The 57,671-nt window shown below is 48.1% G+C and carries 24 protein-coding genes, 17 tRNA genes, 1 rRNA gene and 1 pseudogene (1 of these 43 running past the window's edge); 33 read left to right on the plus strand and 10 right to left on the minus strand.

Annotation, left to right across the window (positions count from 1 at the left end; genetic code table 11):
- The 18 genes from KJS69_RS00005 to KJS69_RS00090 form a co-directional block, all read left to right on the plus strand.
- Window positions 1-225, plus strand: a 23S ribosomal RNA gene (locus KJS69_RS00005); the annotation flags it as partial.
- 178 nt (window positions 226-403) lie between these two features.
- Window positions 404-479, plus strand: a tRNA-Asn gene (locus tag KJS69_RS00010).
- 3 nt (window positions 480-482) lie between these two features.
- A tRNA-Ser gene (locus tag KJS69_RS00015) sits at window positions 483-574 on the plus strand.
- Window positions 575-584: 10 nt separating this feature from the next.
- A tRNA-Glu gene (locus KJS69_RS00020) sits at window positions 585-656 on the plus strand.
- A gap of 9 nt (window positions 657-665) precedes the next feature.
- A tRNA-Val gene (locus KJS69_RS00025) sits at window positions 666-741 on the plus strand.
- A gap of 12 nt (window positions 742-753) precedes the next feature.
- Window positions 754-827 (plus strand) — tRNA-Met (locus tag KJS69_RS00030).
- A gap of 56 nt (window positions 828-883) precedes the next feature.
- Window positions 884-960, plus strand: a tRNA-Asp gene (locus KJS69_RS00035).
- Window positions 961-982: 22 nt separating this feature from the next.
- A tRNA-Phe gene (locus tag KJS69_RS00040) sits at window positions 983-1,058 on the plus strand.
- Window positions 1,059-1,076: 18 nt separating this feature from the next.
- Window positions 1,077-1,152, plus strand: a tRNA-Thr gene (locus tag KJS69_RS00045).
- Window positions 1,153-1,164: 12 nt separating this feature from the next.
- Window positions 1,165-1,250, plus strand: a tRNA-Tyr gene (locus KJS69_RS00050).
- A 3-nt stretch (window positions 1,251-1,253) separates the two neighbouring features.
- A tRNA-Trp gene (locus tag KJS69_RS00055) sits at window positions 1,254-1,327 on the plus strand.
- 16 nt (window positions 1,328-1,343) lie between these two features.
- Window positions 1,344-1,419, plus strand: a tRNA-His gene (locus KJS69_RS00060).
- 15 nt (window positions 1,420-1,434) lie between these two features.
- Window positions 1,435-1,506, plus strand: a tRNA-Gln gene (locus tag KJS69_RS00065).
- A 4-nt stretch (window positions 1,507-1,510) separates the two neighbouring features.
- Window positions 1,511-1,585 (plus strand) — tRNA-Gly (locus KJS69_RS00070).
- Between the two features lie 4 nt (window positions 1,586-1,589).
- Window positions 1,590-1,660: transfer RNA gene (locus KJS69_RS00075), tRNA-Cys, on the plus strand.
- Between the two features lie 7 nt (window positions 1,661-1,667).
- Window positions 1,668-1,753: transfer RNA gene (locus tag KJS69_RS00080), tRNA-Leu, on the plus strand.
- A 59-nt stretch (window positions 1,754-1,812) separates the two neighbouring features.
- A tRNA-Arg gene (locus KJS69_RS00085) sits at window positions 1,813-1,889 on the plus strand.
- Window positions 1,890-2,232: 343 nt separating this feature from the next.
- Window positions 2,233-2,318, plus strand: a tRNA-Leu gene (locus tag KJS69_RS00090).
- Between the two features lie 51 nt (window positions 2,319-2,369).
- On the opposite strand, the gene KJS69_RS00095 is transcribed toward KJS69_RS00090, so the two are convergent.
- The 6 genes from KJS69_RS00095 to KJS69_RS00120 form a co-directional block, all read right to left on the minus strand.
- Window positions 2,370-3,524, minus strand: a complete 1,155-nt coding sequence (locus KJS69_RS00095; RefSeq protein ID WP_213581039.1) for a tyrosine-type recombinase/integrase — start codon at window positions 3,522-3,524, stop codon at window positions 2,370-2,372.
- Window positions 3,525-3,600: 76 nt separating this feature from the next.
- Window positions 3,601-3,870, minus strand: a complete 270-nt coding sequence (locus KJS69_RS29495) for a helix-turn-helix domain-containing protein (RefSeq protein WP_213581040.1) — start codon at window positions 3,868-3,870, stop codon at window positions 3,601-3,603.
- Between the two features lie 578 nt (window positions 3,871-4,448).
- Window positions 4,449-4,649: a helix-turn-helix domain-containing protein gene (locus KJS69_RS00105; RefSeq protein WP_163859579.1), complete on the minus strand. Its 201-nt coding sequence runs from the start codon at window positions 4,647-4,649 to the stop codon at window positions 4,449-4,451.
- 75 nt (window positions 4,650-4,724) lie between these two features.
- Window positions 4,725-5,108, minus strand: a complete 384-nt coding sequence (locus KJS69_RS00110) for a sigma-70 family RNA polymerase sigma factor (RefSeq protein WP_213581041.1) — start codon at window positions 5,106-5,108, stop codon at window positions 4,725-4,727.
- Window positions 5,109-6,693: 1,585 nt separating this feature from the next.
- The gene (locus tag KJS69_RS00115; RefSeq protein ID WP_213581042.1) at window positions 6,694-7,464 is read right to left on the minus strand and encodes a DUF4367 domain-containing protein; all 771 of its coding nucleotides are present in this window, start codon (window positions 7,462-7,464) and stop codon (window positions 6,694-6,696) included.
- Window positions 7,454-8,035, minus strand: coding sequence for an RNA polymerase sigma factor (locus KJS69_RS00120; RefSeq protein WP_249730278.1), 582 nt, complete (start codon window positions 8,033-8,035; stop codon window positions 7,454-7,456). The genes KJS69_RS00115 and KJS69_RS00120 overlap by 11 nt, the downstream gene beginning before the upstream one ends.
- Before the next feature lie 458 nt (window positions 8,036-8,493).
- On the opposite strand from KJS69_RS00120, the gene KJS69_RS00125 reads away from it, so the two are divergent.
- The 3 genes and pseudogenes from KJS69_RS00125 to KJS69_RS29500 form a co-directional block, all read left to right on the plus strand.
- Window positions 8,494-9,585: a C39 family peptidase gene (locus tag KJS69_RS00125; protein ID WP_213581043.1), complete on the plus strand. Its 1,092-nt coding sequence runs from the start codon at window positions 8,494-8,496 to the stop codon at window positions 9,583-9,585.
- A gap of 88 nt (window positions 9,586-9,673) precedes the next feature.
- Window positions 9,674-10,129 (plus strand): hypothetical protein, encoded by a 456-nt coding sequence (locus tag KJS69_RS00130; RefSeq protein ID WP_213581044.1) that lies wholly within the window; start codon window positions 9,674-9,676, stop codon window positions 10,127-10,129.
- 108 nt (window positions 10,130-10,237) lie between these two features.
- Window positions 10,238-10,426: pseudogene (locus KJS69_RS29500) on the plus strand (transposase); the annotation flags it as partial.
- 221 nt (window positions 10,427-10,647) lie between these two features.
- On the opposite strand, the gene KJS69_RS00140 reads toward KJS69_RS29500, so the two are convergent.
- Window positions 10,648-10,941 (minus strand): hypothetical protein, encoded by a 294-nt coding sequence (locus KJS69_RS00140; protein WP_213581046.1) that lies wholly within the window; start codon window positions 10,939-10,941, stop codon window positions 10,648-10,650.
- 33 nt (window positions 10,942-10,974) lie between these two features.
- On the opposite strand from KJS69_RS00140, the gene KJS69_RS00145 reads away from it, so the two are divergent.
- The 10 genes from KJS69_RS00145 to KJS69_RS00190 all read left to right on the plus strand — a co-directional run bounded on the left by KJS69_RS00145 (window position 10,975) and on the right by KJS69_RS00190 (window position 39,947).
- On the plus strand, window positions 10,975-11,172 hold the full coding sequence (locus KJS69_RS00145; RefSeq protein WP_213581047.1) for a hypothetical protein: 198 nt from the start codon (window positions 10,975-10,977) through the stop codon (window positions 11,170-11,172).
- Window positions 11,169-12,041 (plus strand): transposase, encoded by an 873-nt coding sequence (locus KJS69_RS00150; RefSeq protein WP_213581048.1) that lies wholly within the window; start codon window positions 11,169-11,171, stop codon window positions 12,039-12,041. The genes KJS69_RS00145 and KJS69_RS00150 overlap by 4 nt, the downstream gene beginning before the upstream one ends.
- Before the next feature lie 171 nt (window positions 12,042-12,212).
- On the plus strand, window positions 12,213-14,774 hold the full coding sequence (locus KJS69_RS00155; protein ID WP_213581049.1) for a winged helix-turn-helix domain-containing protein: 2,562 nt from the start codon (window positions 12,213-12,215) through the stop codon (window positions 14,772-14,774).
- A 167-nt stretch (window positions 14,775-14,941) separates the two neighbouring features.
- Window positions 14,942-19,663, plus strand: a complete 4,722-nt coding sequence (locus KJS69_RS00160; RefSeq protein WP_213581050.1) for a fibronectin type III domain-containing protein — start codon at window positions 14,942-14,944, stop codon at window positions 19,661-19,663.
- Between the two features lie 330 nt (window positions 19,664-19,993).
- A complete protein-coding gene (locus tag KJS69_RS00165) occupies window positions 19,994-25,489 on the plus strand; it encodes a leucine-rich repeat protein (protein WP_213581051.1) in 5,496 nt (1,831 codons plus the stop codon).
- Window positions 25,490-25,653: 164 nt separating this feature from the next.
- The gene (locus KJS69_RS00170; RefSeq protein ID WP_213581052.1) at window positions 25,654-28,221 is read left to right on the plus strand and encodes a winged helix-turn-helix domain-containing protein; all 2,568 of its coding nucleotides are present in this window, start codon (window positions 25,654-25,656) and stop codon (window positions 28,219-28,221) included.
- Window positions 28,222-28,373: 152 nt separating this feature from the next.
- A complete protein-coding gene (locus tag KJS69_RS00175) occupies window positions 28,374-33,779 on the plus strand; it encodes an S-layer homology domain-containing protein (protein ID WP_213581053.1) in 5,406 nt (1,801 codons plus the stop codon).
- A gap of 562 nt (window positions 33,780-34,341) precedes the next feature.
- The gene (locus tag KJS69_RS00180; RefSeq protein WP_213581054.1) at window positions 34,342-34,926 is read left to right on the plus strand and encodes a TetR/AcrR family transcriptional regulator; all 585 of its coding nucleotides are present in this window, start codon (window positions 34,342-34,344) and stop codon (window positions 34,924-34,926) included.
- 61 nt (window positions 34,927-34,987) lie between these two features.
- The gene (locus KJS69_RS00185; protein ID WP_213581055.1) at window positions 34,988-39,040 is read left to right on the plus strand and encodes an Ig-like domain-containing protein; all 4,053 of its coding nucleotides are present in this window, start codon (window positions 34,988-34,990) and stop codon (window positions 39,038-39,040) included.
- Between the two features lie 499 nt (window positions 39,041-39,539).
- Window positions 39,540-39,947: an S-layer homology domain-containing protein gene (locus KJS69_RS00190; RefSeq protein ID WP_213581056.1), complete on the plus strand. Its 408-nt coding sequence runs from the start codon at window positions 39,540-39,542 to the stop codon at window positions 39,945-39,947.
- Here KJS69_RS00190 and KJS69_RS00195 read toward each other — a convergent pair.
- A complete protein-coding gene (locus KJS69_RS00195; RefSeq protein ID WP_213581057.1) occupies window positions 39,921-42,539 on the minus strand; it encodes a winged helix-turn-helix domain-containing protein in 2,619 nt (872 codons plus the stop codon). The two genes, KJS69_RS00190 and KJS69_RS00195, sit on opposite strands and share 27 nt — an antisense overlap.
- Before the next feature lie 391 nt (window positions 42,540-42,930).
- Here KJS69_RS00195 and KJS69_RS00200 point away from each other — a divergent pair, with 391 nt between their 5' ends.
- Window positions 42,931-47,262, plus strand: a complete 4,332-nt coding sequence (locus KJS69_RS00200; protein WP_213581058.1) for a fibronectin type III domain-containing protein — start codon at window positions 42,931-42,933, stop codon at window positions 47,260-47,262.
- 271 nt (window positions 47,263-47,533) lie between these two features.
- On the opposite strand, the gene KJS69_RS00205 is transcribed toward KJS69_RS00200, so the two are convergent.
- Entirely contained in the window at window positions 47,534-48,205 is a 672-nt protein-coding gene (locus KJS69_RS00205; RefSeq protein ID WP_213581059.1) for a MalT transcriptional regulator family protein, read from the minus strand.
- Window positions 48,206-48,547: 342 nt separating this feature from the next.
- On the opposite strand from KJS69_RS00205, the gene KJS69_RS00210 reads away from it, so the two are divergent.
- A complete protein-coding gene (locus KJS69_RS00210; protein WP_213581060.1) occupies window positions 48,548-55,453 on the plus strand; it encodes a fibronectin type III domain-containing protein in 6,906 nt (2,301 codons plus the stop codon).
- A gap of 259 nt (window positions 55,454-55,712) precedes the next feature.
- On the opposite strand, the gene KJS69_RS00215 is transcribed toward KJS69_RS00210, so the two are convergent.
- Window positions 55,713-57,671, minus strand: partial view of an ATP-binding protein gene (locus KJS69_RS00215; protein WP_213581061.1) — the 3' portion only. Its footprint extends 84 nt past the window's final position; only the last 1,959 of its 2,043 coding nucleotides appear in the window; its start codon lies beyond the right edge, outside the window — the gene reads right to left on this strand; it ends in the stop codon at window positions 55,713-55,715.

The following is a 57,671-nucleotide window of genomic DNA, read 5'->3' on the forward strand; positions in this document are numbered from 1 at the left end:
CGGGATGGACGTACCGCTGGTGTACCAGTTGTCTCGCCAGAGGCATCGCTGGGTAGCCAAGTACGGCAGGGATAAGCGCTGAAAGCATCTAAGCGTGAAGCCCCCCTCAAGATGAGATTTCCCAATTAGTAAGACCCCTTGTAGACGACGAGGTAGATAGGTTCGGGGTGGAAGTGCAGCAATGCATGGAGCTGACGAATACTAATCGGTCGAGGGCTTAACCAAATCAATCCCCACAAAGTGACGATAAGCTTCGAAGCAGAGTCCGAGTACTTTGCGGGGACCCCGATAACACAACTATCTAATGGATGATGCAGCAGCATTCGCTTCTAGTTTTCAGGGAATAATGAACCTGTTTTCAAATAAAACTAAATATGTTATACTGTAATGTGTTGTCCCATATTCCCTGATAGCTCAGTTGGTAGAGCACTCGGCTGTTAACCGAGTTGTCACAGGTTCGAGTCCTGTTCGGGGAGCCATCTGGAGAGGTGTCCGAGTTGGTCGAAGGAGCACGATTGGAAATCGTGTAGGCGTCAAAAGCGTCTCGAGGGTTCGAATCCCTCTCTCTCCGCCATAATACATATGGCCCGTTGGTCAAGCGGTTAAGACACCGCCCTTTCACGGCGGTAACACGGGTTCGAATCCCGTACGGGTCATGTCATCAGGGACGCTTAGCTCAGCTGGGAGAGCATCTGCCTTACAAGCAGAGGGTCGGCGGTTCGATCCCGTCAGCGTCCACCACATTACTATTGCCGCGGGGTGGAGCAGCCCGGTAGCTCGTCGGGCTCATAACCCGAAGGTCGCAGGTTCAAATCCTGCCCCCGCAATAATATCCCTGGAGTTCATATGTCGATCTCTTGGGATCCCCTTCTTGGGGAATCATGGAGCTGTGGTGTAGAGGCCTAACATGCCTGCCTGTCACGCAGGAGACCGCGGGTTCGAATCCCGTCAGCTCCGCCATTTTTCTTTTACAATTGAATAAGGCTCGGTAGCTCAGTCGGTAGAGCAGAGGACTGAAAATCCTCGTGTCGGCGGTTCGATTCCGTCCCGAGCCACCATTAGTGAAGTTGTAATGTGCCGCTGTAGCTCAATTGGTAGAGCAACTGACTTGTAATCAGTAGGTTGGGGGTTCAAGTCCTCTCGGCGGCACCAGCTTTTCTTTCTGGAGGATTAGCGAAGTGGCCAAACGCAGCAGACTGTAAATCTGTTCTCTTACGAGTTCGGTGGTTCGAATCCATCATCCTCCACCATTCAGGGGCATAGTTTAAAGGTAGAACAAAGGTCTCCAAAACCTTTGGTGTGGGTTCGATTCCTGCTGCCCCTGCCAGTAAGCTTATCATGCGGCGGTCGTGGCGAAGTGGTTAACGCACCGGATTGTGGCTCCGGGATCCGCGGGTTCGATTCCCGTCGATCGCCCCATACATTAAATTATATTGGGGATTAGCCAAGCGGTAAGGCAACGGACTTTGACTCCGTCATGCCCAGGTTCGAATCCTGGATCCCCAGTTATGCGGAAGTGGCTCAGCGGTAGAGCATCGCCTTGCCAAGGCGAGGGTCGCGGGTTCGATCCCCGTCTTCCGCTCCATTAAGGCGCCATAGCCAAGTGGTAAGGCAGAGCTCTGCAAAAGCTTTACCCCCAGTTCGAATCTGGGTGGCGCCTTCAGCTTGCCGGAGTGGCGGAATCGGCAGACGCACAGGACTTAAAATCCTGCGGTAGGTTACTACCGTACCAGTTCAAGTCTGGTCTTCGGCATTGTTACCGCAAGTTTGGAAATAGAAGGTCTGACTTACTAGTATCATCAACATTTGTATGTGCCCTTAGCTCAGCTGGATAGAGCGTTTGACTACGAATCAAAAGGTCAGGAGTTCGAATCTCTTAGGGCACGCCATAATAATTTGCCGGTGTGGCGGAATGGCAGACGCGTTCGACTCAAAATCGTGAGCGTAAGTCAAAGAGTTATCCGCTAAAGCCTTGGTATTACTGGATTCTTCAAAAGATGTTTCAAAAGTTCTCTCCTGCAATTCTCTCCTTTGTCCAGAGGAGCGATGGAGACATTAAAATGTGCCGGTGTGGCGGAATGGCAGACGCGAACGACTCAAAATCGCTTTCGTCAGTCAAGGATATTACCGCTAAAGCCTTGGTATTACTGTATCTCTCTGAAGTTATGTTTTTCAAGTTCTCTCCTGTAGTTCTCTCCTTTATCAGGAGGAGCATCGGAGGCTTAATAATATGCCGGTGTGGCGGAATGGCAGACGCTCCTGACTCAAAATCAGGTTCCCGCAAGGGAGTGGAGGTTCGAGTCCTCTCACCGGTACCATATTACTACGTTGTTGTTCTTTGGGATAAGCCCTAAAGGACTTTTTTGTTTTTAAAGCTGTAAGCATTCGCTCATTGCATGAGCGGAAGTAATTTTCGTACTGACATCCAGATGAGCATAAATGTTAGCGGTTGTTGAGAAATCACTATGGCCAAGCCAGTCTTGAATTTCTTTCATGCTCACTCCGTTAGCGAGAAGAAGACTAGCGCAACTATGTCGCAGATCATGATAACGAATCCGCCGCAACTTATGTCTTTCGAGAACAAGCGGAAAATGCTGTGTGATATATCCCGGCTTGATTCGATGCCCCAACTTGTCCAGATAAATATAATCAAGATAGTCGGTACAGTAAGAATTTTTATACTGGTACCTATCTCGTTCTTGTTGTTCCTTTATTTGCAGTAACAATTCTTCGAATGCGACAACCAGCGGCAAGGAACGATGGCTCGATTTGTTTTTGGTGCGATCTTTCTCCACGGTAATATATTTTCCTTCAACGGATACTTCAATCACCGTATGCTGGATGGTGATAGTTTTATTTTTGAAATCAATCGCATCCCACTTTAACCCAACCACTTCGCTTCGACGCAGCCCGTAGAATGCAGCGAGCAATACCGCTAATTCAATTGGAGCGCCTTTAACTGCTTCAAACAGCTTGTTCATTTCTTCTTTGTCATAAAAACTGCCGACGAATTTATTTTTTTTCGGGCGTTCCACTTTGTCAGCGGGATTCGACGGAATAAGATCGGTTTTGAACGCGTATTGAAGTGCTTTACGAATGTTAGCGTGGTAATGAATCACTGTATTCGCTGTAACGCCGCGTACTTCTAACTCATATCGATAAAACTCCTGGATGTGCTTTGGTTGCAGTTCTTTAAGCAAAATTCCTGTTTCTTTGAAGTAGGGCGCGATCCTGCCTTTTACAGCATGTGAATAGGAAGCATAAGTAGTGATTTCAATCTGGTGCTTCATCATTTCCAGCCATTGAAGCATGAAGTCTGAAAACAACAGGTTTTCTTTATCTGCTTGCTGAGGGGATTCAAAATTTTTACGAGCTTCAACAAGCAATGCTTCGGCTTTTTTCTTATTACCTTTCACGGGCAATCCGGTGGAGATCCACTTATTTTTCCTTTTACCGAGCTCATCCTTATAATTTAAAACAATGTAGAAATAACCTTTCTTCTCCTGTAGGTGGCCTGCTACCAATCCATGTCCCTCCTTGATATAGCAGCCCTATCTCCTACCATTGACGGTCCTAGTGTAACATAGTACAATAAGAAATTCAATGCACTAAAGCGTTACAGTGTGAAGTAGAATAATGTTGAGTCATATGTTGGAGATAGAGGAGAATGTTAATCTTCGGTATTTTATAAGCTCTGCCAATTTTGAAATGTTCAATTTTATTGGCTCTCAACAGTTTATAGGCAGTTTTGGTGCTGATGCCGCCCAACATTTCGCACATTTGAACAACATTGACTACATCCGGATAATTTTGAAACAGCAAGTCATATGTTTCTTTTTGACTCAATGTATCGAATGAATTGTACAACATCGCAATCTCCTCTCTACAAAGTTATGTATAAATCATCGTTAGGCGGTGAACATAAAGAGATCTGATCAAATTGTGTTTTCCTGAAAATAAGCACATTTCAAGCTGCCATTGGTAATGCGGCATCATAGCTCCGGTTTTTCACAGAGACTCCCCCTCGTCCGAGCGGGCTGCCCCCAATGCAGTGACGCTGGCCGGGCAGAAGTATCATTATCCCTCTTGCACATCATGGCGATTCAACCCACCACAGGTTGATTTGGAGCCAGAAGGTATCGCTCTTGCCAGTAAGAACTAGCAGTCTTCGCGCTTCCGTCCAGTCGCTTTCCGTTTTTTAACGGATGCAAAAGAAAAGTACTTGAAGTATGCATATGGTATTGTCAATGATCAAGTGGGTATTGGAGACCAAAGTTTTTTGCATCTCCTACAAAATAAATAGGAGGATTCACTTAGAAAGGCAACCTTAGCAATAAATATTTTTATAAAGTTGCGAGGAAAGTTTGTATTTGCGGGGCATCAGGATAAAACGCTAATCAAGAAAAGCCGAGCGATAGAACATAAACGTTCTAAAGCTCGGCCGTTCTCTAATCCTTGTAACGATCAAGATCAAAACGGCGAACCGCCAAAATAAATTCAATGATAAGTTGTTGCTTGCAGTCTTCATTGATCACACCATAATAGCGAGAGTATTTGTTAATCAGAGGCTCATAGCGCTCGATAAGCTCAGCTTCTGCTTGTTGATCGCCCTGCTGGGCCAACTGAATCAGTTCCATGATTTCACGCATTCCATGCTCCTCCTTTTTTAGTAAGTCTTAATCTCGAGATGCTTAGGAGGAGCGCGACATCTTATGTGTTCTTGCTTAACAATCCATAAGACTTTTAAGCTTGATTAACAAATTGATTTTCGATTTTGTTACAGCCTGTCTGGTTACTCCAAACATACGGGCAATTTCCTTGTCGGTTCTTTCACAATAAAATTTCAAGTATAGCATTTGTCTCTCGGAAGGACTTAAAATTTGCATGGCCTGTTCCAGACTGATTCGCTTTTCGACATAAATGAAAGGGCATACAACAATACTGTAAGTAAGAGAGAGCTCTGGAACATGTTCTTCATAGGGTACCAGTCGTTGGTATTCCCTTTTTAGTCTTCTGAAATAATCACGACTGGCTCGACTAAGGCATGAATTAACATAACTGCTAAAACCTTTTTCAATTGCGATAATCGTGCTTTGCTTTTTTTCCATAATGTTACACCTCCTCATTAAGTAAATGGGAGGTTGTCCACTCAAAAGCAACCTCCTGCCAAAATTAATTAAAATTTTTAATAGTAGGAATTTCGGATGATAACGTTCCCGTTTTTATTTTTTGAACTATTAGTCACAAAAAAGTCAAAAATAGTGCCCTACATTTATGACTGCGTCAAGCATTGATTCACTACGTCGTTGTTAGGCGTCTAGCGTATTACCTTTGTCTTGGATAGTGACTTGGGGGCCTCAAGGCAACAGTAGTGGATGGCCTTGCATTGGCGGACATCTCCAAAAACCGCCCCAAATTAGATTTCATCTTTACAAATAACAAGGCTCCCGTACAAAAAGGCCGGGAGCCTAAGGAAGTGGTTTTATCGATGAACAGATTGTAAAGCAGTTTTGCGGTGCTTCAACTCTTCTTTCTTCAAATCATTACAAATTTCGTTATACACAATTTGAAAAGAACCATCCGATATAATTCTACGAACAAGAAATTTCGTACCATAAATCACGAAAGAAACCATGTGTTGATCCATGAACGATTTGAGTTGTTCTGATTTTGTCGAAGAGTTTCATAGGGTTTGCCCTAATTCAGAAAGTCGCTCCATGATACATATTCCATGTTAGGCAACACTGTCGTTGGATACGTTTGCTTTTTAGCCCATAAATGCCTGAAAATGCTTCAAACTTGTTCTACATGGTAAGCCCTTCGCTGCTCGCGATAATGTTGCATTTTCATATGCCACTTTCATCCAGCACTTTGATTTTCGTGATGTTTTTACCACGTAACAACGGTCTATGAACAAATGTCCTTGGAAAACACGGTAAATGCCTAAGGTTGAAAAAAGATTCATAATGGGATCACTAAGATAGATGGATTTTGGTAAATCAAACCTATTATTACAATGTGAAGTGTCCATAGAGTATATTAATGCAATGGATCTAGGCAGTGCTGTAGGGAGGCAATAGAAGGCAGGAAAATTCTTATGATTTTAAATCGAAAAAAAACGTTAGGTTTAATATAATATTTTCGTCATGATTTATAAGAATACAAGGAAAGGTGTGTATTTTGTGCAATCAAGGGTAAAAGTTTTAATTTCTGCAGTACTGGTTTTCAGTTTAATGTTTTCTGGACAGGTCTTTGCTTCCTCAAGCAACGAAGCGAAGCGAAGACGGAGCCGCCGCCGCCGCTTGAAGTTACTCCTTTTACTATTTTTGACCCGGACTTTAAATACTTAGACGACGGCGCGGGATATATATCATACATTGGTGATGAAAAAGTCAACATTTGGGGCCAAACTTTTGGAACAAGGAAGGTTGATACGATAGGCGTTCAATTAACCTTGCAACGATGGACCGGAAATGATTGGCTTGATGTGAATACCGGACCTAATAGTACTTATAGCGACGCTTCCTATGCTTACTATACCGATGATATTCCCGTAATAGAAGGGTGCTACTACCGTGTAAAGTCTAAGCACTGGATTAAATATGGGAATGTAAAAGAGGAAGGCTTCCGATATTCGAATAGTATTTTAATTAAGTGAAGAAAAGCGAACGGTCCCGAGTGCCGTTCGCTTTTCTAATGCAGTGATTTGGCTAGATTAATTATATCTGATTCTGGTAGCTTACCCGATATCCGTACCATGATCCGATCCTCGGTTAGCCACTCCAAATTTGCATTTCCTTCGATCGGTATTAACAAGATTGCTTTATTTCCGTTAATAACTATGTCCTTATACTCACCCGCATCAAGTGGCATCTCTACCTTTAATCCAGACGTTTTACCATCAATTTCATGTTGAATAATATTCAAGATTTCCCCGTTATCATTGGTATATTCGAACTGAGCATGATTCCAGGTTCCTTCTGCTGAACCGAAAATCCGAATCGAAGTCAGCTCAAAGCTTTCGGGAATCGTAGACGGAAGTAAAAGATGGAAGGAAACCTTTGACTGGGCCTCCTCCAACGTAACTTCATCCATTCGAGTGCCGCTAACAATATTTTTATCTTTATGATCATCCATGTCATTTGTTTTTGACTCGAATGGGTTCGGTTCAGGTTCTTCATGAAAGAATTCGATCACTTGATTCTGTATTCGTTTAAGTAATGAAGAAATCTGGGAGTATGCAGTTGGAGTTGTAATACTAATTATAATGCTACCCAAAAAAGAGCAGACCACGATCGCGCCACTAATTTTCCATCTGCGTTTCCATTGCTTTCGACGTTTTCCTTTATTCAAACGAGCTTGGACCTTCAGCCAGGACGGTGTGCTATCAGGGATTTCGATATTGTCATGGATGCGTTGCATCGCCTTTTTCAGTTCTTTATTCTGACTGAACTCATTTTCCATTAAAATCAACCCATTTTCTTTGAAATTGATGAAGTAATTTTTTGCGCGCACGCATCAGTTTTTGGCTTACTGCCTGCTCCGGAAGACCAAGTTCAGCTGCTATTTCTTTATAAGACTTTTCCTCAATATAAAATAGCGTAATGAGTATCCGATAATCCGGCTTCAACTCTGTGATCGCTTGATGAAGTAATTCATCTCTAATCTTGTCTTCTACTTCATTGGCAACGCTAATCTGTTGCATACCAAGTGTTATATCGTTCTCAACATTAATGACAGCATCTAAGTCCACTGTATAACGCTCTTTTTTTGTTTTTTTCAGAAAGTCATAGGTCAAGTTTCGGGCAACTTGTCTCATCCAGGCGGACATATTCGAAACCTTATGATTTCCGACAATAGTAATGGTTTTGAAAAATGCTTCTTGAATCATATCTTCTGTAAGAGCATGATCACCCAGAAGATAAAAAATATCTTTGTATACCATGCTGTAGAAAGAACGATAGACCACTTCTTGCAACTCTGGAGCCAAAGTATCAAAGTCTTGATAGAGTAAAAATGACCACTCCCTCATCATAGCAACAATCCTCTTTATATTTTTATCTTCTATTTTGTGAATTATTGTCAACATCAATTGTAAAGAGTTGGAATTGAGATGTAAAGACCGCGGGTTTTAACGGAACCCACTACACGAGCAATGAATCCTGGCATTTTGGCCCACTGGTTCCGTCCTATACGGGGGGGGGGAGCGCATAAATTCTATTTGCTTTGGAGAGGAAGAGCCAGAAAAGTTGTATAAAAATTATCGTTAGATTGTGGCTGTTTAAGCCGTCATATAAATAGACTGAAAGATTAGACATTCAAGTGGAACGGGCTCCTGAAACCCTTCTTCATGAATGTTGCTTACATAAGGGAAAGAGGGGCACGAATTCAAAGAAGAAAGGAGTTGATTACTCTATGAAAGGTAAGGTGCTATAAGCTGATTTTATTGTTACAATTGCCACTATGTAAAAAATTATAAGGAGGAACGTTATTATGAGAAGAATTTGCTTGTCATTACTTTTAGCGGTGATTCTTGCTCTTATGCCGGCATCAGTTTTTGCAAATGGAAAGTCGGACTCAGCAACTCAAGCAAGTCAATACGATAAAGCCGGGTATGTGGCTGCCCACTACGTTGGCATTGTAGAAGCCAACACGGATGATTGGCATGATTCCAAGGTGAACTTTGAATTTCCCCTTTTTGATTTTGACGGTAACGTTACTGCTTACTTATTCTCGGTTACAGTTGGAGGTACAGATAGCGGCTATTTGATCGTTAGTGCGGAAAATGATCCTGTTGTTTTAGAATCAGCAAGAGAAGGGAGCCATCCGTATTTTAAGTTTTTAAACGAAGGTCAACCAATTTACGTTGGCGCAACCATGTATTATATTAAGCGAAATACGTCGGAATTTATTGACATTCGACAAGGTAAAATAATAACGAGCAGCGATTTCAAAAGCAAAGGAACGTTGCAAGGTAAATCTTTCAATGAAAATATGGATCTAAGTAAGCATTCAGATCTAGAATTTTCACCGTTATCTATAGAACCTCAAACAATTATTAGTTATTCGAAAAAAATAATTTCTGGCGTTCCAGATTTCAGCTGGCACCTTGGTTGCAGCCCGACTTCCTTCTCAAACATTGTAAAATATTGGGCCAATAACGGGTATCCTAACTTGGTTCAGCGCGGTACTACGACAAATGAATTAATCGAAGAAATGGCGGATTTTATGAATACTAATCGTGATGGTACGACTGGTTGGGATGATAGAGTGACAGGAATGGTGAATTACTGGAGTGATAAAAACTATAAAGTAAGTGTATCAAGGGTTAGCGCAAGCTTTAGTACACATAAAACAGAAATGAATAATGATAGACCGGATATTATCAATGTTGTAGATGACGCAACATATGGTAATCATGATATGACAGGTGTTGGTTACGAAGAATATCAAGATACAGAGCAAAATCTTAAATGGTTTAGATGGGTGATTGTACATGATACATGGGACAATACTCCTAAAGACGTTTACATTTACCTGCCACAGCTTTCTTGGAATGAAACTGTTAAGGTCGTACCCAAATAAAAAGTGGAGTAGCCGAAAGGCTACTTCCTTTATTTTGATATGGAACCATTTGGTGAAAAGTATCGTCTAAAGGTTAGGGGGAGAAGGAATGTTTAAAATTATGCCTATTTATATTATGTTGTTTGTACTATTCACTTCAATTACTGCCGCTTGTGACAGTACAAAAAATGATGAGGGAGAAGAGTATATTGTGTCTTTAATCGACGTGATAAAAAGTGATCTTTTAAATGTGAATGGGATCGATGTACAGTTTGCTGATGGTAACAAGATGTCAATTACTGATTCCAAAACAATTCAAGATATTATCTTACGGATAAAGAGTATTAGGTTGCGAGAAACAAAGAGCAAAGGCGTCGGATACTTGTATTTTTTAGATTTGAAAGAAGGGGACAAAACATATCGATTCGATAGCAGTTTAACGTTTGACGGAAAGACCTACGAAGCGATTGATGATAGTGTAAAGGAATTGAATGACTTTATTATAAAAATAGGAAAGGATAAAATACCAGGCCTTCTTCCGGGAGTGGAAGACTCACAGGGATAACAGCCAACGAGTAAAAGATATTAATTTACCTGACAATTACTATTATAGGATGTCACTGCTAAGATAGGATATAAGAGATCGTTTGCAAGGGGAACTGTCCGCCTGACTATTCGTGAATTATGTGAACGATAAGAAGTAGAGATAGTGGAGGCAGAAGCTTGTGTAGATCATATACACATGCTGGTAAGCATCCCACCGGAAGCTGAGTGTTTCGGAATTTATGGTTACTTAAAGGGAAAAAGTTCACAATGATCTTCGATAAGTCACAAATTTTTGAAGTGCCGATATGGAAATTGCTAGTTCTGGTGTAGGGGATACTATTCCATGTTAGGCAACATTGTCATTGGATACGTTTGCTTTTTGGCCCATAAGTGCCTGAAAATGCTTCGCTTGTTCTACATGGTAAGCCCTTTGCTGCCCGCGATAATATTGCATTTTCATATGCCACTCATACATCTGCCGAATCAACATGATTGGGGGTGTAAGTTGGCATAGCGTAATAGGTATACGTATTCATGTCATTCCTCCAATACTTTGATTTTCGTGATGTTTTCACCACGTAACCATGACTTACCCAGTTGCAGTAAGTTTTTGGTTTTTACATTTTTGTCAAAAAACTCGCTTTTCTCTTTGTTGTTGGTCTGCTCGCTCGGTGCTCTTCCTGTCTGCAAACCGTCGAGTTTTATGCGAAAGATCGCCTTCTGCAAGCCATGTTTCACGGGAAAGCCATTACGCAATCCGTCTTCAGTCGATTTATGGTATCTCCTTTCCAACGGGATCTTTTTAACGATAAACGGGTGGGAAAGTTCCAAGAAGACCCTGCAACTCGACTGGAGGAAGGAGATGTGATTGCCATAGACGATACCTTGGTTTCACACGACCATGCGAAAAAAATGCCTTTTCTGTATCGCTTGTTCGATCATTGCAGCAAAACGTACGCCTATGCCATGAATCTCGTTGTTATTCATGCTGTGAAAGCTTCAGGACTACAATATCCGTTGTTCTATGCCATTTGGAATCAACATCATGGTGATGCTCTTTGACTAAGTTGGATTTGGCTCTGCTTATGTTACAGCAACTGAAACGCTATGTATCCGAAACGGTACGATTATGGGTGGCACTGGATAGCTGGTATTTTGCGAAAGAATTTTATCTCGCTATTGAAAAACTTGAATTTGACTGGGTAACGAGAGCCAAATCGAATACGACCTTGTACCGCAAAGTAACGATCCGAGGAAAAGAGCGTTTCATTCAGATTCTGCCTTCTGCCTTGTACAAAGAGGCAAGACCGTTCTCTGCCTTTTGGAAGAAAAAAGGACCGGTTTGCATGCGTTTTACCGATATTTATCTCCAGATCGACGAAATTCATAGAGGAAAAGGCTACCGAAAAGAACCCGTTTTAAAGCCTGTGAATGCTATTGTTACCGCTTATCTGGAAGAAGATGAAGAGAATGGTGAGACAAAAAAAGTGTTTGCCTTGTTGCTCAGTAATCAGGTGACCGCAAAGGCAACGGAAATTGTCCATGTTTACAAGAAAAGATGGGCGATTGAGATCTTTTTTCGCAATGCGAAACAGGAACTAGGGTTGGCACAATGCCATTCAACGAATGAAAATCATGTCCATGCTCATCTCAGTCTATTATTCATCGCTGAATTGTTGGTTCGTTTTGCTCAATGGGAGTACAATGAAAAAACGGGTAAGAAAGAAGAAGTCACCCACGGCCAAGTAGTTGATCTTCTTTTTCATACCCGTTGTGAAGTCCGTGCCAAGCACGTAGACTCAATCCAAGTCTATTTTGACACGGCAACCCAACGGTTTACAAGCTTTTTTGAAAAATATTGGCCCAGTCATTACTCAATGGCTTGGTTTTCTATGCAACAAAATTGGTATTCATCTCCATTAAGTGGGTAAGTCCTGCACGTAACAACAGTCTACGAACAAATGCTCCTGGAAAACACGGCCATTTACCAAATAATTAAGAAAGACATGCTCCGATAGGCCGCCTAAATGAAAGATTTTTGATAAAATGGTAGAGAAACTGTTCGTTCCTTAATGATTATTACCAAAGGGAGGGGTTAAACCGTGATTATAGCCACGAAACTTCATATTCCCCGATCGCGAAGCGTGCTTGTTGCGCGTTCCCGCCTCACCCGTCGTTTGCATGAAGGGTTGGATCGCACACTTACCTTGATCACAGCGCCAGCGGGGTATGGCAAAACCACATTGCTCGGCGAATGGGTGATGACGCTGGAAAATCCCGTTGCCTGGGTCTCGCATGATCAAGGGGATAATGTCCGCATGCGCTTTTGGGCACATACAATTGCGGCGCTAAAACAAGCATATCCGTCTTTTGACGAAAAGGACGTGCTTCGTCATGCCGCAGAAGATCCATCGGGTGTCTCACTGATTGCTGCGCTCGTCAACGGGCTTCATCGTATATCGCAAACGACAGTGCTCGTATGGGATGACTTTCACCATATCGAAGAAGCGTCAATCTTGAAGGGCGTCAATTATCTGCTGGAACGCTTGCCGTCACATGTCCATCTCTATCTTGCAGGCCGAAATGCTCCATCGCTTCCCCTTTCCAGACTACGAGCAGAAAATAGGCTGAACCGGTTGGATGCAAGCGATCTCCGTTTTGCTTCGGACGAAACAACTGAATTTTTTGCGAATTGCGGCGGTATGGAATTATCCATCGAAGACGTGGCTGCCGTACAAAAAAAGACGGAGGGATGGGCAGCGGCGATGCGACTGGCGGTCTTGTCGTTGCACGAACATGCCGATCCCGCATCACTAATCCGGAAGATGGCGGGAACGGAACGGGACATATCAGAATATTTCTTCGATGAAGTGTTTTCCCGTCAATCCGAAACGATGCAGCAATTTCTGCTTCAAACTTCGATATTAGAGCGGATGACAGGGGAACTTTGTCAGGCGGTAACCTACATAGACGAGAGCGATACCTATCTGCAACAGTTAGACAAGGAGAGCCTGTTTCTTATGGCTCTGGACGACCGGCGGGAGTGGTACAGGTACCATCATTTATTCCGACAATTTTTGACGGCGCAACTGAAAATGCGCGAGCCGCGGCAATGGAAATTACTTCACATGGCAGCAGGAAAATGGTTGGAAGAGAACGGTTATCCGCATGAAGCGGTAGATCATTACCTAGCGGCTGCCGGTTACGAACATGCGCTTTCATTAATAGAGACGATTGCGCAGGAACTGATGTCCAATGAATGGACGACGCTTTGCACGTGGTTAAACGCAATTCCCGACACGCTGTTATTTGCCAGGCCGATGATGCTGTTGACAAAACTCGCTTCCCAGTACATGTCCGGGCATGTCGAAGCGGCCACAGACGGGTATTGGCGAGCGATTCGCAGGCTGGAAGAGGACACAGATCCCCTTCCTCCTGTTGTAGCCGAAACTTTACAAGCGGGACTTGTTTTTCTAGCTGCATTCCGCACATTTATGGATCGGGATTATGAATATGCCGTACAATTTTCACAGGAATATGTAGAGAAACATCCGGAAGGCGATTTCTTCATTGGGTTCGGAAGCGATGGGGATGGCTATCATCCGGTGTGGGACATCTACGTGTCGGATGACAGCCTTCGACTGGCGGAACAGGTGTTGACGCCCTTGCAGTCGATTTGGTCTGAGACCCGAAATGTGCTTTTTGTTGCTCATTTATATATCGATTTTGGAAAAATGCAGTACGAACGAAATCGCTTGGTCGAAGCGGAAAAGGTTGTGCGTCAAGCCTATCATATTGGAAAATCGCATAATAATAAAAGCCTGGCGACCATCGCGGCGCTGTGGCTTGCCCGCATTGCCGCCGTACAGGGAGATGAGGAGACGTCAAATCAAATATTGCAAGAGTTAGCCCAACAAACGTCCAAGATGGCGAATCCGCATTTGTCCGGGAAAATCGCCTCGTTTCGAGCCATGCTGGGCTGGATGCAAGGAGAAGAGAAACCAGTGAGACAATGGCTGAGAAAGTGCGGCTTGCGATTCCGTGATGAAATTCCGGTGTCCATGATCAAGGAATATGATTTACTGGCTGCTATATTGGCAGAACAGGGGAAAATCGAGGAAGCCGCTGCTTTAACGGAGCGTCTCCTCTTCGTTGCAAAAGAAGCAGGACGGCAAAGCGATCGCATCCGTCTGCTCGTTCATAAGAGCAGGATCCTATCCTTACAGGGAAAGATTGCAGATTGTATGGACGTATTGGAAGAGGCGCTTGCATTGGCGTGGCCGGAAGGATACATCCGAACCTTTGTTGACGAAGGAGCAGCTTTTGGGCAATTGTTGGATCAATATATCCGATTGCGCCAAAATCAACATCGTCGTCCCAGTCACAAGGTGCCTTTATCATACGTGAAACGATTGCTAAGATTGTTCCCGTCAGCCGACAGGGAAGCCAGCATTTCCCATGAAAGAACGGCGGCTGCTCTAACAGCCAAAGAACAAACTGTGCTTCGATTGATGGAAACGGGGATGTCCAATAAAGATATAGCGCTCAAACTGAACGTTTCCCTTGCAACTGTAAAAACACATATTAACAATATCTATGGCAAATTACAGACCAAAAATCGATTGCAAGCGTTGGAACGCGCCAGAACACTGCAGTTGTTCTGACCCGTTCCTTTTTTTGCATCAATCATCTCCACCTCCTTACTCAACCTTTTCATCTTAAAGCGACAGGTAGGGTTGATCACAACGGAGAAGGAAGTTTGTATAATGTAAAGATGAGGGTTTCGAATGAGCTACATAAAACAAGATTTCACCATAAAAGGAGTGATTCAGTGCGATTGTTTTCTAAAAAGCTGAAACAGGTTTTTATTTCCTTGTCCATCTTATCATTGATCCTGTCGGGTGTATGGCCGGGTATAGGCGCGGGGGAGGTAGACGCCGAATCAAAAGAAGGCCAATTTAAGACAAGCGCTCATTATTCACGAGTAGTCAAGAGCAGCGCGTCGAATGTTCGCTTTGCTGCCCAAGATGTCCAAAGTATGGCGTTAACAATTACCCTTAAGGGGGATGCGAAAGTCCGGGTCATTTCTGGAGAGCGGTATGTAGATGAAGGTGCTAGTGCGATAGATGGAGATGGTAACGATATTAGCGATCGCATCACGAGTAATGCAAATGAAGTAGACAGTCTTATTCCCGGCGTCTACACGATAACGTATCGGATTCTGGATGACCAGGGTAATGACGAAGTGATGCCAGTGGAAAGAATTGTCACAGTCGCACCGCCGGCGGTTACTGCACGGGGCGGTATTGATACGATTACGATTACGGAAGCTATGGCTTTGGCGGTCATCAAATTATATGATCCTTCTCTCTCAGATCAAGTGCCTTTGAAAACTGGTCAGGCAGATGAAAACGGTCGGTATCAGTTTCGTTCTTTTTTGTACCCGGGAACATACATGGTGACACAAACGGTCAATGGTGTAGAGAGTGACCGCGCCCAGGCCAAAGTGCTTAGTCCGGGTGAAGTGGACCCGGACCCAGGTCCGCCTCCGGTGGATCCAGGTCCGCCCCCGGTGGATGATCGCCCTAAAGCACGCGAGGACACTTATATCACTTTTAAAAACACGATACTGAAAGGAACTTTGACGGGATTCGATCCAAAGGGAGGAGCACTTACATTTGTTATTACAGAATATGGACAAAAAGGAATAGGAAAAATAACAAATCCTTCAACTGGAGACTTTGTTTATGTGCCTTATCCGGACGAAACGGGAACAGATTTCTTTACGTTCAAAGTGAATAACGGCAGGCAAGATTCTGGTGAAGCAAAAATAACGATTGAGATTCAGAATACGGGTGGTTGCCCGGACACGAAAATCATTTATGTAAAGCAAGGGGGCGCAGGTACGGGGTGCAGTTGGGATGATGCCCTTTCCAACCTGCAGGATGCTATTGACAAATCGGAGCCTGGTGATCAGATCTGGATCGCTAAAGGCACATACACCCCGACGGGCAACCAAATCGGTGCTGACCCGCGAACGGTTCATTTCAAGCTGAAAAACGGCGTGGCCATCTACGGCGGCTTTGCCGGGAACGAGGACCCTGAGAGATTTGATCTCGCGCAGCGTGATTTTACCGTCAACGAAACGATTTTGAGCGGGAAAATAGGGCCGGGCGATGACGATCGCGACCACGTGTACCACGTGTTCTATCACGATGGCGGGCTGGATCAAACCGCTGTTTTGGACGGAGTGACGATTACAGGGGGATGGGCGAGCAGCAGCGATCCCTTATTCCGGTATGGCGGCGGAATGTTAAATGTTTTCAGCAGTCCCACGTTGATGAACGTGACGATCAGCGGGAACACGTCCAGCATTGGTGGTGGTATAGCCAATATGAGTGACAGCAGTCCGACACTTACGAACGTGACGATTAGCGGGAATACGGCTGGCTATGGTGGTGGTATAGCCAATGTGAGCAGCAGCAGTCCGACATTTACGAACGTGACGATCACCGGGAATACGGCCGAGGGTGGTGGTGGAGGTATAGCCAATTTGAGCGGCAGCAGTCCGACATTGACGAACGTGACGATCAGCGGGAATATGGCTGACAGTGATGGTGGAGGTATAGCTAATTTGAACAGCAGTCCGACACTTACGAACGTGACGATCAGCGGGAATACGGCCGAGGGTGATGGTGGAGGTATAGCCAATTTGAGTGGCAGCAGTCCGACATTGACGAACGTGACGATCAGCGGGAATACGGCCGAGGATGAAGGTGCAGGTATAGCCAATTTGAACGGCAGCAATACAACGATTCTCAATAGCATTGTTTGGGGAAATGGTATCTCGGATGGTCAGGAAAATAATATGTATAACAGCAATTCGGCACCAATCATAGATTTCAGCTTGATTGGCCCCCCTGAATTAATTGCGCCTAATGGAATTGATCCGGACAGTGTAACGGTTGAAGCGCTGTTTATAGCTCCCAAGCTTTTCGATGAAGCGCCAACGACTGAAGGAGATTATCGCCTGAACCAAGGCTCGCCAGCGATCAATGCAGGGAACAACGGTCTGGTTCCTGACGGTATCGAGACCGATCTGGACGGAAATCCGCGCAGGGTCGGCGAACGGGTTGACCTGGGCGCCTACGAGTATCAAGGGGAAGAAGCCCCTGTTCCGAAGACGATTGAAGTGAGCGGAGCAGGCACGATCGCGATCCCCGGCAGCAGTGAACCGCCAAAAACAGAAACGTACAACGCCTTGGTGCTGGATGAGAACGACGATGCGATGCCGGAAGAGAAAGTGGAATGGAGCGTCACAGCGACGGAAGGTGTCAGCATCGATCGGAAAACGGGCGTCTTGACGGTAACGGAACAAGCGCCGACAGGGTCGATAACGGTAACGGCCACATTGGTCGGTAACCCGGCGATTTTCGGTGAAATGAACGTCACGCTGCAAGCGGGTTCAGTGGAACCGCCGGACACCGAAGCACCGCAATGGCAGGATGGTGATGAACTGACTGTTTCAGAGATCACGCAAACGAGTGTGAAACTGTCATGGCCGAGCGCAACGGATAACGTCGGCGTAATGGGCTATCGGGTCTATGTTGACGGCGATGAATATACAACCGTTAGTGCCGGCAAATTGGAAACGACCGTTCTCGATCTGGAAGCAGACAAGGAATATGCGTTCGAAGTCACAGCATATGACGAAGCAGGGAATGAGAGTGCTCCGTTGACTAAAACGGCAAAGACATTGCCGGAGTCACCCGAACCCGATACGGAAGCGCCGCAATGGCCGAAGGACAGCGAGCTGACCGTTTCGGACATCACACAGACGAGCGTGAAACTGTCGTGGCCGAGCGCAGTGGATAACGTCAGCGTAATGGGCTATCGGATCTCTGTTGACGGCGATGAATATACAACCGTCAGTGCTGGTAAATTGGAAGCGACCGTCCTTGATCTGGAAGCAGACAAGGAATATGCGTTCGAAGTCACAGCGTATGACGAAGCAGGGAACGAGAGTGCTCCGTTAACTAGAACGGCAAAGACATTGCTGGAGCCATCCGAACCCGATACGGAAGCGCCGCAATGGCCGAAGGACGGCGAGTTGACCGTTTCGGACATCACACAGACCAGCGTGAAACTGTCATGGCCGAGTGCAACGGATAACGTCAGAGTAATGGGCTATCGGGTCTATGTTGACGGCGATGAATATACAACCGTTAGTGCTGGCAAATTGGAAATGACCGTCCTCGGTCTGGAAGCAGACAAGGAATATGCGTTCGAAGTTACAGCGTATGACGAAGCAGGGAACGAGAGTGCTCCGTTAACTAGAACGGCAAAGACATTGCCGGAGCCATCCAAACCCGATACGGAAGCGCCGCAATGGCGAGATGGTGATGAACTGATTGTTTCGGACATCACCCAGACGAGCGTGAAACTGTCATGGCCGAGCGCAACGGATAACGTCGGCGTGAAGGGCTATCGGGTCTATGTTGACAACTGGATACCTCATACCGTTTCAGCAAGCGTATACGAATACACGGTTACGAGTCTCCATCCAGGTACGACGTATACGTTTAGTGTCAAAGCATTTGACGAAGCGGGTAACGAAAGCGCACCGCTCAACAAGCAAGCGACTACGACTCGATCTACAGGTGGAGGCGGTGGTTCAGGTGGCGGTCGTGGCGAACGTTCCTTGTCTAACAATGCGAATCTTGCGGATCTGCAAGTATGGGCGGAAGGCAAACAATTGAATCTAAGCCCTTCATTTGCTTCAGGAACAACAGAATATACGGCACGTACTGAAGCCGAGCAAGTAGAGCTTGTCGTAAAAGAGGCGGATTCCGCAGCCAAAGTAATTCTACACGATAAAGTCATGACTTTCAGAATCAAAGTCGATCTGAAAGAGGACGACAATAAGTTTGAAATAACGGTACAAGCGGAGAATGGCACGAAGAAAAAATATACGTTGACCATTTATCGAGATGTGCCAAAGCCAACCGAACCGGTTATTGAATTTACCGATATCGCCGGACACTGGGCGGAAAGCTACAGCAAGCGCGCCACAGCGAATGGGGTCGTCAGCGGTTATCCAGACGGCACATTTAAACCGAACAATCCGGTCACTCGCGCCGAGTTTACTGTGATGCTGGCAGGCACTTTAAAACTGGAAGGTGACGGCTCCGTGCTAACATTCACGGATCACGATCAGATCGGTGCGTGGGCGAAGCAAGCCGTTGCGCGGGCAGTACAGGCAGGCATCGTTGATGGGTACAGTGATGGCAGCTTCCGACCAAACACGCATATCACCCGGGCGGAGATGGCTACAATGATCGCTCGGGTGCTAAAACTGGAGCTTAACGCAAATGCGACAACTGGTTTTGCCGATGATGAAGCGATTCCGCAGTGGGCGAAAGGTGCGGTCGAAGCAATTCGCAAACTTGGCATCGCCGATGGCCGCGGTGGAAACCTCTTTGCAGCAAACGAAACGGCTACCCGCGCAGAAGCGACGGTAATGCTGCTAAGATTGTTGGAAGTCAGTCAATAAGTACAATACAACGCGAAGATATCCCAAGGGGTTCTTCGCGTTTTTGTACATGAAAACCCTTGACTGGGTTGCAGAAATGTTTATAGCTTGAGCAGCTATCCTTTCAACTAAGTGATATGGTAGGAACAGTTTGCTAACTGCTCAATCTTAGCAGGGAGGATAAAGGATGGACCAAGCACTTTTTTACTCATATTTTCTCCACCCCCTCCTTCAACCTTTTAGAATACGTCGAGAGGCTGGGTTGATCAAAAAAGAGCGGAAAGTATGTACAATGTTATAGTAAAAACCATATGGGATTATGTGGAGAAAAGGTGGAAAGGAATGTGATCGATGCTACATTTAGCAGGATTGAAGCGATGGAAGAAGGGACTGGTGCTGCTATTGGCGGCGGTTCTTATCAGCAGCGGTCTCCCGGTTGTGCAAGCGGAAGAGTCTCAAGATGGTGATTATTTATTCGATACTAAATCGGATCCCGATGGGAACGAATATGCAGTGATTACGAAGTATACCGGAAACGAGACGGAGTTGACCATCCCCGATACATTGGATGGCAAACCGGTAAAAGAAATCGGGCGACAAGCTTTTTATGAAAAAGGTCTCGAAAGTGTGAACATCCCAGACAGTGTGACCAGCCTCGGGGAGGGGGCATTTCGAAACAATCAACTCGAAAGTGTGAACATCCCAGACAGTGTGACCAGCCTCGGGGAGGGGGCATTTCGAAACAATCAACTCGAGAGTGTGACGATCCCTGATAGCGTAACAAGCCTTGGAAAGTGGGCATTTCACAACAACCAACTCACGAGTGTAATGATCCCGGACAGCGTGACGAACATCGGGGATTACGCATTTGCAGCTAATCAACTCGAGAGTGTGACGATCCCTGATAGCGTAACAAGCCTTGGAAAGTGGGCATTTCACAAGAACCAACTCGAAAGTGTGACCATTCCGGACAGTGTGAAGAATATTGGAGACGGGGCATTTGCGAACAATCCCCTTAATGTGATCATGGGGGAACTTGCCTCCGCAGCACAAACCTATGCCGAAAAAAATGGTATTTTATTTCTAAACTTTGATCCATGGAGCAGCGGCGGACAGGTGCAAAAGGAAGCAGCGACGACCGTTACGGCGCTCTGGGACAATACGTTTAGCTTACAATATCAGTGGACAACAACTGAAGTAATACCGGCTCTGCCCAACGAACCGGATAGTAACGGTTGGACGACGTTTCAAAGCGGAGACACGCTCAGACACTCCGTGGATGATACACATAAGATAGACAGCGCTTGGTATGTACACATTTATGCCCAAGATGAAGAAGGCGGGACATTATTTGCAGTCCATTCAGGAGCTTTTTTACTTGAAGAAGAGGCTCAAGATAGCGATTATTTATACGAAGTGAAATCGGATACCGATGGTAACGAATATGCGGTGATTACGGGCTATACAGGAAGCGAGACGGAGCTGATCATCCCTGATACATTGGATGGCAATCCGGTAAAAGGAATAGGGGTAGGAGCTTTTAAAGATAAAGGCCTCATCCGTGTAACGATTCCGGACGGCGTAACGAGTATCGATAACGGGGCATTTCATCTCAACAAACTCAACAGCGTAGATATCCCGGACGGTGTAACGAGCATCGGGGGGTATGCATTTGCAGCTAATCAACTGAAGAGTGTGAAGATCCCGGACAGTGTGACGAGTATGGGGAATTATGCATTTGCATACAACAAACTCACCGATGTAACGGTTCCAAACGGTGTGAGGACGATCGAGAGCCAGGCATTTCTGGATAACCAATTGGAGAGTGTAATAATTCAGGATGGAGTGACGAGAATCGGGAAGGAGGCATTTCGAAACAATAAAATCACCCATGTGACGATCCCGGATAGTGTGACGAACATCGGGGAGGGAGCATTTCATACGAATCAACTCCAATCTGTGACGATCGGGCAAGGCGTGACGGTCATCGGGAGCTCGGCCTTTTATGGGAACCAACTCACGGAAGTGACGATACCGGGCAGTGTGACGAGTATCGAGCAGCACGCATTTAGATCTAATCAACTCGCCCGTGTAATGATCCCGGACAGCGTAACGAACATCGGGAACTATGCATTTGATGAGAATGAATTCGAGAGCGTAATGATTCCAGGCAATGTGACGAACATCGGAGACGGGGCATTTAGATCCAATACGATTAAAGTGATCATCGGGGAACTTGGCTCCGCAGCACAAACATATGCCGAAAATAATGACATTTTATTTCTAAACTTTGATCCATGGAGCAGCGGCGGACAGGCGCAAAAGGAAGCATCGACGACCGTCAAGGCGCTCTGGAGCAAAGCGTTTAGCTTATTCTATCAGTGGACGACGACTGAAGAGGCTCTGGCGTTGCCATACGAACCGGATGGCAACGGATGGACAGTGTTTCAAAGCGGAGATACCCTTAGACACTCCGTGGATGATACACAAACGATAGACAACACCTGGTATGTGCACATTTATGCCGAAGATGAAGGTGGCAGGAAAATATTTGCAGTCCATTCGGGAGCGTTTCTACTTGAGGGAGAGCTTCAAGATGGTGATTATTTATACGAAATGAAATCGGATATCGATGGTAACGAATATGCGGTGATTACGGGCTATATCGGAAACGAGACGGATCTGACCATCCCCGACACATTGGAAGGCAAGCCGGTAAAAGAGATCGGAGACTCGGCATTTGCACTCAAAAAACTCACTCGTGTGACGATCCCGGATAGTGTGACGGAAATTGGGGACAGAGCATTTTATGCGAATTGGCTCAAATCTGTGGTGATCGGGAATAGCGTGACAGTCATCGGGAGCGGGGCATTCGATTCCAACCAACTCGAGCGTGTGATCATCCCGGACAGTGTGACGCACCTTGGGAACGGGGCATTTCGATATAACGGGCTTAAAAGTGTACAGATCGGAAACAGTGTCGAGAGTATCGGGGCTCAGACGTTTGCATCCAACCAACTTACGAGCGTAACGTTCCCCGACAGCTTGTTAATCATTGATTTCCAAGCTTTTTATAAAAACCAGCTCCAAAAGGTGTCCATTCCGGACAATGTGAAGAGTATTGAGAACTCGGCATTTGAAGAAAACCAACTCACAAGTGTACAGATCGGGCATAGTGTCGAAAGTATTGGGGCGTCGGCGTTTGCGTCCAACCGGCTTACCAGTATAAAAATTCCTAATAAGGTCACATTGCTCGGCCCAAGTCTATTTAGGAACAATCCTCTTAAAGTGATCATCGGGGAACTTGCCTCCGCAGCACAAACCTATGCCGAAAGTAATGGCATTTTATTTCTAAACTTTGATCCATGGAGCAGCGGCGGACAGGTGCAAAAGGAAGCACAGACAACCGTTACGGCAATCTGGAACAAAGAGTTTAGCTTACAATATCAGTGGACGCTGTCTGAAGAGGAGCCAGTTTTGCCAACCGAACCGGAAGGCAATGAATGGAACGTGTTTGAAAGCGGGGATCCCCTTAGACACTCCCTGGATGACGCACAGACGATAGACAATACCTGGTATGTGCATATTTATGCCCAAGACGAAGATGGCAGCAAGTTATTTGCAGTCCATTCCGGAGCTTTCCTACTTGAAGTGCCGGAACAAGTTGCCAAGCCAGTGGCTCATCCGGCTGGCGGCGAGGTGCCCCCGGGCACGAAGGTCAGTCTGAGCACGGAGACCGAAGATGCGACGATCTACTATACGCTGGATGGCAGCACGCCGTCGAGCAGCAGTATGGAATATACTGCACCAATCGAAGTGACCGCAGAGATGACGATCAAGGCGATTGCTGTGAAGGCTGGCATGCTCGACAGTGAAGTGATGACCGAGTCGTACACGATCTTGCAGCCCGAGCAGGTCGCCAAGCCGGTTGCAGAACCATCAGGCAGTACGGTTCTATCTGGAACAAAGGTAACATTGAGCACGACGACCGAAGGAGCAACGATTTTCTACACAACAGACGGGAGCGCACCAACCCGCAGCAGTATGGAATATACCGCACCAATCGAAGTCGCTTCGGAGATGATGATCAAGGCAATTGCTGTGAAGGCTGGCATGCTCGACAGTGAAGTGATGACCGAGTCGTACACGATCTTGCACCCTGAGCAGGTCGCCAAGCCGGTTGCAGAACCATCAGGCAGTGCGGTTCTATCTGGAACAAAGGTAACATTGAGCACGGTGACCGAAGGAGCAACGATTTACTACACAACAGACGGGAGCGCACCAATCCGCAACAGTATGAAATATACCGCACCAATCGAAGTCGCTTCGGAGATGACGATCAAGGCGATTGCAGTGAAGGCTGGCATGCTCGACAGCGAAGTGATGGTGGAACATTATACGATCCTACAGCAGCCTAATCAAGTAGCGAAACCTGTTGCAGATCCAACAGGCGGTGCGGTTCTATCTGGAACAAAGGTAACATTGAGCACGGTGACCGAAGGAGCAACGATTTACTACACGACAGACGGGAGCGCACCAACCCGCAGCAGTATGGAATATACCGCACCCATCGAAGTGACCGCGGAGATGACGATCAAGGCGATTGCAGTGAAGGCTGGCATGCTCGACAGTGAAGTGATGGAGGAGCAGTATACGATTGCAACGATACCTGCACCGGCGAATTTAACAGCTTCTGCGGCTGATCGTTCCGTTACATTAAAGTGGAATGCTGTCACGGGAACAGGCAGCGTGACTTACGCAGTTTACCAAGCGGAAGGCACATCAGCTCCTGCCGATCCGGCGAACTGGAAGCTTATTCAATCGAATGTTACAGCGAACTCCTACATCGTCACGGGATTGACGAACGGAAAAACTTATGCATTCGCAGTGAAGGCGATCTCTGTGGAAGGAGCCAGTGATTTCTCCAATGTAGCGATAGCGACCCCAAGAGCACCAAGAGGTAACAGCGGTTCCGGTGGTGGCGGAGGCGGTCGTGTGTTATCCAACAATGCAGATCTTGCGGATCTGCAAGTATGGGCGGAAGGCAAACAATTGAATCTAAGCCCAACATTTGCTTCGGGAACGACAGAATATACGGCACGCACAGAAGCCGAGCAAGTAGAGCTTGTCGTAAATGAGGCGCATTCCGTAGCCAAAGTAATTCTACACAATAAAGTCATGACCGACAGGGTGAAAGTAGATCTGGAGGAAGACAAAAATACGTTTGTATTCACGGTACAAGCGGAAAACGGTACGAAGAAGAAATATACGCTGACCATTTATCGAGATGTGCCAAAGCCAACCGAACCGGTTATTGAATTAATCGACATCGCCGGACACTGGGCGGAAAACTACATCAAGCGCGCCACAGTGAAAGGGATCGTCAGCGGTTATCCAGACGGTACATTTAAACCGAACAATCCGGTCACTCGCACCGAATTTACCGCGATGCTGGCAGGTGCGATGAAACTGGAAGGTGACGGCTCCGCGCTAACTTTCACGGATCATGACCGGATCGGCGGATGGGCAAAGCAAGCCGTTGCGCGGGCAGTACAGGCAGGCATCGTTGACGGGTACAGCGATGGTAGCTTCCGTCCAAACGAGAAAATCACCCGGGCGGAGATGGCGGCGATGATCGCTCGGACGCTAAAACTGCAGCTAAACGCAAATGCGACAACTGGTTTTGCCGATGATGAAGCGATTCCGCAGTGGGCGAAAGGCGCGGTCGAAGTAATTCGTAAACTAGGCATCGTCGATGGCCGCGGCGGAAACCGCTTTGCAGCAAACGAAACGGCAACCCGCGCAGAAGCGACGGTGATGCTGCTGCGGATGTTGGACCACAAATAATGAACATACGGATAACCGTATAAATAGTCCATACCGATTGTTGCAAGTTTCTGCAGACGATGCCATCGCGAAGATCATTCGAATAGGTGTTTAAGAAGGGGCATTTCCATCACCAGTAAAGGAAATGCCCTTATTTTTTCATAAGGAAGGAAATGAGGCAAGCAATGATTATCATCACCAAATTGCATATCCCCCAAGCGCGAAGCGCACTTGTCCAAAGGCAACGCCTCTATTACCGGCTAAATGACGGATTGAACGGCAACTTAACCTTCATTACGGCGCCAGCCGGATACGGCAAAACGACACTGCTCAGCGAATGGTCGCGAACGATCAAGCCTCCTGTCGCCTGGGTATCGCTGGATGCGGGAGATAACGAGCAGATGCGCTTTTGGAGCCATACCGTTGCGGCGTTGAAGCAGGCTTATCCGGAATTTGACGAACAAAAGGCGCTGAACTTTGCCGCGGCGGATACATCGGGAGCCTCGCTGATTGCCGCACTGATCAATGAACTTGATCGCTTGTCACAGCCGATCGTGCTCGTGTGGGACGATATCCATCATATCGAAGAAGAAGCAACTAGGCACGGCATCGAATACTTGTTGGAACGCCTGCCCACGCATATTCATCTTTATATGTCGAGCCGGACTTCAAGAGCGGTGCGTTTGCCCAGATTGAGTTTGGAAAACAAACTGAATCGGTTGGAAGCGGACGATTTGCGTTTCACCCGGGAAGAAACGACAAATTTTTTCTCAACGTGCAGCGGGTCGGCCCTGTCCTCCGAAGAGATTACCGCTGTACAGCAACGGACGGAAGGGTGGGCGGTTGCGCTGCGTCTGGCGGCCCTGGCGTTAGACGAAAAAGCCGATCCCGCGGAAGTCTTGCGCAAGATGTCGGCCACGGAAGGCGATATATCGGATTATTTTTTTGAGGAAGTGTTGACCCGGCAGCCGGAAGCGCTGCAACAGTTTTTGCTTCGATCTTCGGTGTTGCAACGAATGACTGGCGAGCTTTGCGACGCCGTAACCGGTCTGCCGGACAGTATGGCGAGCTTGCGGCAATTGGAACAGGACCAATTGTTTCTCGTTCCTTTGGACGACCAGCGCAAGTGGTTTCGATATCACCCTTTGTTCCAGCATTTTTTACTGCGGCAACTGGATAGCCGGGAACCCAGGCAGGTAAACTTGCTTCACGTTACGGCGGGAAAGTGGTTGGAGGAGAACGGTTATCTGTATGATGCAATGGATCATTATCTATCCGCATCAAGCTATGAACATGCCCTTCGCCTATTGGAGGCGGTTGCCCCGCAACTGATGAGAAAAGAATGGTCGACGTTGCTTACATGGCTTGACGAGATTCCCGATGCCGTGCTTTTCGCCAGGCCGATGATGCTCATGACGCAGATCGTTTCGTTGTTTTTATCGGGACAAATTGAATTGGCAAAGACGAAGCTGACTTGGGCGAAGGAACTATTCGCCGAGACGGTGTCTTCATTTCCTGAACAGGCGATTGAATCATTCCAAGCAGGACTATGTGTGCTGGAAGCGTTCAGGGCTTATTTTGAGAGAGATTTTGAAGCATCAATCCGGCATTTTGAAGCCTATATGCAAAGAAACCCTTCAGGAGATTTCTTTGTCGGTCTTGGCACGGATGACGATGGTTATCTCCCGATTTGGGATGTGTATGCTTTTGTAGACAACCTGAAAGAGGCGGAACGGGTGTTGAAAGCCTATTTGCGGATTTGGTCCGGAACCCGAAATGTGTTTTTCATTGCCAATCTGTATATCAGTTATGGAAAGCTAATGTACGAGTGGAACCGGTTGGAGGAGGCAGAGCGGTATTTTAACCAGGCGCTGGACATTGGCAAGACTTACCATAACCAAAATCTCATCACCATTTCTTTCTTATGGTTAACTCGAGTCTATTCAGCGGAAGGTCGGCAAAATGAGGCAAAAACGATCCTTCAATCATTGGCGAATCAAATCAAAGGCAACCAATATCCCAATCTCTCCCGAAAAGTGGCATGGACCATGGCGTTGCAAGGGCGGATATGGGGAGAGGCGAAATCCGTGAAACAATGGTTAAGAACGAATGGTTTGCGTTCCAAAGATGAAATTCCGCTGTCCATGATGGAAGAGTATGACTTGCTCGCCTGCCTGTTGGCAGAACAGGGAAAGACCGAGGAAGCCGTATCGTTAATCGAGCGGCTCTTGCGCATCGCAGGCGATCCGGAAAGGCGAAACGATAGGATTCGCTTGCTGGTTCACAAAAGCAAAATTGTTTTTTTGCAGGGAAATGTTGTTCTCAGCATGGATGCATTGGAGGAGGCGCTGTCTCTGGCACAGCCGGAGGAATACATTCGTACATTTGTCGACGAGGGGGCGGCCTTGGGGCTGCTGCTGGATCAGTATGTGAAACTGCGGCAACATCATCAGCGCCGCCCAGGCAGGAAAGTGCCGTTGCCTTATGTCAAGCGATTGTTGCAGTTGATTGCTTATCCAGGGGGAACGGTCCAAGCTCCTGTACCTAAGGAATGGTTCAAACCTGCCTTGACCGACGCTGAACGGAAGGTGCTCCGGCTCATGCAAACAGGGATTTCGAACCGGGACATGGCGCTAAAGCTGGGTGTTTCGTTATCGACTGTAAAGACGCACATCAATAATATGTATAGCAAGTTGCAAGTGACAAGCCGGTTGCAGGCGATCGACCGTGCGAGAAAGCTCAACTTATTCTAATCCCCTCCTTTTTCGCACGGATTTCTCCACCGCCTATCTCAACCTTTTCGTCCTTTGCGACGGGGAGGGTTGATCACAACGGGGCGGGAATGTGTATATAATCTACTGGATGAGGTTTTTAATAGATAAATAGAAGGAGGAATGTACATAGGATGAATGCGAAAAGAAACAAAATTTGGCTTCTATTCCTCGCAATCTGGCTCGGTTTGGCGGGCGTAGTGCCGTTACCATCAACAATGGCGGCCAATGAGGGAACAAGCTTCTATTTTGCCGCAGGTTCGGGAACGGAAGACGATCCGTATATTATCGAGATGCCGGAGCAATTGTATGCGTTAAGCGAACATCAGCACGACAATCAAGATGCATATTTAAGCGCTCATTTTCAGTTAGCAGAGGAAATTAACTTTACGGATGGGGATTGGACTACAAACCCGTGGGAGCCGATTGGAACGGATGGTGCTCCTTTTACTGGCACATTCGATGGCAACGGATATGTGATTCGTAACCTCAAGGTGGACAAAACAGAAAATTTCGTTGGCATGTTTGGAGTGATCGGCACAGATGGCATTGTCCGGAACGTCACTTTGCAAAACGCCGATATAACTGGAATTAATATCGTTGGCACTTTAGCAGGGCAAAATTATGGGAAAGTGAAAGCTTCTTCAGCATCAGGTCATGTAATAGGAAAAAATGGAGTCGGCGGCTTGGTGGGCTCAAATAGAGGCAGGGTAGAGGCCTCATACGCAACAGGTAGAGTAAGTGGTGAGGTTCAAGTCGGTGGCTTGGTGGGCTATAATAGCGGCACAATACAAACTTCCTATGTGACGGGTGATGCGGATGGTTCTTATATTGTCGGCGGCTTGGTAGGCGATAATGAACGCGGCACTGTGCAGGACTCGTATGCGACGGGAAGAGTGAGTGGTTCTAACTCTGTCGGCGGCTTGGCAGGCCATAATAGCGGCACAATACAAACTTCGTATGCGACAGGAGAGGTGACTGGCTCGCAACAAGTCGGCGGCTTGGTTGGCAATAATGGCAACACTGTGCAGACCTCGTACTGGAATAGGGATGTAGTATCAGAGGGTATTGGAAGTGGCAGTGGAGATGCTACAGGTCTCACAGAGGAACAGATGCAAGACAAAAGCAATTTTACCGTTTTTGATTTTGCTGCCACTTGGGCGATAAAGGACGGAGGCATACCCTATCTGAAACCTGTGGTCATCGGGATTGTTGAAACTGCCCCTGTTACCGTGCCGTTCGGAACGCCATTCGAACAGATTCCTTTGCCGGGGCAACTAAATATCAAGCTGAGCGACGGCGAGATCCTGCAAGATGTTGATGTCGAATGGGATGCAGCTGACAACCCCGGATATGATCCAAATACTGCTCGCGCATATATCATGACGGGAACGTTAAAGCTGGACGACGTTGAAGCGGTTGCCTCTCATTCGGATGAAACGGTAACTGTCAAGGTGATCGTCAAACAAGATCAGTCTTGCGAAACAGGCAGAACGTACGTTAAAGCGAACGGCGGAGACGATACAAATGACGGATGCAGCTGGGATACGGCCTTCGCTACCTTGCAACAGGCGCTGGATGCGACGGATACCAGTAATGGAGATACATATGAGATCTGGATGGCCAAGGGAACGTACGTCCCGACCGGCAACAAAATCGGGGATGACCCACGAACAGTTCATTTCAAGATGAAGAACGGTGTGGCTATTTATGGCGGGTTTGCAGGAAACGAGGAACCGGAAACGTTCGATCTCGCACTGCGAGATTTTGTCGCTAATGAGACGATTTTGAGCGGGAAAATTGGCCTGGGTGATGACGATAGTGACCATGCCTACCATGTCTTTTATCATGACGGTGGAGTAGACGAAACCGCGATTTTGGATGGGGTGACGATCACAGGGGGAAGAGCGAATGGAACAGATTTCGATAATAACGGCGGCAGTGGGATGTACAATAGAGAAAGTCATCCGGCCTTGACGAATGTGACGATCAGTGGCAATATGTCCAACTCTAGCGGTGGCGGGATGTATAATGATTCTAGCAATCCGGCCTTGACGAATATGACGATTAGCGGTAATACATCCAACTATGGCGGCGGGATTTACAACGTTTCCAGCAGCCCATCCTTGACGAAAGTGACGATCAATGGGAATAAAGCAAGTGCTGCGGGCGGCGGGATGTACAATACTCGCAGCAGCCCTGTCTTGACGAATGTGGCGATTAGGGAAAATACATCCAGCAGTGGCGGTGGGATAGCTAGCGCTTTCAGCAGCCCATCCTTGACGAAAGTGACGATCAATGGGAATAAAGCAAGTGGTGCGGGCGGTGGGATGTACAATACTCGCAGCAGCCCTGTCTTGACGAATGTGGTGATTAGGGAAAATACATCCAGCAGCTATGGCGGTGGGATATCTAGCGTTTCCAGCAGCCCATCCTTGACGAATGTGACGATCAGCGGAAACAAGTCCGACTCATTTGGTGCTGGAGTGTACAACCGTACCGGCAGCATGACCTTGCTCAATGTAATCATTAGCGGTAATGCAGCTGACATAGGCGGCGGGGGTATGCTAAACTCTGATAGCAGCCCAATCCTGACAAATGTAATCATCAGTGGGAATTTAGCCAAATACCAAGAAGGCGGCGGGATAATCAACGTTTCCGGCAGCAGTCCAACCCTGACGAATGTAACGATCAGTGGAAATACAGCTAAAACGAAAGGCGGTGCGATATATAACCAAGGTAGCAGCAAGTTTCTTATACGAAATAGCTTGATCTGGGGAAATGGATTAGACAACGGTGAAGAGAACAATATTTCGAACGATAACCCTTCCGACTCCAACGTCGTATTCAGCTTGATTGGCGATCCTCTCGCCGAGGGACCCGACGGGGTTGATTTAGACACCATTACGATCGATACGCTCCTTAAAACTCCCATGTCTTTCGGCGACGCGCCGACGACGGAAGGAGACTATCGTCTGAAGCAGGGTTCACCTGCGATCAATGGTGGGAATAATGACCTCGTTCCTCACGGAGTCGCAACGGATCGAGACGGTAATCCGCGCATTGTCGGAGGACGCGTTGATCTTGGGGCGTATGAGTATCAGGACAACGATGAAGAAACGCCTGTTCCGACACAAGTGGAGATTGCTGGCGCGGGGACAATCGTTATTCCGGCCAGCGACAAAGCGCCAATAACGGAGCAATATAGAGCCGATGTGCTCGACGAAAATGGCGATGTAATGCCGAATGAAAAAGTGCAATGGAGCGTCACAGCGTCGGAAGGTGTCAGCATCGATCTAGAAAAGGGATTGTTGACGATAACCGACCAAGCGTCGGCAGGACCGATAATGGTGAAGGCGACCTTGGATGGTGATGCAGCCATTTTCGGTGAATTCGGCGTTACGTTACAAGTGAGTGCGGTGAAGGAGCCCGTTCCGAGTGACATCGACATTCGCGGTGCCAAGGAGATCATCCTTCCAGCCAGCGGTGAACCGCCGATAACGAAGCAGTATGAAGCCGATGTGCTCGACGAAGATGGCGATGCAATGCCGAATGAAAAAGTGCAATGGAGCATCATAGCGACGGAAGGCGTCAGCATCGATTCGGAAACGGGGCTATTGACGGTCACGGATCAAGCGTCGGCAGGACCGATAATGGTGAAGGCGACCTTGGATGGTGATGCAGCCATTTTCAGTGAATTCGGCGTTACGTTACAAGCGAGTGCAGTGAAGGAGCCCGTTCCGAGTGACATCGACATTCGCGGAGCCACGGAGATAACTATTCCAACCAGCGGTGAACCGCCGGTAACGAAGCAGTATGAAGCCGATGTGCTCGACGAAGATGGCAATGTGATGCCAAATGAAAAAGTGCAATGGAGCGTCACAGCGACGGAAGGCGTCAGCATCGATTCGGAAACGGGACTATTGACGATAACCGACCAAGTGTCGGTAGGACCGATAACGGTGAAGGCGACCTTGGAGAGTGATGCAACGATTTCCGGAGAAATTAACGTTACACTGCGAGCAGGTTCAGAGGAACCGCCAGATCCAGACACGGAAGCTCCGCAATGGCGTGAAGGCGATGAACTGACCGTTTCGGACATCACACAGACGAGCGTGAAGCTGTCCTGGCCGGAAGCTACGGATCATATCGGCGTGACTGGTTATCGAATCTACGTCGAAGATAAGGTACGGAAGACGGTCAGCGGCAGTGTCTATGGAATCACTGTCCTCGACCTGGAGGCGGATACGGAATACACGTTCAAAGTCACAGCGTATGACGAAGCAGGAAGCGAGAGTGCTCCATTGACCGCCGCAGCAAAGACGTTGCCGGAGCGATCTGAACCAGTGGGAGAAGCGCCGCAATGGCCGGAGAATAGCGAACTGACCGTTTCAAACATCACGCAAACCAGCGTAAAGCTGAGCTGGCCAAGCGCTACCGATCAGGTTGGCGTAACTGGCTATCGGATTTACATTGATGATGACAACTGGCAACCCCAGACCGTCTCAGGAAACGTGCGCGAATATACTATCCAGAATTTGCGCACAGGCACGACGTATACATTTAGCGTCAAGGCGTATAACGAAGCGGAGAAAGAAAGCGCACCGCTCAGCAAGCAAGCGACCACAGCCCGTTCATCTGGCGGAGACGGTGGATCCGGCAGTTCGGGTGGCGGCGGAGGCGGGTACGTATTGTCCAACAACGCAGATCTGGCGGACTTGCAAGTATGGACCAACGAGAAAAAGTTGAAGCTCAGCCCATCATTTTCATCGGGAATGACAGAATATATCGCCCATACAGAGGCCGAGCAGATCGAGATTGTGGTTAAAGAAGCGCACTCTGCAGCGAAAGTGATATGGAAGGATAAAGTGATTACAGACAGAATCAAAGATGATCTGAAGGAAGGCAAAAATACGTATGTACTAACGGTGCAGGCTGAGAATGGCACGAAGAAAAAATATACGCTAACTGTTTACCGCGAAACGCTACAACCATCCGAACCGCTTATTGAATTTACCGACATTGCTGGGTATTGGGCGGAAAACTACATCAGGAGCGCAGCAGCGAAAGGCATCGTCAGCGGTTATCCTGACGGCACATTCAAACCGAACAACCCTGTTACCCGTGCCGAGTTTACCGTCATGCTGGCAGGCAATTTGAAACTGGAAGGGCAAGGTGCGGCTCTTGCATTTACGGACAACGACCAAATCGGCAGATGGGCAAAACAAGCCGTTGCACAGGCGGTAGAGGCGGGGATTATCGATGGATACAATGATGGCAGTTTCCGGCCGAATAACCGTATCACTCGTGTGGAGATGGCGGCGATGATTGCCCGGGTACTCAAGCAGCAGCTTAACACCAATGTGACAACCGGCTTTGCCGATGATGAAGCGATTCCCGAGTGGGCGAAAGGCGCGGTCGAAGCGATTCGCAAACTTGGCATCGTCGATGGCCGCGGCGGAAACCGCTTTGCGGCAAACGAAACGGCTACTCGCGCGGAAGCAACGATGATGCTGCTTCGGATGTTAGAACACAAATAAATGAACGCAGGGATCACCGTATAAAAAAGTCCATACAGATTACTATAAGCAACGAAGGACGATGCCATCGCGAACAGCATTCGAACAGGTGGTTAATGTGATGACAGGGGCATTTCCATCCTCAAGAAGAGAAATGCCCCTTATCTTATAAGGGAGGAAGAGAAGCAGCGATGATATCCCCTGGGTGCGAAGCGCTCTTGTCCAAAGATAAGAGCGTTACAATATTTTAATCTGCCACAGTCCTTGGCGCTGTGGTATTTATTATTTTGGTGGAGTGCTTGACTGGCAGCGATGAGGTCAGGGGGGCGATCCCTGTAGGATCCACCATTCAAACAACTATTGATATGGTAGAGTTGCCGTTTTTAATTATATTGACCTGATTTATTATAGCTCAAGCAACGAATACGCTTGAGCCATTGTTGTTCTACTGACTTTTTGTTTGAATTGAGTATTTCTTGGGATTATGAGTTGAATGCATTAGTACGTGATAGATAAAATACTTTTCAATAAACTTACTTTGTAGTAACATTACTTATGAGTAATTTATAGAAAGGAAGATTGGATGGTAAAGTCAAGTAAGGAGAAAGGAAAAGCAAGTAAAGCTCGGTTGCTTACATTAGCTGCCTCTGAGTTTTCTAGAAGAGGCTATCATGATACTAAAATTAGTGATATTGTAGCCGCGGCCGGACTTACTCAGCCCGCATTCTATTTATATTTCTCTAGTAAAGAAGCGATATTTATAGAATTAACTCAAGCTTTTCATAACCGGATGAGGACATTAATTGAAAATAGCTTACTAGATTCCGCAATGGAACAGGAGAATGTTTTTGAACACATCAAAACAAAGTTGAAAATGTTCTTTGAGTTTTTGGCGATGGAACCCGATTTAACGAGAATAGGATTATTCGTCAATCCGAATAGAGCTCAGATTCGAGCGGATATGGTTCGCATGGTTCGGGATAATTTGGTCAAAGAACAGCAGTCTGGTTATTTTCGCAGTGATTTGGATATGGAATTTGTGGCTGAATGTTTAGTAAGTATGATCGAAAAGTTAACAGAAACACGTTTATTGCCAGGTTTAAGTAGTGCAGGTCATTTAGCGACCCAAATCGTCGATTTATTATTAAATGGGATGATTGCGGAATAGATGAATATTATTTCTATATCTTTTTCGTACTAATTTTTTAGAAAGGTGGAATGAACTCATCATGAGGTGGGGCATTCGATTTGGGTTATTCAGTTTGTTACTTTTCTTTACTATTCTTTCAGTTGGGTATGAGGCTTATGCGAATGAAGCGGATTACGAATGGAGTGAAAACGAGGATGGTACAGTCACGATTACAAAATACAAGGGTTCAGCAAGGAATGTGATTATCCCAAATCAGTTGAATAATAGAGATGTAACAGCTATTGGGAAGAAAGCTTTTTACAACAAATCCCTCGCAAGCGTGGAGTTTCCTAATACTATCGTTAGTATCGGAGATGAAGCATTTCAATACAATAATCTTGTAAGTGTAACATTGCAAAATGGGTTAGAACAGATTGGGGATTATGCATTTGGTAATAATAAACTTACAAGTATAGAACTACCGGATAGTCTAATACATATTGGGAGGTATGGATTCATTCATAATTCCCTTTCAACTTTGATCATCCCGGATAGTGTAAGTGATATTGGTTTTCAAGCCTTTGGATACAACAAACTTACAATTCTAACGCTACCTAATGGAATCACAAGTGTCGGTCAATGGTCATTTGCCTATAATCAAATAGCAAGTTTAACCATCCCTGATAGTATGACGAAGATAGATCAGTATGCATTTGCTTATAATAAATTAACGGCGGTAACGCTTCCCAAAAGCGTGATCAAAATAGATGACTATGCATTCACTGGTAATACGCAATTATCAGAAGTAAGGATTCTTTCAAGTACAACCCAGTTGAGCAGTGTTTCATTCCCGAATATCGGATCCCAATTAACGATTTACGGGCATGCAAACTCGACCGCTCAATTACATGTGCAATACAATTCCCTATACAAAGGCTATCTTTTTGAGCCATTTACGAATCGTGTTGTTTACGATGGAAATGGCCATAGTGGTGGGAATGTCCCCATTGACGATAATTTGTATGTGAGGTGGGAGCAAGCAACGGTATTAGGGAATACAGGAATGTTGGAAAGAGAAGGGTATCGTTTTGACGGATGGAATAGTGCTGCTGATGGCAGCGGCGAAGATTATGCCGTCAATAGTCAAGTCACAATCGGAGAAGAAAATGTTGTTTTATTTGCCAAATGGGTTCCAGAGGATGCTAGAGCTCCTGTCATTACCGATGCTTCTACCGCAGAAGATACACAGAGTACAAGCGGGCTCATCATCACGCCACATCCGGAAGAGTCCGGTAATGTAATGCATTATAAGATTAGCGCGATTGTTGGCGGTACACTGTACAAGAATAACGGTGTGACTCAAATCCATAGTGGAGATTTCATAACCACTTCAGAAGGTGGCGCTGGCTTAAAGTTTACACCTGAGGCTGATGCAAACTCTCCAGCTGGTGACGTATTCTCGTTCCAGGTGCAGGCTACCCATGATAACGCTGGAGCGGGATTGAGTCCGCCAGCGCATGTTTCGATTACGGTCAGTGAAGTGAACGATCCGCCAGTGGCAGTCAATGATACGTTACCAAAAGTGGCAAAAGCAGGCGGCACAGTTGTCATTGCCTTTGCGGATTTGCTCATGAATGATTCCGCGGGTCCTGCTAACGAATCATCGCAATCCCTAACGATTATTAATGTTGATAATGCTGTTGGTGGAACTGTTGCCATCGTTAACGGGCAGATAGAGTTCGATTTGGATCCGACATTTGCTGGTACAGCTCGGTTTTCTTATACCGTACAGGATGATGGCACGACAAACGGAATCGACGACTTCAAGACGGCTAGTGCAATAGTGAGCTTTGAGGTGAATCCGAAGCCAACAGAGCCTCCAGTAGTATCAAGCGTTGAGTCTCTCGAAGATATTGAGGTTTCCCATGGTACGGAACGTTCGGCTCTGTCATTGCCTTCAATGGTTCAGGTCACGCTAAGCGATCAAAGTATTCGAAATCTTGGTGTAACGTGGGATGATGGAAACCCGGTATATAACGGCAATACGGATGGAGAATATACGTTTACCGGAAACCTAGCGCAGGACGTGTCAAACCCGCAGGGCTTGACGGCGGAAGTGAAAGTGGTCGTGCACCCGAAACCAGCAGAGCCTCCAGTAGTATCAAGCGTTGAGTCGCTCAACGATATTGAGGTTTCCTATGGTACGGGACGTTTGGATCTGCCATTGCCACATACGGTTCAGGTCACGTTAAGCGATCAAACTAACCGAAATCTTAGTGTAACGTGGGACGAAGGGAGCCCGTTATACAACGGTAATACAGCCGGAGAATATACGTTCACCGGAACCCTGTCGCAGGACGTATCGAATCCGCAGAACTTAACGGCGGAAGTGAAGGTGATCGTTCATCCGAAGCCAGCGGAGCCGCTAGTAGTGGAAAGCGTAGAATCACAGGATGACATCGAAGTTTCGTACGGCACGGAACGTTCATCGTTGCCATTGCCATCGACGGTTCAGGTTACATTAAGCGATCAAACTAACCGTAGTCTTGGTGTAACGTGGGATAATGGAAGCCCGGCATATAACGGCACTACAGCTGGAGAGTATACGTTCACTGGAACACTTTCACAGGACGTATCGAATCCGCAGGGCTTGACGGCGGAAGTGAAAGTGGTCGTGCACCCGAAACCAGCAGAGCCTCCAGTTGTATCAAGCATTGAGTCGCTTGACGATATTGAGGTAGCCTATGGTACGGAACGTTCGGCACTGCCATTGCCGTCCACCGTTCAAGTCACACTAAGTGATCAAACTAACCGAAGCCTTGGTGTATCATGGGATGATGGAATCCCGGCATATAACGGTAACACAGCTAGAGAGTATACTTTTACTGGCACGCTGGCACAGGACGTATCGAATCCGCAGGACTTGACAGCGAAAGTAAAAGTGGTCGTCAGGCCATCTGGGCCGGACCCCAAATCACCGATCTGGCCGAATGGCAGTGAACTGACGGTTTCGGATATCACCAAAACAAGCGTAAAACTATCCTGGCCAGAAGCGCAGGATACCAACGGGGTGATCGGTTACCGCATCTATGTCGACAGCAGGGAAGCTCAGACCGTTACCGGCAGCGTGTACGAACAAACCGTCACGGGTCTTAAAGCAGGTACCTTCTATACGTTTACCGTCAAAGCGTTCAACGCAGTCGGGAGCGAAAGTGAGCCGCTCAGCGCCAAAGCAACGACTGCCCGATCATCGAGTGGCGGAGGAGGCGGTTCAGGTGGTGGCTTCGGAGGCGGCCGCACGTTATCGGGCAATGCTGATCTTGTTGATCTGCAAGTATGGGTGGGCGGCAAGAAGCTGAAGCTCAGCCCATCATTTGATTCGGGAACGACAGGTTATACAGCTCGAACAGAAGCTGAGCAGATCGAGATTGTGGCGAAAGAGGCGCACTCTGCAGCAAAAGTGATACTGAAGGATAAAGTCATTACGGATAGAACCAAAGCAAATCTGGATGAAGGCGATAATACGTTTGTGTTGACGGTACAAGCGGAGAATGGTACGAAGAAGAAATACACGCTCACCATTTACCGTGAAACACCTAAGCGCTCCGAGCCAGTTATCGAATTTACTGACATCGCTGGTCACTGGGCAAAGAGCAACATCAAGCGTGCCGCGGCAAAAGGCATCGTTAGTGGTTACCCAGATGGAACATTCAGACCGAACCATCCCGTCACCCGGGCAGAGTTTACGGTAATGCTGTTTGGTGCCTTGCAGTTGGAAGAAGAAGGCTCAACGCTCACGTTCACCGATCAAGATCAAATCGGAATATGGGCGAAGCAAACAGTCGCCAAAGCAGTAAAAGCGGGCATTGTCAGCGGATATGGGGATGGCAGCTTCCGACCGAATGCGCAGATCACCCGAGCCGAAATGGCGGTCATGATCGCCCGAGCGCTGAAACTGCCGCTTAATGCCAATACCGTGGCTGGTTTTACTGATGATGAATCGATTCCTCAGTGGGCAAAAGGCGCTGTGGAAGCGATTCGTGGGATTGGCATCGTCGATGGTCGCGGCGGGAATCGCTTCGTGCCGAACGAAAAGGCAACTCGTGCCGAAGCGGCGGTGATATTACTACGTATGATCGAAAGAGGTAAATAAGCAATCCAACAAGTGCGAGGGCAGTTCATCCAGGCCTATCGCACTTGTTATTTTTGTAAGTATTTTTGTGGATCTCACAGGTAGGGAGATAGTTTTTTTGTCAGGATAAAATGTGGGGTGGAAACAGATCACCTCAGTTCCCATTCAACACGTGGATTTATCAGAAACTTGTAAGCAGGTCTTCTCCCTCTTGGGTCGTTACCTCATCAATTTGAGTTTTGGATCACTTCAACCGTGATGTTGTGGACTGTTTACGCTTACTCAATACAAGCCAGGATCGGATATCCTTGTTTTCACTGTTGTTGCAGTTGAAGGCAGTCTTCAATCAAAACACTATGCTTACAACTTGGAAACATGATTCTGTTCTTATTTTCAATGTGCTCCGATGGAATGATCGACCACGAAGAACTGTTTAAAATTTTCCTTCAGATGTTTTTTATGTAGTCTGAATAACTGCTATAGTTTTTTGTTCCTTTGGCTTTGTTTAACTTTCCAAATTTTGTATTACGCTTTGCAATTGGAAGAGCAAGGCGCAACTGTAACGTTCATCGATAACGATCAGATCGGTAAATGGGCGAAGCAAGCTGTCGCTCAGGCGGTACAGGCAGAAATGATTAATGGATATGGAGACGGAAGCTTCTGCCCAAATGCACAGATTACCCGGGCAGAAATGGAGGTTATGATCGCTCGAGCGCTCAAACCCTCGCTCAAGGCCAACAGCGTATCTGTTTTTGCTGACGATGAATCGATTCCCAAGTGGGCGAAAAGCGCTATCGAAGCGATTCGTGAGATTGGCATCATCTCTGGCCGAGGCGGGAATCGCTTCGTTCCGAACGATACAGCAACGCGTGCAGAAGCAGCGGCCATGCTGCTCCGGATGTTAAACGATAAAGTGATCGCTCAATAAAGAGACAGCTTCATGTCGATTAGATACCGATAGCTTCTTGTAAATATTTTTGCAGTGCCGTTTCACCGTTTCCGTAGAGGTGCTTAGCGTTTCGGCGATGTCCCTGTTTGCGAATCCTTGCGCCAACAGATTCAATACGTTCATTTCCTGTCTCGTAAGCCTGGAAAGCAGATGTTGCGGAGAGGCACCGTCTTCCTCTTGAAAAAAGGAAAAAAGCGTATCAGTGTAATCTTGAAAAAAAGGGTCTTGCGCCCTTTTTGACACACTGCTACGTTGCCTTTTCCATAAGGTCAAGAGACGATAAAGTTTTGCTCCCTCGTCTGCAAACAAACGAATATAACCTTCTGAGAAAGCCCGGACCAACGATTGATCAAGCTTTTTAACCGCAGCAGAAAGATTTTTTTGCCTTTCCAAAAGGAGCGCCTGAACGATTCTGATTTCAACTACCGCCGCTTTACGGTTTTTCAACTCGTATACTTGCACCAAACGCTCCGCATAACGGTATGCCGTTTCTCCATCATCCAAGGAAACAAGCAGACGGAGCAAAGTAATTTGCTCAAACTCACGGGAAGGATCGATCCATCCATCCACTTGCAGACGGCAGTTTTCGGCCCATCTTGCGGCATGCTGGGGTTGACCCGCCCGAATGAACAGTCTGGCCTCAAAAGCGTCGATAACCGGCATAAACGAAAGAGCGTGTATCCTCAACGCCTGATTGCGAACCTCTTGTACAAGGGCAAAGGCTGCTTCCTGCTCGCCATGGGCCAGGCTCATGCGAGCCTTTGTGAGCAAAGCCGGCACGAAAATCCCGGCATTTTCGCATTTCAAACCAACCGATGCTCCTATGTTGACGTATTTCTCCGCTTGTGCCAAGTCATCTCGTTCGTAGTAACACTCTCCAATCGCCGTATGCAAGTAGCCATAAAAATGGTCATGTGCCGATTGCCAACGTGCGATCAGGGGAGGATAGATCGCTAATGTTTGTTTCAGTCCCCCGAAAAATCCGAATCTCCCTCTTAGCAGCGATTCTCCGTCATGGTTATAGCCCACAATATACGCGGTGGAAATATTGCCGACTCCTCCGAGCCTTCTCATGATCTCTTCGTTGTAAACAACCGCTTTCTCTGTCTCGTTCCGGCCCAAGCAAATCATGCATCGCATAGCCGCGAAATAGCCGAGTATATCTTCGCCGTTAAGCGATTGGAGTTCAGTTTCCCCCGTATCAAGATACGGCTCCGCGCGATCAAGGACGTCCTCCGCTTCCTCAAGTCGATCGAACGTGGCCAGCGACCAGGCATACAGAACAGCGAGTGCGGGGTTATGTGTGAGCAAGTTCTCGGGAAATTGTCCAAACCAGCGCAACAGCATATGCATTTCATTACGGAGCAGTTCCGAAGCTTCTTGTACAATAAGCTCGCAAGCCGTATTGAAATCGGTCGCGGCTACTGCATGTTCGACCGCTTCCACAGTATAGCCGTTGATCCTGAACCATTCACTTGCACGCCGGTGCAGTTCAGGAACGATTTCGGCATACTGACGGGTTAAGCGATTATAGAGCAAACGACCGAACATATGGTGATATCTGTACCATACGCGGTCCCGGTCCAGCGGAATCAGGAACAATCCGGCTTGAACCGCTTCATACAACGACTGGCCGCTTTCCTTCTGGATGATGTGTCGGCATAAAGACTCGTTCATCCGTTCAAGCACAGCCGTCTTGAGCAAAAATTGCTGCACGTCAGGCGACTGTCGGGCCAACACTTCTTCCGTCAAATAATCGGCAATATCTCCTTCCACCTCTTCTGACGGATGCTGCTTGAATGAGTCTATGAAGAGGTTGGTTTCCGTCGTACTTACGCCGTACTCCCCGCCCGAAAGAAGGATCATTTGCAATCCCGCTATCCATCCTTCCGTTCTACGCTCCAGGCAGGCCAGTTCTTCCTTCGTCAAACGTTTCTCAACCGTTAGCTCGAACAGCTCGCGAATTTCGTCAGCCGTAAAACGCAAATCGTTCGCTGAAATGCGGACAAGCTGCCGTCTGGCAAGCATCGCCGACAAAGGCAGTTGAGGTTCGGAACGGCTTGCTATGACCATATGCATATTTCGAGGAAGATACGTGAGTAAAAAAGTCAGCCCATGATGGATGGACGACTCGCAAATCACATGATAGTCGTCAAGTATGATGATGATTTCCTGATTCAGTGCCTGGACCTCGTTCATCAAGAGGGTCATGGCCGTTTCAACGGAGAGGTTCCTCGTTTCTTGAATGTACTGCAACACGGAATCGCAGAGCCCGGGTTGTATCGGTCGCAACGCGGCGATCAGATATTCCATGAAGCGAACCAGATCGTTGTCACGCCCGTCCAAAGAAATCCATCCGTATGAATACGGCTGCTGACGAATCCACTCCGTGATCAGCGTCGATTTGCCGAAGCCCGCCGGTGCGGTCACCAACGTCAGCTTGGCGCCAAGTCCCTGATCGAGAAGACGTCGTAAAGATGGCCGTTGCACAAGCGTTGACCCGGTGCCGGGGATATGCAATTTGGTTTGCAGAAGATGAGAAAGTGGCCGGGATTCAGATTGTGGGTACATAGTGGAAGTCCTTTTTTCATTTTCGAAGTTTTCCATAAATTGATTATAGTAAAACACTGTCGGTGCATCAATGGAATATTACTCACCAAAATACCCCCTAAACTTCCCCCAAGGGGAATAGATATGCACTCATATTAAAAATAAAATAGTTTTATGCGCCATAATCATTACGGCAGCGTTTTCCCTGTTCGGAAGCACAACTGCGAATAGATAAATCTGGCGCGATTTGTCGGACTATAGCCATCGTGCCAACACAGCCTATGTGTCGGCGGGCCGGTCCTCTCTATCGATCCCGTGACGGTAGCCGAAGACAAAGAAGCGACGGTAAGCGTTACCGGGATGAATGGCTGGAATGGGGAAAAGTCGCGACAAGGAACAGGGGGAAACAAAAATGAAACGGAGCAGCTTAATGGAGGAGTCACGCAGAAGCAGGCCTGTTGAAGTGCTACAAAAGATTTTCGTATTCGTTCTGCTGATTTCAGCGTTTTTTTCGGCGCAGCAATCGTCTTTTGCAGATACGAGTTTGAATCTCATAGAGGCGGGAACCAATCCTCAGGCCGTCGCGGTGAATCCGGTGACGAACAAAATCTATGTCGTCAATTTTCGCAGCCACAACGTGACGGTCATTGACGGCGCGAACGGCACAACGAAGACGGTAGGAGTGGGTACCTTTCCTTCGGACATCGCGGTGAATCCGGTAACGAACAAAATCTATGTCACCAATTCTTACAGCAACAACGTGACGATCATTGACGGCATGAACGACACAACGAAGATGGTAGAGGTTGGAAGATCTCCTCGAGCCATCGCGGTGAATCCGGTGACGAACAAAATCTATGTCGTCAATTCTAGCAGCAACAGCGTGACGGTCATTGACGGTGCGAACGACACGACGGATTTGTTCACCGGATATTCCGGTCCTCAGAGCATTGCGGTGAATCCGGTGACGAACGAAATCTATGTCACCAATTTTGGCACCAACAACGTGATGGTCCTTGACGGCGCGAACGACACAAGGAAGACGGTAGGGGTGGGTATCTCTCCTCAGGCCATCGCAGTGAATCCGGTGACGAACAAAATCTATATCGCCAATAATGGCAGCAACGACGTAACGGTCATTGACGGCGCGAGCAATACCACGACAACGGTAGAGGTGGGAATCCTTCCTCGAGCCATCGCGGTGAATCCAGTAACGAACAAAATCTATGTCGCCAATTCTAACAGCAACAACGTAACGGTCATTGACGGCACGAGTAACACACCGACAACGGTAGAGGCGGGAACCGCTCCTTCGGCCGTCGTGGTGAATCCGGTGACGAACAAAATCTATGTCGCCAATCTTAACAGCCACGACGTGACGGTCATTGACGGCGCGAGCAACACGACGACAACGGTGGAGGTAGGATCATATCCTTTGGCCATCGCGGTGAATCCGGTGACAAACAAAATCTATGTCGCCAATAACGGCAGCCACAACGTGACGGTCATTGACGGCGCTGGGCGTACAGCCCCGCCGGTGGCGAGTCCGCCGGGAGGGGAAGTGGAGCCTGGTACGTGGGTGACATTGACGACAACGACGGATGGCGCAGCGATCTACTATACGCTGGATGGCAGTACCCCATCAAACAGCAGCACCAAATATACGGAACCGATCATAGTCACCGCAGCGATGACGATCAAGGCCATTGCCGTGAAGGACGGCATGATCGATAGCGATGCAATGATGGAACAGTATACAGTTCAGCTACCTGCACCGTCCTCGCCGGAAAACGTGACAGGTGCTGCGGGAGACAAACAGGTCACCCTGAACTGGAGCACTGTAGCAAATGCACAAAGCTACAACGTGTATAAATACGAGGGAGCATCAGCGCCATCGAATGCAAACGACTGGACTCTCTTACAACAGGATGTAACTGCGACCACATACACTGTCACCGGCTTGACGAACGGCACGAACTATGCATTCGCAGAGAAAGCTGTTAATGCAAATGGAGCAAGCGGCTTTTCAAACGCGGTGATCGCGACACCTGTTGGATCTTCAACTCCTGCCGTGCCGGGGCAACCTGTCAATGTCCTAGCGGAAGCGGGAGACAGTCAAGCGAAGGTTAGCTTCGAAGCCCCGGGGGATGATGGAGGCAGCAATATCCTGCAGTATACGGTCACGGCCTGGGTGAATGGAATCGCAACCCCTACAAAGAGCGGTGATTCAAGCCCGATCATTATGACCGGCTTGACGAACGGCACGACGTATACGTTCACGGTAGTGGCGACGAATGGGGTGGGAGACTCGATTCCATCGGCGCATTCGAATCCTGTAACGCCGACAGATCAGCAGCCTGGGTCGGATACCGAAGCCCCGAAATGGCCGGTTGGCAGCGAACTGATTGTGTCGGATATTACGCAAACGAGCGTGAAGCTTTCATGGCCAAACGCGACAGATAACGTGGGAGTGACCGGCTACCGAATCTATGTCAACGGAACCGAGCGCGAAACGGTAGGCGGCGGTGTCTATGGGACCACCGTGACTGGTCTGTCAGCAGATACAACTTATACGTTCAAAGTCACGGCTTATGATGCGGCGTGGAACGAAAGTGAGGCATTGACCGATTCGGCCAAGACAATACCGCAACCAACGGAGCCGGATACCGAAGCGCCGCAATGGCAGGATGGCAGCGAGTTGACCGTGTCGGATATCACGCAGACGAGCGTGAAACTCACATGGCCAAGCGCGACGGATAACGTGAGAGTGACCGGCTACCGAATTTATGTAGATGAGGTTGAGTACAAAACGGCAGGCGGGAACGAAAATGCAATCATCGTCACTGGCCTGACGGCAGAAACGAGTTATACGTTCAAGGTAACGGCTTACGACGAAGCAGGGAATGAAAGCGCGGCATTGACTACTTCGGCCAAGACATTGCCGCAGCCGACGGAGCCGGACACCGAAGCGCCGCAATGGTCGGATGACAGTGAACTGACGGTTTCGGATGTGACGCAAACGAGCGTGAAGCTGTCTTGGCCGAGAGCAACGGATAACGTAGGAGTGACGGGCTACCGGATTTATGTAGATGACTTCGAGTACAAAACGGTAGGCGGCAGTGGAAATGGAATCATGATCAACGGTTTGACTGCTAGTACATCCTACAAGTTCAAAGTCACGGCTTTTGATGCGGCGGGGAATGTAAGTGATGCATTGACCGCTTCGGCTACGACATTGCCGCAGCCGTCGGAACCAGACACAGAAGCACCGCAATGGCCGGATGACAGTGAACTGATGGTTTTGGATGTGACGCAAACGAGCGTGAAACTGACATGGCCAAGTGCGACGGATAATGTTGCTGTGGCGGGCTACCGAATCTACGTCGATGGCAAGGAACGTACAACGGTAAGCGGGAACGTATACCTAACCACCATCACTGGCTTAACGGCCAATACGAATTACACGCTCAGAGTCACGGCTTTCGATCCAGAGGGTAACGAAAGTGCGGCACTGACCGCATCGGCCAAGACGCTGCCGCAGCCATCGAAACCGGACACCGAAGTACCACAATGGCCAAGCGGCAGTCAGCTGACTGTATCGGGTATCACGAAAAATAGCGTGAAGCTGTCATGGCCAACAGCGAAGGATAACGTCGGTGTGACGGGCTACCGGATCTACGTCGATGACAAGGAGCGTATGACGGTAAGTGGGAAGGTATATGCAACCACAGTCGACAGCCTGTCGGGCAATACGACGTACATGTTCAAAGTCAAGGCTTATGACGCGGAGGGTAACGAGAGTGCGCCGCTCAGTAAGCAGGTAACAACAGCCCGATCTTCGAGTGGAGGAGGCGGTTCCGGAGGCAGTGGTTCCGCAGGAGGCCGAGCGTTATCCAGTAACGCCGATCTTGAAGAATTGAGGGTATGGGATAAGGATAAGAAGTTGGAACTCAGCCCATCGTTTGCAGCTGGTACGACAAGTTATACGGCCCGAACGGAAGCCGAGCAGGTCGAGATTGCAGTAAAACCGGCGCACTCCGCGGCGAAGGTGATCTTGAAAGAAAAAGTGATCACGGACAGAACGAAAGTGCTTCTGGAGGAAGGCGAAAATAAGCTGGTGTTGATCGTACAGGCGGAGAATGGCAGCAAGAAGGAGTATACGTTGAACATTCGCCGCGAAACGCCCAAGCCATCGGAACCGGCCATCCATTTCACCGACATCGCCGGACACTGGGCGGAAAGCGACATCAAACGCGCCGCGGCGAAAGGCATTGTCAGTGGTTATCCGGACGGAACGTTCAAGCCGAATCATCCTGTTACCCGAGCGGAGTTTACGGTGATGCTGACAGGAGCTTTGCAATTGGAAGAGCAAGGCGCAACTGTAACGTTCACCGATAATGCTCAGATCGGCAAATGGGCGAAGCAAGCTGTCGCTCAGGCGGTACAGACAGAAATGATTAATGGATATGAAGACGGAAGCTTCCGTCCGAATGCGCACATTACCCGAGCGGAAATGGCGGTTATGATCGCTCGAGCGCTCAAACTACCGCTCAAGGCCAACAGCGTAACTGTTTTTGCTGACGATGAAGCGATTCCGCAGTGGGCGAAAAGCTCTGTGGAAGCGATTCGTGCGATTGGCATCTCCAGTGGCCGTGAGGGTAATAAGTTCGTGCCTAGCGTGACAGCGACGCGTGCAGAAGCGGCGGTCATGTTGCTTCGGATGTTAGAGAAAAAAGAAGAGTAGACAGAACGTTAACAGATACAACGACAGAAACGATAGTTTCTATGTTGTATCTGTTTTTTTGTAGGGAAGAGGATAGACGGAGAAAGATCTGCAATCGTTGTGCGACTGTTCTTTGAAAGCATAAGGTGAACAGGAATGAACCGGTCAGTCCATAATGGGGGAACTTAAAGATGCATATGATGGTTTATTGGACTAATTTGGGAAGGGACGGACATAATGGCGTCTTCGTCACTTTCCATATTGCTTCATGTAATACCGCTCGTTTGCAGGTTCAGAACAACATCCTAAGCAAGCGCAAAGGAACCTCCAAATTCACCTTCTGCAAACCCGCTATCCATCCTTCCGTTCTACGCTCCAGGCAGACCAGCTCTTCCTTCGTCAAACGTTTGTCAACCGTTAGCTTGAACAGCTCGCGAATTTCATCAGCCGTAAAACGCAAATCGTTCGCTGAAATGCGGACAAGCTGCCGTTTGGCAAGCATCACCGACAAAGGCAGTTTAGGTTCGGAACGGCTTGCTATGACCAAATGCATATTTCGAGGAAGATACGTGAGTAAAAATGTCAGCCCATGATGGATGGACGGCTCGCAAATCACATGATAGTCGTCAAGAATGATGATGATTTCCTGGTTCAGTGCCTGGACCTCGTTCATCAAGAGGGTCATGGCCGTTTCGGCGGAGAAGTTCCTCGTTTCTTGAATGTACTGTAAAACGGAATCGCAGAGACCGGGTTGTATCGTTCGTAAGGCGGCGATCAGATATTCCATGAAGCGGACCAGAATGTTGTCGCGCTCGTCCAGAAAAATCCACCCGTATGCATACGACTGCTCACGAATCCACTCCGTGATCAGCATCGATTTGCCGAAGCCCGCCGGTGCGGTCACCAACGTCAGCTTGGCGCCAAGTCCCTGATCGAGAAGACGTCGTAAAGATGGCCGTTGCACAAGCGTTGACCCGGCGCCGGGGATATGAATTTGGTTTGCAGAAGGTGAGAAAACGGCCGGGATTCAGATGGTGGATACATGGTGGAAGTCCTTTTTCATTTTCGAAGTTTTCCATAAATTGATTATAGTAAAACACTGTCGGAGCATCAATGGAATATTACTCCCCAAAATACCCCCTAAACTGCCCCCAAGGGGAATAGATATGCACTTCTATTCAAAATAAAATAGAGATGATTGTCTTATCATTGCAAATTTTATCGAGGACCCGTGCAGCAGAAATATATGGATGAAATGCAACTGTTTGTAACGATTGCTAAGAATGAATAGATAGAGAGGACTGGAATGATGGGAAAAGGATTACTTCTTACACATGCAGGTTTGTTCTTAACGATAGCGAAGAGTAGCTTCAGGCGAAGGTTTGCTGCATTAGTCAAGATCTGGATTATCGCGGTTATGCTTATCGCTGGGTTTGTTCATACTCCGCAGACCGTGTCGGCAGATGCGGTGGTTGCGGAAATAGACAAGTACGAGCCGCGCGCAGCCGCCGTGAATCCGATTACGAACGAAATCTATGTCATCAGTTATGCGGGTAAAGAAAACTTCAAGATTATTGATGGTGTGACGAATCAATCAAAGCTAAGTTGGCAACTATCCGGCATGCCGTTGGATGTTGCTGTAAATCCGAAAACGAATAAAATCTATGTCACCAGTTATCTTGGTGGTATTTCAGATAATGACATCGTCATGGTCATTGATCGAAATAATCAACAGACGAGAAACATTTGGACGGGAAAATACCCCATAGCAGTTGCCGTAAATCCGGTTTTGAACAAAATCTACGTAATCAATAAAGAAAGCAAAAGTTTGTCCATCATTGACGGCGAAACGAATGAAGTGACGAGTACCGTTGATTTGGGAAGCATGCCTCGTGCGATCGCCGTCAACCCGCAGACGAACAAAGTCTATGTAACCTGCTCGGGAAATGTTGTAAAGATTATAGATGGGGAAACAGGCAAATTAAGCAAGTCGGTTTCGGTTGGAGATTATCCGGAATCGATCGCCATCGATCATGCCGCTAACCAGGTTTATATCGCTCATGCTAATGCTGGAGGCGTTTCGGTGATCAATGGCGATACCGACATTTTGAAGAATACGATTCCTTTTAATGACTACTTAGTAGGAATTGCTGTGAATCCGATCACACACAAAATTTATGCCATCGGTTTGTCAAACCGGCTTGCCTTGATTATAGACGGCAAAAACCAAACCATTGAAAAGTCGGTGCCGGTGCAGTCAAAACCTAAAAACGTGGTCGTAAACCCTGTCACAAATAAAATTTATGTAACCGCCAATGACGGCGTCACGGTAATTGACGGCGATACAAACAATTCGTTGGGTACATTGGCAGTAGATATTGGAGAAGGAGATGCTCCTCTCGTCGTCAATCCGGTCACCAACAAAATTTATGCCGGATCTAAGAATAAAAATAATGTATCCGTAATTGACGGAACGCGTACGGATATAAGCAGGATTGGGACGGGGAACAATCCCCGATTTGTGGCGATCAATCCTTTTACCCAAAAGGCGTATGTAACCAATGCGGGCAGTCGGGAAGTAACTATTGTCGATTTGAAATCAAAAGAATTAAACATCGTAAAGAATTTGAATGTTGGCGAAGGATCAATCGCGGCAGCCGTAAATCCGCTGACGAACCGGATTTATGTCGTGCATGATTCAGCTCCCAGCTTTGTGACGGTGATCGATGGCACCGACGATACCATTGTCACAACAGTTCCTGTGGGCGGGTCCCCTTCCGCCATTGCTGTCAATCCGATCACAAACCAAATTTATGTCGCCAACAATCAAAGCAGCAGTGTGACTGTGATTGACGGGGCGTCGAACAACAAAAGCACCGTGCCTGTCGGTTCGGGTCCGGTCCATGTGGCTATCCATCCGTTAACCAACAAAGTGTATGTTACCAATTCCCAGGATGGTACAGTCTCGATTCTCAATGGCGCAACGAAAAAGGTTACCGCTACTGTGCCGGTAGGGACAAACCCGAAAATGGCGGCAGTTAACGAGAAAACGAACCAAATCTATGTAGCCAATAGCGGAAGCAATAACGTTACGATTATTGACGGGGCGTCGAATGCCACGAGTACCGTTCCCGCCGGAAACCAACCCTATGCGATCGCCGTTAACAAAAAAACGAACAAAGTCTATGTCTCCAACTTTTTGGGCAGAACCATTACTGTCATAGACGGCGCATCCTTATCGACCGCACAATTATTAACATTAGATGATGATTATCCTCAAAAGTTGGCGGTGGACGAGGGAAACGATAAAATCTATGTCGCCGCATTGAATTCGATTACGGTTCTCGATGGAGTGAGGAACACCTGGACAAAACTGGCGAGTGCCGTCAATGCGACGGCTATAGCGGTCAATCCTGCGACAAATCAGGTTTACGCTACGGCGACGACCAATCAATTGATGGCCATTCATCAAAGGGAGACAGCGAGTCCATTGCCTGTGAAGATCGATGCTTTCCCGAACAACAGATTAACCGATGGAACGGCTTCCGTTCGTTTCACACCGAAAAACAATTACGCTCCCATTCAAGGCCGGATACTGGACGTATACTACCAGCTTGATTCTTCGCAAGGCGCATGGAATAAGGCGAAACCCTCAGGCCAGGAAAACTGGGAAGGCTCGCTTGATGGTTTGACTCCAGGCATGCATGTCCTGTTCGCAATGGCGACAGATGGGCAAGAAGCGAAAATGGGATCGGGAGTTGGAGGCGCATATCCTTTTTACGTCGCTCCACAAGCTGCCGCGCCGACAGCTAGCAAGCCAAGTGGAGAGATGGAGTCGGGAACGACAGTTTCGTTGTCTGCGTCTACTGCCGGAGCGTCGATTTATTACACGACGGATGGCAGCACGCCAACTCCAGGCAGCAGCTTGCTGTATCACGAACCGATCCCTGTAACGCGAAACATGACGGTTAAAGCGATTGCAGTCAAGGCTGGCATGGCGGATAGTGACGTCATGACGGAAACGTATACGATTCCGGTCACCGCTCCTTCCGCTCCTTCTGCGCCAGAAAAGCTGACGAGCGCCACTGGCGACCGGGAAATCACCCTGAGTTGGAGCACCGGAGCAAATGCGGACAGCTACGCGGTGTACAAATACGAAGGGACATCAGCGCCGGCAAACCCGGATGATTGGGTATTGATACAAGAGAATATAACAGTCAACACATACACCGTTACAGGTTTGATGAATTACATGAGTTATGCCTTTGCGGTTAAAGCCTTCAATACAAAAGGAGCAAGTGATTTCTCGGATGAAGTAATTGCAATCCCTGCCGCAGATCCTGTCTCTTCAGTACCCAGTGCACCCCTCGATGTAATGGCTGAGGCGGAAGACGGTCAAGCGAAGGTCAGCTTCCATGCGCCGGAGAATGACGGAGGCAGCCCTATCCTAAGTTACACTGTCACTGCCTGGGTGGACGGAACAGCAACGCCGATCACACAGAGCGGCGATTCAAGTCCGATCATCGTTACCGGCTTGACGAACGGTACGACGTATAGGTTCACGGTTGAAGCGACGAATAAAGTGGGAAACTCGGTTCCATCAGCCCCATCGAATCCGGTAACGCCGAAAGCAAAGCAGCCCGACCCGGACACCGAAGAACCACAATGGCCGAATGGCAGTGAACTGACCGTGTCGGATATTACACAAACGAGCGTGAAACTGTCGTGGCCAACAGCGACGGATAACGTGGGCGTAAGGGGTTACCGGATCTATGTCAACGGAACCGAGCACGAAACGGTAGGCGGCGGCGTCAATGGAACCACCGTGACCAGTCTGGCAGCAGAGACGACCTATACGTTTAAAGTGATAGCTTACGATGCGGCGGGGAACGAAAGTGCGGCATTGACTACTTCGGCCAAGACATTGCCGGAACCGTCAGAGCCGGACACCGAAGCGCCGCAATGGCCGGATGACAGTGAACTGACGGTTTCGGACATCACGTACACGAGCGTGAAGCTGTCGTGGCCAACAGCGACGGATAACGTGGGCGTAAGGGGTTACCGGATCTATGTCAACGGAACCGAGCACGAAACGGTAGGCGGCGGCGTCAATGGAACCACTGTGACCAGTCTGGCAGCAGAGACGACCTATACATTTAAAGTGATGGCTTATGATGCGGCGGGGAACGAAAGTGCGGCATTGACTACTTCGGCCAAGACATTGCCGGAACCGTCAGAGCCGGACACCGAAGCGCCGCAATGGCCTGATGACAGTGAACTGACGGTTTCGGATGTGGCGCAGACGAGTGTGAAGCTGTCCTGGCCGAGCGCGACGGATAACGTGGGAGTGACCGGCTACCGGATTTATGTAGATGACGTCGAGTACAAAACGGCAGGCGGCAGTGAGAATGCAATCATTGTCACTGGTCTGACGGCAGAAACGAGTTATATGTTCAAAGTTACGGCTCACGACGAGGCAGGGAATGAAAGCGCGGGACTGACCGAATCGGCCAAGACGCTGCCGCAGCCGACGGACCCGGACACCGAAGCGCCGCAATGGCCGGATGGTAGCGAACTGACGGTTTCGGATGTGACGCAGACGAGCGTGAAACTTTCATGGCTAAGCGCGACGGATAACGTGAGAGTGACGGGCTACCGGATTTATGTAGATGACGTCGAATACAAAACGGCAGGCGGCAGCGAAAATGTACTCATCGTTAATGGTCTGATGGCAGAAACGAGTTATACGTTCAAAGTTACGGCTCACGACGAGGCAGGGAATGAAAGCGCGGGACTGACCGAATCGGCCAAGACGCTGCCGCAGCCGACGGACCCGGACACCGAAGCGCCGCAATGGCCGGATGACAGTGAACTGACGGTTTCGGATGTGGCGCAGACGAGCGTGAAACTTTCATGGCCGAGCGCGACGGATAACGTGGGAGTGACCGGCTACCGGATTTATGTAGATGACGTCGAGTACAAAACGGCAGGCGGCAGCGAGAATGCAATCATCGTCACTGGCCTGACGGCAGAAACGAGTTATACGTTCAAGGTAACGGCTTACGACGAAGCAGGGAATGAAAGCGCGGCATTGACTACTTCGGCCAAGACATTGCCGCAGCCGTCGGAACCAGACACAGAAGCGCCGCAATGGCCGGATGACAGTGAACTGACGGTTTCGGATGTGACGCAAACGAGCGTGAAGCTGTCTTGGCCGAGAGCAACGGATAACGTAGGAGTGACGGGCTACCGGATTTATGTAGATGACTTCGAGTACAAAACGGTAGGCGGCAGTGGAAATGGAATCATGATCAACGGTTTGACTGCTAATACATCCTACACGTTCAAAGTCACGGCTTTTGATGCGGCGGGGAATGTAAGTGATGCATTGACCGCTTCGGCTACGACATTGCCGCAGCCGTCGGAACCAGACACAGAAGCACCGCAATGGCCGGATGACAGTGAACTGATGGTTTCGGATGTGACGCAAACGAGCGTGAAACTGACATGGCCAAGTGCGACGGATAATGTTGCTGTGATCGCCTACCGGATCTATGTCAACGGAACTGAGCGCGAAAAGGTAGCTGGCAATGTACATGCAATCACCATCGACGGTCTGACCGCTAATACATCCTATACGTTCAAAGTCACGGCTTATGATGCGGCGGGGAACGTAAGCGATGCATTGACCGCTTCGGCCAATACAATGCCGCAGCCAACGGAGTCGGACACGGAAGCACCGAAATGGTCGGATGGCAGCAAGCTGACCGTGTCGGACATCACGCAAACGAGCATGAAACTGTCATGGCCAATAGCGACGGATAATGTTGGTGTGGCGGGCTACCGAATCTACGTCGATGGCAAGGAACGAACAACGGTAAGCGGGAACGTATACCTAACCACCATCACTGGCTTAACGGCCAATACGAATTACACGCTCAGAGTCACGGCTTTCGATGCAGAGGGTAACGAAAGTGCGGCACTGACCGCATCGGCCAAGACGCTGCCGCAGCCATCGAAACCGGACACCGAAGCACCACAATGGCCAAGCGGCAGTCAGCTAACTGTATCGGGTATCACGAAAAATAGCGTGAAGCTGTCATGGCCAACAGCGACGGATAACGTCGGTGTGACGGGCTACCGGATCTACGTCGATGACAAGGAGCGTATGACGGTAAGCGGGAACGTATATGCAACCACAGTCGACAGCCTGTCGGGCATTACGACGTACATGTTCAAAGTCACGGCTTATGACGCGGCGGGTAACGAGAGTGCGCCACTCAGTAAGCAGGTAACAACAGCCCGATCTTCGAGTGGAGGAGGCGGTTCCGGAGGCAGTGGTTCCGCAGGAGGCCGAGCGTTATCCAGTAACGCCGATCTTGAAGAATTGAGGGTATGGGATAAGGATAAGAAGTTGGAACTCAGCCCATCGTTTGCAACTGGTACGACAAGTTATACGGCACGAACACAAGCCGAGCAGGTCGAGATTGCAGCAAAACCTGCACACTCTGGGGCGAAGCTGATGTTGAAAGAAAAAGTGATTACGGACAGAACGAAAGTACATCTGGAGGAGGGCGACAATACGTTTGTGTTAACGGTACAGGCGGAGAATGGTACAAAGAAGAAATACACGCTGACTATTTACCGTGAAGCACCCAAGCCATCCGAACCAGTCATCGAATTTACCGACATTGCCGGACACTGGGCGGAAAGCAACATCAAGCGTGCCGCGGAGAAAGGCATTGTCAGTGGTTATCCGGACGGAACGTTCAAGCCGAATCATCCTGTTACCCGAGCGGAGTTTACGGTGATGCTGACGGGTGCCTTGCAATTGGAAGAGATGGGCGCTCCGCTTACCTTCACTGATAACGATCAAATCGGGGCATGGGCGAAGCAAGCGATTGCCCAGGCGGTACAGGCGGGAATTATCGACGGATATGGAGATGGCAGCTTCCGACCGAATGCGCAGATCACCCGAGCAGAAATGGCAGTCATGATTGCCCGAGCGATGAAACTGCCGCTCAAGACAAAAATGAAAACTGGCTTTACCGATGATGAGGCGATTCCGGAGTGGGCAAAGGGGGCTGTGGAAGCGATTCGTGAACTGGGCATCGCCAGCGGTCGTGAAGGGAATAAGTTCGTTCCGGAAGACATGGCGACGAGAGCGGAAGCGGCGGCGATTTTGCTCCGGATGTTAGATATCCAAAAATAAACATGGAAAAACGCGAAGTGTCCTGGAAGGGAATCTTCGCGTTTTCCAGTTTGGAAAACCTGTATATTGTTTGTTCGCTGTCATTATCGGAAACTTCTTTCATTACAATGCATGGAGTGCACGATCATTATATCTGATACATATAGCAAGTCGAAGGTGGATTCCATTACTGGGTTGTCTTCATCGATCGATATCATTCGATCACAGCGAAGTAGCGATCCTGCTGTCTCACTTTAGCAAATTTGGACTGCTTAACGATTTAATTCTTGATTCGTAACAATTTTGAGAAACTGGATAAAGCTTTACGCAGATGGCGGTAGTAGGTAGAACGGCTCATATGGCATGAACTGGCTGCTGCGACCGCGTTGCCCGGGTAAACTTCGTAAGTATTCTTTAGAAGCCCCCGATCTTGCTCAGATAATCCGTACGACGCGTCTGCTAGAATCGACAAAAGATGCTTCTGAAGTTCCAAGCCGTTCTTAACACCAGGAAAGTAGCAGACAAAATCTTGCAAGGCGTCAGGCTTATGCAGTAACAAGAGAAGCCTGCGAACTTCATCTTCTGACAGTTCTTTATATACCGTACCCGGTGGTTCAGGGAATAAGGTCATGATCCATTTACCGAATCCATCGTTGCGAAGATCCAATTCAAGTACATCTGCTTGTGCATAGGAAGTATCGCAAGCCCTAGAGAGCGTTGGGCGAAGGCTGAAGCCAAGTTGCAGGAGAAACCGCTTCAGGTTTGAATTTGTCGCTACCAGAACAGCTCGCGATCCCTCACCAAGCAATGATAATCGATCTAATGTCAGCAAACCTACGAGTTCCTCGCGGGTCAGTACCGGATGATCGTTGGTGGCGGCTCCTAATACGGCATAGAACGTATCTGCCTTGTCAGGATCGCACAATAATTCGTCAGGATCGCAGCACTCAGAAAGCTCATTAGGGAAATATTTAGTCAGCAGTTCGGTTGTCTTTTCATACAAGAGTACGGCAATAAACATTGCGATAGGCATATCGTCAGATCCGCGCAAAACGACAATGCTTTCTGGAAACCGTTCAGCTAACTCATCAAGAAATGCATGGTACAAGGAGCTTTGCCAAGGGTCAACACTATACTCGCACCATTGGTCAAGGATTTGATGGAGGATTGGCAGGTCGCCAGTTCTTATGGATTCCAAAAAGGACTGATGTGGTTCTACGGTTAAATCCGCGTACATCCGGTCCAACTGCAGGGAGTCCTTGCAGAGGATTAGCATCCGCGAGGCGACTTCTCTTCGTGAGCTTTGTTCTGTCGACTGCAATTTCCTATAAAGGAATGCTATCGCCTTGGCTTGTAATGCGATGAGTCGATGAGGCTCTCTTATCCTTAAATCCTGGATTAAATGCATGCGGGCCAGATCGTGCAAGGCCAACCCCTCGGTTCCGGTCTTGATGAAAGACATCTCTTGCATAGCCCGATATTGCTGTAAAGTGACCTCTTGCTCTAGAAACTGAGATAGCATTTCCTGATTAGCATGCTGGAGAACGATTAGCGCATCGATGATCGGAAGCAATTCCAAGGATGTCATATCTCTCAATAATTGAGCACTGATGGTTTGGGAGACGATCTGCTTGTCCGAAGGCGATAACTCCTTCTTCTTAAGTGCAGCTTCTACTGTCAGGGCCAATGCTAATGGATGTCCGTTCGAGGCCCGCACAAGCGCTCTTGACAATTTTTGTTGAATGATTCCAATAGAGCGGATATACGCCTCAGATTCTTCATAGGAAAAATGGGTCAGAGGCATCTCAGTAACATAACCGCTCCAGAATCGATTCATTTTCCAAGCGAGAGACAGAGGGACACGGGATGCCAGAATAATAGCGATTCCAGCTAGCGGCAACTTCGGTAGAAAGACTTTCATCATCCAGCCTTCAAGTAATGACAGATGCTCGTAATTATCTATGCAGAGCAGTAATCGTTGTTCGGCATTTGCCGAAAACAGTAATTCTAAGGGCTGGGAGTACCTATTATTGTTCCAAAACTCCAGGCTAATCGTAGAAGAGATATATTCTAGGAAATCTACGGGAGTTTGTGTGCATGAGCGGCCATCCAGCCAGATACAGGTTGTATTGTATTGGCGCGCAACCAGCATCATTTCAGCCATTAGCGAGCTCTTACCGATTCCCCCCATGCCCGACAGATGAAAAATTTGCATTGGGGCCTGTGGGTCATCCAACCA

The sequence above is a fragment of the Paenibacillus sp. J2TS4 genome (genome assembly GCF_018403245.1).
Lineage (GTDB): Bacteria > Bacillota > Bacilli > Paenibacillales > NBRC-103111 > Paenibacillus_L.

Excerpts from the sequence above, each read along its gene's own strand:
- KJS69_RS29495 (WP_213581040.1), bottom strand. The coding sequence starts at position 3,870 with ATGTTGTACAATTCATTCGATACATTGAGTCAAAAAGAAACATATGAC.
- KJS69_RS00105 (WP_163859579.1), bottom strand. The coding sequence starts at position 4,649 with ATGCGTGAAATCATGGAACTGATTCAGTTGGCCCAGCAGGGCGATCAA.
- KJS69_RS00110 (WP_213581041.1), bottom strand. The coding sequence starts at position 5,108 with ATGGAAAAAAAGCAAAGCACGATTATCGCAATTGAAAAAGGTTTTAGC.
- KJS69_RS00115 (WP_213581042.1), bottom strand. The coding sequence starts at position 7,464 with ATGGAAAATGAGTTCAGTCAGAATAAAGAACTGAAAAAGGCGATGCAA.
- KJS69_RS00120 (WP_249730278.1), bottom strand. The coding sequence starts at position 8,035 with ATGATGAGGGAGTGGTCATTTTTACTCTATCAAGACTTTGATACTTTG.
- KJS69_RS00125 (WP_213581043.1), top strand. The coding sequence starts at position 8,494 with ATGAGAAGAATTTGCTTGTCATTACTTTTAGCGGTGATTCTTGCTCTT.
- KJS69_RS00130 (WP_213581044.1), top strand. The coding sequence starts at position 9,674 with ATGTTTAAAATTATGCCTATTTATATTATGTTGTTTGTACTATTCACT.
- KJS69_RS00165 (WP_213581051.1), top strand. The coding sequence starts at position 19,994 with ATGCTACATTTAGCAGGATTGAAGCGATGGAAGAAGGGACTGGTGCTG.
- KJS69_RS00170 (WP_213581052.1), top strand. The coding sequence starts at position 25,654 with ATGATTATCATCACCAAATTGCATATCCCCCAAGCGCGAAGCGCACTT.
- KJS69_RS00175 (WP_213581053.1), top strand. The coding sequence starts at position 28,374 with ATGAATGCGAAAAGAAACAAAATTTGGCTTCTATTCCTCGCAATCTGG.
- KJS69_RS00180 (WP_213581054.1), top strand. The coding sequence starts at position 34,342 with ATGGTAAAGTCAAGTAAGGAGAAAGGAAAAGCAAGTAAAGCTCGGTTG.
- KJS69_RS00185 (WP_213581055.1), top strand. The coding sequence starts at position 34,988 with ATGAGGTGGGGCATTCGATTTGGGTTATTCAGTTTGTTACTTTTCTTT.
- KJS69_RS00195 (WP_213581057.1), bottom strand. The coding sequence starts at position 42,539 with ATGTACCCACAATCTGAATCCCGGCCACTTTCTCATCTTCTGCAAACC.
- KJS69_RS00200 (WP_213581058.1), top strand. The coding sequence starts at position 42,931 with ATGAAACGGAGCAGCTTAATGGAGGAGTCACGCAGAAGCAGGCCTGTT.
- KJS69_RS00210 (WP_213581060.1), top strand. The coding sequence starts at position 48,548 with ATGATGGGAAAAGGATTACTTCTTACACATGCAGGTTTGTTCTTAACG.